This is a genomic window from Mariniphaga sediminis, from assembly GCF_003573545.1.
Classification (GTDB): Bacteria; Bacteroidota; Bacteroidia; order Bacteroidales; family Prolixibacteraceae; genus Mariniphaga; species Mariniphaga sediminis.
Map to the genome: position 1 here is coordinate 576,715 of NZ_QWET01000001.1, position 57,671 is coordinate 634,385.

The window sequence follows — 57,671 nt, forward strand, 5'->3', positions numbered from 1 at the left end:
TAGTTTTTTATGGTGTATGGCAATTTTTGAGTCTTTTGTTAAATCCCAGATTGATGTATCCAGTTCACGGAGAGCAAGTATTGATGTTATCCAGCCTTGGGTCCATCCGGTCTCAATAGCCCAGGCTCCCCAACCATGGTCGGCGTTTGAGCCCCAGTGTTCGAAACGTTCATAGTCAAAAGACCGCATCCAGCCACCATCCAGTTCCGGGTGTCCTTTAGACTCTACCTGAATACGGCAAAGAAACTCAGCCAGTTTATCAGTAGCCTGTATAATTTTGGGGTCTTTTGTAGCATAAGCTGCTTCGTGCATTCCCAGAAAAGCAAAATTGGTAGTGTAAAGCAGGTCGCTCACCGGATCTCCGTTTTGAGCAATCAGCGATGCTTCGGTGGTACCATAGGCTTTGTTTGATTGTGGTGGTGGATATCTTCCCATTTTTATTTCCCCTAACTCTTCCCGGATAGCACCACTTTTATCCTGCAACTTCAAAAAATCGTTGATTAAGGTAAACAGCATCTCCCGGTTTTCCGCAGTATCTTCTACCCGGACAAGCCAGGAAAGCGGTAGTATCATTCGCGCTTTTTCCTGTGCCAGGCCGTTAGTCCATCTCCATTTGTCAGGATAAAGTTCCATCATTTTTAAAATTCCCTTTTTTGCCCGCTCGAGAAAGAGAGTATCTCCGGTTTTGTCGTAAGCCCAAAGAAAGCAGGCCCACAAATAACACTCAAAATGAGGGGATGGGTTAATGATTTTTCGATTGAAATAATACTCCCAGTTATTCTTGTCAAGATCGGGTAGATCAATTCTGCCTCCCCTGAATCCGTTTTGACCGGTAGTGCGTAGCAAAGCAATCAATGACTTCATCATTATTTCGTCCCAGCGGTCGGAATCCGTGAATGCCGCTGTAGTCCAGGCAGCCAGCAAAAAGCGTGCATTGTCGTCGCCATAATTCGCTTTGTACCAGGCATAATTACTGATACCCCAGGGGATGAGTCCGTAGGCGTCGTGTTCAGGATTCCCGTATTCATCTTTTGTGGCAATGGATTGAAACAGGTAATAATCCAGGAGGTTACCGGCTGTTGATGTGTATTCATTATTTCCAAAAACACGTCCGGCTGTTGCAAAGGCCATCGCTGTTTCACTAACGCAGTCGCCCCTTTCCATAATGCCAATGGGTTGTTTGCCGTTTTCATCAATTTCAGAAAAAATACACTCAAAAACTCCGTTTGAGCCATCACCAATCGGCATCTCCGAATTCCATTGGATTTTTTCAATTCCCGACTCGATTAATTGGGTGAGGCTGTCTTCATAGTTATGGGGAATAAGCATCCGGGCATTTTTGTACCATTCCACCCCACGGAGGATACTGTTTCGCTGGAAATCTTCGGGAAGCAGGTCGGCTTTTGCATAGCTTGGTTTAACAACAGGTTCCCAATGAAGCGGTTCCAGCTTTACTCCGGGAAGAACAAATTCCAGTATTCCACTCCATGTTGCTGCCCACTCTTTTGCGGGTGCATACCTGCCGGATACAAAGCGGCTCAGGTTAGTTGTAGCCACCAGTACCCTTTCGTTTTCCATTTCAAAAAGCAGGGGGAAGTACTTCTCCGGAAGTCCAAAAATCGCCGAGTCGAAACCAGCTACCTTTGCAGCCACAATATGCGCTTTGTTTATCTCTGACGGAGTACTTATGTAATGTAGCCCATTTATGCCTAATATGCTCAGGCTATCAGGAAAGCCTCCGAAAAAATCGGAGTTGACCACCGCGCGTTCTGCTTTTGCTTTTTTTATTTTGCTCAGACTGACTCCGGGAATCTCAGACGGGAATTCAATATAAGCTCTAAGTTCCTTTTCTTTTATAATTTGGAATAGTTGTTCGTCTACATCTACCTGACTTTTAGGATAATTATCAGCCAGTATTAAAACACCTTCTCCGCGGCGAGCACTTTTTGCTGCATTTAAAACATTGGAATACAATTCAACTTTAATTTTTTGCTCTTCCAATATTTTAACCAAATCGTTGTCTTGCACACCGTATATATGCAAAACTTTTTGCTTGTTACATGATGAAAAGAGCAGCACAGCAAACAATCCTGACAACAGGAAAAATATATAAGCATTTCTGCTGATATTATTGATTTTTGTATTGGAGGATTTCACATTTTTTGTTTTGTCTTTTTTTCTTATCATAGTTTTGTTGATTTTTAATTATCAATCTACTTCATTATTTTCAGGAACGGGTAATCAATTGTTTTAATATTGCCGGATAGGTATCTCCTTCTGCGGTGCCTTCGCCTTTCATATATACGCCAAAAGTAAGAGAATCTCCGAAACAGACAATTTTGAGATGTCGCATTGTCCCGTATCTTTCAGATAATGCGCCATAAATTATCTGTGCCAGCAGTCTGTTCCCTTTTGCTGTAAGGTGAACACCATCTTTTTCCCCACTATTTGTTATGTTACGGACTATCTCATCCTTTTCATGGTTGGGTAGTCCCTTGTTTTTGAAATGACTGAAAACATCGACAAATAGCAAACCTTCTTTTTCACACAGAACTTGTAACGAATCGCTTGCTCTTTTAAGCGCTTCATTCGGAGGAGTCAAATAGTGCGACGGATCGTGTCTCTGGAACAGATAACTGGTATCCACAGGTGGAGGACTTACCCATGTTGCTTCAATTCCATGCAAAGCAAGTGTATCAGTCAATTTTTTTATGTTGCTGAGAAAAAGATGTTCAGAAACTTTTTTTCTTGAATTCAGCAGATCATTGGTACCAATCATGATGATTGCAATATCGGGTTGATGCGCAATCAAATCCCGTTCGATTCGATTTAACAAATCTGTAGAACTGTTTCCCCCTATACCTTTGTTCAGCACTATAACTGACTCATTGCCAAAAGCAAATATATTGCTCAACCAGAGTATTATCAGTAGTGGCCAAAAGATTCGATAACTATAGTTTAACATTTTAAAAATATTGAATTAAACTGGAAATAGAGAAATGTTTGATTTAGTTATTTTGGCCAGTGTGTTTCAAGCCCCTGTTTTCGTATCCAGTTTTGGAATTCTTCCAGAAGGCCTTTGTTTTCTCTGATTGCACGCGGCTGAACTTTTTTATTGCGGGCAAATGCAACGAGGGAACCAACTGCCTCGCCAATGCTCCATTCTACCGGATGCAGGCGGTAACAACCGTTTGTAATATGGGTAGTTCCAATGTTTTTGTTCGCGGGTAGCAGGTTGTTCATCCGTTGGGGTAACAAAGCCCCCAGTGGAATCTGAAACGGCAGCGAGCCAAAATCGATATAATTATCACCATCGCTGCTGGGGTGCAGGTCAATATGGTAATATCCGATTCCAACGCTGTCGTAAAAATTGGCTGCCTTTTTACCGGCCTGTTTCCCGGCAACAAGTTTGCGGTTGGCGGCACCAACATGCTCTTCTAGTACTGTAAATTCCGCTTTTATCCTTCGGGCTTCACGGATATACGGATACTTTGCCATTCCGTCTTCAGTGCCCATTATATCGCCACGCAACCGGAGTCCGGGCCATCCCAAACCGCCGTCAGGACGCGGGGCTTCAGTTTGCAGCCAGTAAAATAACGACAAGTTTAGTTGCCGGGCAGCTGCTATATTCTTTTTAAATTCCTTTTCGCTAACATCGATGATGTTTCCCGGGAAATAGTCATTTTGAGGCCAGTTTACAATGGTAATGTCTCCGTCGTAAGTGCCTGTTGTAAAGTTGTTTTTGTTTGTAATTCTCCGATATAGCCAAAGGTTCAGCATGTTGCCTGTTTTTTTTCCTTCAGGGTCGAATCCCAGTTGTTTGGGCTCCAGCGTACGTGGGTTTGAGTAATTTAGTTCCAGTAGTTTACCTGCCCACGGCGGATCCATTTGGGGCACATAGTTGCTCCAGAAACTATATTTTTCCGGGCGGTCAATTAGATTGTTTACTCCCGGCTGGTAATCCATGGCAAAACACAGGGTAAATGCCTGGTTGTTTTTAGGATTTCCTACCTCCGGGGCATGAAGTTCTCCGGTTTCTTTTTTTGATTCAGTACCGGTAACATATTCGGTGCCGGTCAGTGGCAGTAAATCGCCACACTCTGAGGCATCCACAAACCAGGGGGCATCCAGTACCCATTTGTCGCCTGTTTTTGTATGAACAGCCTCGACAGCTTTAACTTGATCTCCGTCAACGTCGGCTTTCCCAATTTTATGTTCTGTTAGAATGTTTAATTTTCCCCTGCTTATATATGGCAGCAGCATTTCCGTTAAAACGGCCACCGTAACACGAGGCTCATGACAGATGCGTGAAACAGTACCATCACCGGGGTTCAGGTTTTTTCGCTTTTGTGCCTCAGCTGTCAAGGGATAATTCCGCTTGTAGTATTCGCGAATCCTGTTACGGTATTCACGGTACGATGCCGGCGCTCCATGTTTTTCAATCCAATAATGTTCGTCGGGCGGCACTCCTTGTTGCGAAACCTGACCGCCAATCCAGTCGGTCTCTTCAGTTAAAATCACCTTCAATCCATTTCTACAGGAAGCAAGGGCTGCAGCACAGCCCCCCAAACCACCGCCGGCAATAATTACATCTGCCGATAACTGGCCTGCGTGTTTTTTGAATTTACCCGAACTGTTTGCTGTTACAACACCAGATGCTGAAGGGGTTGTCAACAAAATTCCTCCGCTCCCGGCAGAAACCAGTGTTAAAAAGTTTCTTCGTTTCATGATGTATTGTGATATGTTTTAAGTTGTTGTATATCAGTGTTTCCTTAATGTATTTGGCTTTACCAAAAGGTAATCTGAGGGCTTTTTATAATAAGCCTTGAAGGTATTAATACCTTCAAGGCTTGTCATAAGAAAGTTTTTATCAATTGAATCAGTACCTTATTGTTGCCAATACTTCAATTTCAAAAAGACGGATCATATTCCCTGAGTAATCGGGAACAAAGTACCTTACTTTACTTGTTGTAACTTCAGAAAAAACAGCAGCAAACTGTGGATCTGAGTTTCCTGTAATTTCGAGGATATTTACCCATTCTCCATTGATTTCGGCCTGGAAGGAAAAGTTGACAGTTGGAGAATTGAATCCTCCTGAACCTGTCCATGTTTTTATTGCATTGATAGTGTATTCTTCCTCCAGATCAATTTCAATCCAGTGTTCTCCGCTTCTTGCACTCAGCCATCTTGAAGCTTCCGATATGATGCCATCTACAGCATTGGGACCAATGTATTTACTATTGTAATTTCCGCTTGTTTGTACCGGTTTATTTAAGGCTACATTGACAACTTCTACAATTTCAATTGGGGAGAAATCGGTGAAAAAGGTGTCGATAGCTGTGGGTTCAGGTAAAAACATTGTACGATAGAAAACTCCTTTTTCAACATCGACATTTGTAAAGGTTACCGGTGATGTAATTTCAGCATTGGGAATAACCTCTTTTTGGGTATTTCCATCCCTATCTGCGTAAGATATTTCGATGCCCATATCCTGCTCGTTTAAAGGCCCCGCAAAATATAAGGATAGCGAGCCTGTTTCATTCGTATATTCCATGGAACTTAACACCCTGTTGGTAAGTGTTGAACGATACCGATCACCATAAATAGTCATAGTTGTTTCGTAGGGAATGGAAGAATGCCCGGCATTATCATAAGTAACAGCCTTTAACATATAACTCCCTTCCTGTATTGGGTTCGATCCAGATGCTTCTCCTATAAAAACCTCAAAGGAATCAACCGGAGACGTCTTTTTAATATCTGTGAGTAGAGAATCACTGTAAGGTGTCCAGTAAAAACCTACTGATTTAACTCTGGGATCGGATGCCCAGAACCTGAGATTAACGCAGTTTTCTCCCGGAAATACCTTTAGGGAATCAACTTTCCCTATGTAAATTCGTTCTCCTTCTTCCATGAATAGCTCGTGCTTTTCATTCATGTCTGAACAGCCGGCGAAGACAAAAGCTAAAGCTGTTAAAGGAATAATTATGGATAATATTTTTTTCATTTTCTATTAGTTTTCAATTTGTCCCCAAAATTTTAATTCTCCAATATGCACCCCAGTGGATCCACTCCAGGTTTTTATTAATCTAAAGCGCAAAAACCTCACTTCAGGAGCATCAATTGGAAATTCAAATTCTTCTCCGGCAAGTGCATAAGTTTCATCTTCTGCAGTAAGATCATCTCCTTCCTGACCTCCTGAGGGACGTTTGGATTCAAAACTATCAAGTTTGATCCATGCCGGATTTTCTTCCCAACCCAATGTTTCTGAGTCGTTTGCGACTGCTACATCGTTGGTGCCATACCACTCGAATAGTTTGGGGTTGTGAAGTGCAAATAAGTAATCTACCCTTTGCCATAATCTAAACCGCGATAATTTGGCCTTTGTGCCTAAATCAATTGTAAAGAATGGCATAATTTCGTTTCCATCGAAAATGTAAAATTGATTCCCTTTGATATTTATGATATCATCCCACATGTAATCCATCCCACCTCCGTAGGGATGCTGGCGAAACCACGAGGAAAAAGGCAATCCTTTATAATCACTTTTGGGTATTTCCTGTTCGAAGAAAGGTTTTACACTAACAACCAAGGTGTCTGTATAGTTATCAAAAATGTCTCTGATAAAAACGCCAAAGGTAGCATTTACCGAATCCAACCCACGTACTGCATTTGCTGCGATAGCTTCTGAAGAATAAAAATTTTCAAGATAATTAAATTCTCCTGTACTATCATTTTTCTCTAATACACTAACCACGATATCTTCTTTCAGGGGATTCTCCCAATGAAGTTTAAATCCGCCGAAGGCTGTTTCGATAATTAAATTTTCGAGCATCTCATAAATGGGAGCATCCAGTGGTTCTATTTCCACAAAAACAGGTTCTGATTCATTTCTGCTTCTATCTACCGAAATGAGCTGAATCGTATGTTTTTGCGATTTGCCAAACCCTTTTATTAACATCGTATTACTAAAAACCGATGTTTTCGATTCTCCTTCTACTCCACCAGACAGAGGGTATATTGCTTTTACATAGAGCAGGTCTTCCTCTTCGGGCAAGTTATAAGTTAGTTTTACCGATCCAGGGAGGTTTTCCACCTGAACGTTTGCAACAGGTTGGGGAGAAATACTGTCTATAGGGAATTGCCCTATTGATTCTTCTTCGCAATTACTAAACAAGATTACAAAAAGAAATAAGCTGATATAGATATAGTATTTTTTCATTCTTTTCATTTTTATGCGGTGATTTCTACCAGAAGAGGTTTTGAACCAAATTAGGATTTACTCTCAGGGTTTGTTGCTTAAGAGGCCAGAAGTATTCTTTTGTAGTAAACTCAAGTAATTCGAGTGTTACCACGTTGTAGTACTCGCTAGCTGTTTGCCCTTTTACATTCCAGCCTTTTACCGGTCGGTTAAATAGCTGGTCAGCTATCTTCCAACGCCGTATATCCCAAAAACGTTTCCCCTCAAATGCCAGTTCTATCATTCGTTCCTGGCGGATTATTTCCCGAAGGCCTTCCTTTGTTGAAGGTTTTTCCGGGTACATTGAATACGCTCCCCAACTTTCAACTACACCATTCAGCCCGGCACGTTCACGCACTTTGTCGAGGTATTCATAAACTTCAGCATCCGGCCCTGAGAACTCATTACGCGCTTCGGCATAAAGCAGGTAAAGATCGGCTAGTCGAATCACAGGAAAAGACATCCTGTTGTAAACAAGGGTAGTAGTACCTGCTGTTTCAAAGTTCGAATATTTTTTGATGAAATATCCGGTAATTGAATAGCGCATTGAACTGGACTTACCTGATGCCTGACCACTTTTTGACTGAAGAACCCAGGAAGTTTCACTTGAGGAACCAGTACCTATGTCTTTATATCGTCCGTTTCCGAACCAAACCCCGCCATCGAACCCAAGGTTCGCATAAAACCGGGGCTCCCTGTGCTGATTTAAATTGGCCGTTTCGAAAGTATTGGTCAGATAATATTCCTGATTTTCTGCCAGTGATATGGAATACCTGTTTTCAAAATCAAAAGATGGATCTTCATCAATAGGTACACCGTTTTCAGAATAAAAAAGTTCGGCAATATGAATTGGCGGTGACAGGATGGGCTGGGTTAAAACATTCTGCACATGCGAAAGGGTGAAATAAGGCATCGACAGATATTGGATATTGAGGGCTGTATTTCTCGACATGCCCCATATTATTTCTTCATTCCATCTTTCCCCAAAAGCATTTCTGGCAGACATAACTTGCTTTGTTTTCTCAGAAACAGGATACCGAAGATCGTTAAATTCATATAACTGGTGGTTGGTCATCAAAGCGGTATCAATGGCACTTTTACAGGCGTCCATTGCGATTTTCCATTTATTCTCGTCATATTCCTGACTAAAAAGTTGAATCCCTCTTGAATCAGCCATGCCTGAGTAAGCTGTATTCCCGTTAAATAAAGGGCTTGCTGCGGTTACCAGCGCTTCCGCTTTTACTGCCATGGCTATGGGTTTTGTAATCCGGCCCAATTCTGAAGATACATCTCCAATCTCCATCGGAAGATCGGTTATTGCTTCGTTTAATAGCCCGACAACGTAACTGAAACACTCGTCAACAGGTTCCCTGAAAACGCGGACTTCGTCTATGCTGGCCGATATCGGTAAATTTTCGTCGATAATTGGAATAGGGCCATACATACGCAACAAATAGTAATGGAAGTAAGCTTTTAAAAATTTTACTTCTGCGATCCATCTTTTACGTTCAGCATCATTTAAATCATGCACAAGGTGGATGTTTTCCAGGAATATATTACAGTCTCTGATTCCAATATACAAATTTATCCCTCTGTATCCTCCGTCCCAATAGTTGCAAAGTGGGTTGGATACATTTTGCAAACCTCGTTTTATATCGTAAGCATAGAAATACCCTGTGTATCGATTATAGTAAGGGTCTCTTCCGTGAACCCATATTTCGTCGCTTCCCATAATGGCCGGATCGGTTGCTGCGTTCCCAATTTCGGGGAGGTAGGAGTAACATGTAAATAAAAATTTCTCTGCAGATACTCTGTCACGAAAAGAATAGTCAATGGTCGCCACATTGTCTGGCACCACATCAAGATAGTCACTACAGGCAAAAGAAATGGAGAAAAGTAGTATTGTGCAAAATATATTTAGTTTTTTCATTTTAGAATATTTAGATTTTTAGAATGTAACCTGAAGTCCCAGGTTAAAAACTTTTTGTACCGGATAACCTAACCCGTTTCCTGCCATTTCGGGATCCCACAATTTAAATTTGCTAAAAGTTAACAGGTTTGTCCCACTTACATAAAACCTTAAGTTCTCAATTTTGTAACGTTGGACAATATTTTTGGGAATAGAATACCCCATTTCCACTGACTTTAAACGAAGGAATGAACCATCGCGCATAAACCAGGTGCTCGTTTGCGTATTGTTTTCGATGATTAAATTAGATAAGCGTGGCCACAGTGCATATATATTGCGATTGTCTTCGGACCAATGATTGTCAGCATAAACCTGGAGCAAAGCATTTTTAGAAACTCTGGATGAACTCCCATCCACATCTACAAACGGAGATGTGGCTACAGGGTTGATCCAGAATGACTCGCGTGCAAGCCCTTGAAAGAAGAAAGAGAAGTCTAATCCTTTGACTCCGGTAGATGCACCAAAGCCATAAACAATTTCGGGCTGCGTAGGATAACCTATCGGTACTCTGTCAAGAGGGGTAATAGCTCCATCGTTATTAATATCGCGGTATTTTATATCTCCCCCCATGTATTCACTGAATGTTTGTTCAGGGCTGTTATTGACTTCATATTCATCTACGAATAATCTTTCGGCAATATATCCCCATTGCTGACTAATAGGCTGTCCCACACGCTCAAGCCATGGAGTCTCAGTGTTATCTACATCTTCATATACTTCATATTTGGCAGTGGCATAGGTGAAATTAGCCCGGGCGGTAATCCACATGCCGTTACTGAAAGATTGATTGTAATCTAGTGATATATCAATTCCTTTTCCGCTGGCCTCTCCAATGTTAGATTCAGGTGTGGCCTGTAATCCCATTGTTGTAGGGATATTTGCCCTTGACATTAAAATATTTTTCCGGTATTCATGATAAACATCAATCATCATTTCTAACCTATCAAAAATGCCGATTTCTGCTCCAAGATTAAGCTTTTGAGAAACTTCCCATGTTATCAGTTCATTTGCATATCTGGAGATGGACACTCCATTTAAGGAGTATCCGAAGTCCTGTCCAAAAACGAACCCTTTCGATGAGTTATTCATGTTTACTTCAGAAAGATAGAAAAAGCGGTCGTTTGCATCTCCAATGGCATCGTTACCGACAAGTCCGTAGGTTCCTTTCAGTTTTATTTTGGATATGACTTCAGAAAGACGGCCCGCCCAAAACGGTTCATTGGATAAAATCCACGCTAAGCCAACGGAAGGGAAAAAGCCGAACCGTTCGTTTTGTGCAAATCTTTCGGAACCGTTGTACCCAAAATTGAATTCAGAAAAATACCTGCTGTCGAAAGAGTAGGTAAAACGACCTGATAATCCCAGATTACGTGAAGGAAGCGACAATGAAAGAGAACCGGCATTTGCGGTTAAATAGTTACGCATAGTTGAAACCAGTAAACCGCTAATTCCATGTCTGTCATTAAATGTTCTATCATAATTTACTGCTAACTCAGAGTACATTGTAGCAGTTATCAATTTAACTCCTTCCTTGTAATTAAGATACTCTGTTCCGGTGGTAGGATTCAGGTTAAAAAGTTGGTAAGTGCCGTCCTGTTTATTGTAGCCGGTAGCGCTATAATAGAAAGGATTGTAATACCTTGATACATTGAAATAAGAGTACCTGTTTGTATTGAAAAGTCCTCTGATATTTAACCCCTCTGTGATGAAATCCAAATTTTGTTTTAACTCAAACTGTGCCAGCATGAGCGATTTTGTATAATCTTTATACCCTCTTACCATGTCGGCATAGGGATTTATATATTGTCCCTCATCATAGTTTCCAAAAAGAATATGCTGCACATGAGCCGTTTCTTCTGTAGGAGGGTAGTAGGGAGGAAACAACACCGGATCTGTCCTCATTACCTTTTTATACAAAGCTGCACCCCCGTCAATTGGTCCGGTATAATTATCGAAAGTCCCATGGAGTCTGACTACGGCCTCTGTTGATGGAGTTACATTGATATTGATATTAGACCTTAGTAAATATTTTTTTAGATCGATATTGTTATTGAAGTTATTTTGTTTATCAACATTGAGAATACCATAATCCTGATTATATGTCCCGGCAATGTAATATCTGGCTACTTTCCCCCCTCCGCTTACATTAAAATTTGCCCGATGGTTGACCGTATAATTTTTGAAAAGAGTATTGTACCAGTCGGTCGCAGGATATATTAAAGGATTGCTTCCTCTTTCTGTATTTTCAATTTTTTCCATTGAGTAAGGAGTCGTACTGAGAGGATTACGTGTTAGCACAGCTTCATTATTCAGCTTCATATAGGTGATGGGATCGGCCAGGTCCACTTCAGTGGTAGGCATTGAGAATGAGGTTTCATACCGGAAGGTAATTTTGGCTTTTCCTTCGCGTCCTTCTTTTGTTGTAACCAATATGACTCCGTTGGCTCCCCTGGCACCATAAAGTGCTGTTGCTGCTGCGTCTTTCATAATAGAGAAACTGGCAATATCGTCGGGTTGAAGCCTGGCCAAATCAGATGAAGACATCTCAACCCCGTCTATCAGGATGAGTGGCCCGCGGGCATAGGAGAACGATGTTACACCTCGTACGAAGAAACTTGCATCATCTTGTCCGGGCTCACCGCTTCTTTGGTATGAAATTAATCCCGAGACACGACCGGCAAGTGCAGTTGTCAAGTTACTTGAAGGAATTTTTAGTTCTTCTGTTTTTACTGTACTTATAGAAGCAAGGACACTTTCCTTTTTTTGCTTTGCAAAAGCGACAATGGTAACATCTTCCAATTCTTCCGATTTTTCCTCCATGGTAACATTAAGTGCTTTTTGAGCGCCCACATCAATAATCTGACTTTCCATTCCTATAAAAGAAAAAACGAGTCTGTCTTCCGGCTGTACATCAATTGAGTAGGTCCCGTCATCATCGGTTATTACCCCACGGCTTGTTCCCAGAACGGTAACTGTTACTCCTGGCAGTGGTTTCCCTTCTTCATCGGTTACTATTCCTTTTATAATGTTCTGCTGTTTTGGTTGAGGGATTGGTTTGGGTGATTCAAGCTTTGAAATAATTACCGTTTGATCAACCATGCTGTATTGCATATTCGAGGGCAGTATCACCTGCAAAACTTCTTCAAGTGTTCCGTTTTTTATAGAAATATCGATTTTGGCGTTGATGTCAAAATCGTCGTTGCTGTAAAAAAATTCCAGGTCGCTTTGTTTCTTGATATCTTTCAGAACCTCCTTGATGGTCGTGTTTTCATAGTTTAGGTTAAAGTTTTGCGAGTAGGATCCTTTGGCCCAAACTCCCAAAACATTTAGCAAGACCAAAAACAAAGTTAGTCGCATAAATAAAAAAAATTTAAAGAAATTCATTCTGCCGCTTTGGTGCGGCAAATACTTTTTTTTCATACTTTTGATTCTTGTTAATTAAAGATTTGTGCTTTTCCGTTAGGACTGAAAAGCATGATTTAAATTCACCAGCCGGGAATTGTTGGTAGCAGTTCCCGGCTTTTTTTAGTCATTAATAATAATTACCCCGTGTTCATTTTTATAAAATTTCACTTTGTTAGTTAATGTTATGATATTCAGATTGTAATCCAGTGTTTCCGTTTTGTTGATAACCCCTGTAAACTTATAGGTTTTTAACGGGTTGCTTTCAAAAGTAAACGTAGCCCCATACCATTGTTCCATCAGAAATATCAAGTCGTTTAGTTTGCAGTTGTCGAGATAGACTTTGCCGTTGACCCATTCACAGTAGTATTCTGTATTAATCTGATTTTTAGTGATATTACCGGTTAAATGGTTGTCTGTAAGTCGTTCTCCCGGCGACATATTATAGGACTTATTTTTATCGTGGTATTTAATTTTTCCTTCCAGCAGAATAACTTCGTTGTTACTCCCCTGCGAATAGCTGGTTACTAAAAATTTGGTTCCGTGAACTTTTATAGAGGCATTGTCCAGGGTTACCTGAAATGGAAGTTCTGCTTTTTTTATATCGAACATGGCCTCTCCGTTAAAGATTATTTCCCTGTTCTTCTGTCCAAACTCACTGCTATATTTTAGCGAAGAACTAGCGCCAATCCATATTTTGGATTCATCCGGCAATACAACTTCTCTCATTTCACCGGTAGAAGAAGCAACCTCTGTAAATGTTATCTTGTTTTTGGTTTGAGAAGATTGGAATATCATTATTCCTGCTACACCTGTTAATGCAACCAAAAGAATAAAAATAGCAGCATAGCGAAAGTTTCGGAGCCTCCGGGTTATCGTGAATGATTTTTTTTCCACTAACCTCCACTCAATCTTTTTCCATGCTTCTTCCCCAAGGGTTAATTGCGCTATTTTATTGACTTTTTCACGAAGGTTGTAGATTTTTTCCACCGCCTGAAAATCATCGTCCAGGACATTCCCGGCTTGTTCACTTTTTTCCTGATCGTGAAAAAGTGAAGCGAAATGTTCAAATTTATTATTCTCTTTATTTTCCATGTTCTTTATTTTAATGACACCATTTTTTGGGAGAGGGTGAAAAGAAAATGATTTTTTTTAGGAATACTGGGAAGTTTATTTGTTTATCCGTTTGCTTCGGGAGGTTGAATGTTTATCGATTCCATTGTTTTTCCTTTTGAACCAGATAGTTAATTATTTTTATTTCAGAGTAGCAGAAATGAATTCTAAAGCTTATTCAAATGGCGTTTGATATTCAGACAAAATAAAACCACTACCCACTTCTTTAGTTTTTCCCTTAGCTGGCGGTAGGCAATTCCCATTTGTGTTTTTACCGTATTTTTAGAAATGTCCAGGTGACTTGCAATTTGCTGATAAGTCAGCTTTTCGCGGTAGGCCAGGGTGAAAATATTGCGGCACGCTGCAGGTAGTTCGTCAATGGCCAATGCAATATTTACGGCCAGTTCTTCATCGTCAAATCGTTCGTGGTTTTCTTCTTCAGCTAAATCAATTAATAATTCCGAAAGGGGAACGGTTTGGCTTTTGTCGCGTTGAACCTGGTTTAATGCATGGTTTTTTATTGCGGTAAAAAAATAATTTTGCAGGTTCGTTTTAATTTTCAGGTCTTCTCTTTTTTCCCAGAAGGTGACAAAAACATCTTGTACCAAATCTTCTGCCTGGTCTGTATCTGTGAGGTATCTCAACGCGACAAGGCATGCAGTATGATATTTTTTTTGAAAAAAATCACCGAATTGTTTTTTTGTCAAAATCGGTGAATTTCTGTTGTCCATTTCTTTCTTGTCTGCCATCAAATCACAGAATTAATGTCAATTGTCATCCCTCAATGGAGCCTTAAAAGTAGAAAAAAAGTTGAATGATAAGAAGAATCTTGTTGCAACGTATTTCTCTTTGTTGGGAAGAGTGTACTGTCTTTGGGGGGCAAGTTAATGTATTACAAGATTGTCCTTCTTTTTTTATTTCAGGATTAAAAAGAGATTTACCGAAATCACTATTCAGCATGCACGAGCTTACAAAAAAGCCACCCTTCAATTGAAAGGTGGCTTTCTTTATATTTTTTCAATACTTTACATTTGCGGCTTTGTAATGTAGCTCAACTTCCAAAGTCGTCGAATGCAACATTTTCGTCCGGAACACCGAGGTTATAAAGCATCTTCTGCACGGCGTCGTTCATCATGGGCGGACCGCACAGGTAGTAGTCTATTTCTTCAGGTTCTTCGTGGTTGTTCAGGTAATGGTCATAAATGACCTGGTGAATAAAGCCGGTTGGGCCTTCCCACTTATCTTCCGGAAGGGGTTCCGACAGGGCCAGGTGAAATTCGAAATTATCGAAATTCTTTTCAATTTCGCGGAATTGATCGTAGTAGAAAACTTCTTTCCACGAACGTGCCCCGTACCAGAATGTTATCTTTTTGTTCGGTTCCTTTAAAGTATGGAACAGGTGGAACAGGTGAGAGCGCATAGGCGCCATACCAGCACCACCACCGATAAACATCATTTCGTTGTCGTTTTCTTTCAGAAAAAATTCCCCGTAAGGACCTGATATCGTTACCTTGTCGCCTGGCTTGCGCGAGAATACGTAGGACGAACAAATACCCGGATTTAGTTTTTTGAACCCATTGTTGGCCCGATCCCACGGTGGTGTGGCAATACGAATATTGAGCATGATGATATTACCTTCTGCCGGGTGGTTGGCCATGGAGTAAGCGCGGAATGTAGGTTCCGGGTTTTTCATTTTTAAATCGAACATGCCAAATTTTTCCCATTCGTCGCGGAACCGATCGTCCACTGAAATGTCTTTAAAGTCTACTTCAATTTTGGGAACATCAATCTGGATATATCCGCCCGATTTAAAGTTGAGGTTTTCCCCTTCAGGAAGCCTAACTACAAACTCTTTAATAAAAGTGGCCACATTTTTATTGGAAACGACTTCGCATTCCCATTTTTTTACGCCGAGTACTTCCTGCGGCACTTTAATTTTCAGGTTCTCTTTTACTTTTACCTGGCAGGCAAGGCGCCAGTTTTCATTTTGTTCCTTTCGGGTAAAAAAGTCGGTTTCGGTAGGAAGAATGGAACCACCCCCTTCTTCAATCTGGCAGCGGCACATAGCACAGGTACCTCCGCCGCCACATGCCGATGGAAGCAAAATTTTATTGTTGCTGAGCGTGGAGAGCAATGTATTTCCAGGTTCTGTAACAATTTCCCGTTCTCCTTCATTGATACTGATTTGAACTTCTCCCGATGGGGTAAGCTTTTTCTTGGCAAAAAGCAAAATAGCTACCAGCAGGACAACAACCCCCAGAAACACGGCCACACTGGCTATAACAACAGTCGTTTGTGTTGAAAGCAAAAGCATTGAAAATGTATTTTTGTTTTATAATTTAATTCCCATGAATCCCATAAATGCTAACCCCATCAGGCCGGTAACAATGAACGTGATACCCAGTCCACGTAATGGTGCCGGCACATTGGAGTACTGAATTTTTTCACGGATGGCTGCAATGCCCACAATAGCCAGAAACCAGCCTACACCCGAACCAATTCCATAAGCAGAGGCTTCTCCAATATTTACAAAAGCCTTTTGCTGCATAAAAAGTGAACCACCGAGAATAGCGCAGTTTACAGCAATCAGGGGAAGGAAAATACCCAATTGGGTATAAAGTACCGGCGCAAATTTCTCAACTATCATTTCAACAAGCTGCACCATGGATGCGATAACCGCAATAAACATGATGAACGAGAGAAAGCTTAAATCAACCTCTGCAAACGAAGGGCTGAGCCAGGTAAGGGCGCCTTCCTGAAGCACATAGTTTTCCAGTAAATAATCTACCGGAACAGTGATGCCCAACACGAAAATAACAGCGATGCCCAATCCGGTAGCTGTTTTAACGGTTTTGGAAACGGCCAGATAAGAACACATGCCCAGGAAGTAGGCAAAGACCATGTTTTCGATAAAAATCGACTTGACAAATATATTAATCAGATTTTCCATAATTTGCTTTTTCTAATCGATTAATCTTCAATTAACTTACGGTTGCGGCTACGTTGTACCCAAATAATTATTCCAACCGTGATAAGGGCCATAGGGGGTAAAATCATCATTCCGTTGTTTTCATAAAAACCTCCGTTGGCAATGTACCAACTGTCGGGGATAATTTGAAAACCGTAGATAGAACCCGAGCCAAACAGTTCGCGTACAAACCCAACAATAATAAGGATAACCCCGTATCCTGCTGCGTTTCCTAAACCATCGAGGAACGATGGCCACGGGCGGTTACCCAGGGCAAATGCCTCGAGGCGTCCCATAATAATACAGTTGGTAATAATCAGTCCGACAAACACCGAAAGTTGTTTACTTACATCGTAAACATAAGCTTTCAGTACCTGGTCAACCAAAATTACCAGTGAGGCAATAACTACCAGTTGAACGATAATCCGGATTCGGTTTGGAATGGTATTTCTCAGAAGTGAGATGATTACATTGGCAAAGGCAAGCACGGCCATTACCGAAACAGCCATAACCACCGAAGGTTTAAGCTGGGCTGTTACCGCCAGTGCAGAGCAAATTCCCAGCACTTGTACCGTTATCGGGTTGCTGTTGTTTAACGGGTCGGACAACAGCTTCATGTTTTTCCTTGAAAAAAGAGTTTCGCTCATCGCTTATGATTTTTTCTTCATTAAGAATTCTTCGTAACTGTTAAAATCTTCCAGTAGCATTTGCTCCAATCCTTTACTGGTAATGGTTCCTCCGGAAATTCCATCTACACTGTGTTCCTCCGGTGCATCCTGTCCGGGTTTGGTTATGGTTATGGAAACCAACTTTCCTGAACTGTCGAAAATATGTTTTCCTTTAAAAGCTTCCTGAAACCAGCTGGTAGAAATTTCAGCGCCCAGTCCCGGGGTTTCTCCCTGATGATCGAAATTCGCACCATAGATGGTGTTCATATCTTCATTCAACGAAACAAATCCCCAAATGGGCCCCCACAAACCAGCGCCCCGCATGGGGAAAATATATTTTAATCCGCTTTCGGTCTGGCATTCAAAGACCGGAAACAGGCGTTCTTCAACCGGCTTGGCCTTTTCCTTTTTCATATCGATTTCAAACGCATCTTCTCCTTCAACTGTTTCGCCTTTCGAATTTATGACATATTGATTTTTAATCTTTTCAGCATAAATTTCATCGGCGTCATCGACATTACTCGCGATATTTACAGAAGCAAGGATATTTTGCTTTTTTTCTATCTCCACATTTTTGGTCTGCCTGGGCCTTAAAGACATGGCTGCGGATGCCAGGATGGCGGCAACAAGTATGACCATTACTGCCGCATAAATGAATGTATATGTATTACTGTTCCTGTCCATAATTGCAATTTTTTCGGTTATGCAGAAATTTGGGCCCGTTTCATCCGGCGTTTAATGTGTCCCTGCACCACGTAGTGATCGATAAGCGGTGCAAAGGTGTTCATAAGAAGTATGGCCAGCATCATTCCTTCCGGAAACGCCGGGTTTACCACACGAATAAGGATGGCAAGGATACCGATAAGGAATCCGTAAATCCATTTTCCTCTTTCAGTTTGAGCTGCCGAAACAGGGTCGGTAGCCATGAATATAGCGCCAAAGGCAAAACCGCCAAGAAGCAGGTGCTGCCAGAACGGAAGCTCCATAAACGGATTTACCGCAAAAATATTCAGGAGAATACCCATCACCAAACCACCGGCAATAGTGGAAATCATTATTTTCCAATTCCCGATTCCAGTAACTATCAAAATGAAGGCCCCGAGCATAATAGCCAGCACCGATGTTTCACCAATAGAACCTGGTATGAGACCAAAGAAGGCATCTGCTACGTTGAAATTAATGTTTCCGGCGGCAGCGTCGGCCATCGGAGTAGCGCCGGTAAATCCGTCAATAGGGACATCGTTTTTTCCCAGGGCAACCCACACTGAATTTCCAGACATTTGGGCCGGATAGGCAAAAAAGAGGAACGCACGGGCAATCAGTGCCGGGTTCCAGATATTCATACCGGTTCCGCCAAATACTTCTTTGCCAAAAATAACGGCAAAAGCAGTGGCAACGCCAACCATCCACAACGGGGTTTCAATAGGCATAACCAACGGAATAAGTATTCCGGAAACCAGAAAACCTTCATTTATTTCGTGTCCGCGCATTTGTGCAAAAGCAAACTCAATGCCCAGCCCAACTACATAAGAAACAATCACAACCGGTAACACTTTCAGAAAACCGTAAAAAAACAGGTCGAAAAATCCGGTGGACGCCAATTCGCCAATGGCTTTAAAGTGTTGATAACCCACATTGTACATTCCAAAGAGTAATGCCGGAACCACCGACAAAACCACCAGCGACATGGTGCGTTTCATATCGATGTAATCGTGAATATGGGCGCCTGTTTTTGCCGTGGTCTTCGGCACAAACAGAAAAGTAAAGAAACCGTCGTGTACGGATTGCAGCCAGTGGTACTTTGCTCCTTTCTGCACAAGAGGCTCTGTTTTTTCAAAAAAGTCTTTTAAGAATTTCATCTTTTATATTTCCTGCTAAAGTTATCCAAGCTCTTTTATCATGCTGTTAATTCCCGTGCGTAAAATATCCTGAACCTTGATTTTTGAGGTACAGACATACTCACACAAAGCCAAATCTTCTTCAATTACTTCGTAAATTCCCAATTGTTCCATTTTGTCGATATCGTTTGCCAGAACAGCTTTCAGCAAAAATACGGGGAGGATGTCCATGGGAACTACTTTCTCGTATTGTCCCGACAAAACGAAAGCACGTTCACCTCCGTGTATATTGGCATTCAATACATATTCTTTTTTGGGAAACAGTTTTGACAAGAACGTTTTCGAAGCGCTGAACTTATCCATCCCCGGTAAGGTCCAACCAAATAATTCATATTCGTTTCCTTCGGGAATCACGCTCACCTGCGAATCGAAAAATCCCAGGTAATTTTGCGGTTTCACCCGTGTTCCTGTAAGAACGTTTCCGCTAATGATACGCTGTTTGTATTCTACTTTTTTCAGTCTTCCGTCAGTCACCGAGGAAACAGGAGCGCCTAACACTGTCTGAATGTACTTGGGATTTTCCACCTCCGAACCGGTTAGGGCAAGTACTCTGCTAAAATCAACTTTCCCGGTTTCAAAAAGCCTTCCGATAAATAATACGTCCTGCGGGTTTATTGTCCAGATAACATCGCCTTTAAGAATGGGCGAAATATGATGAATCTGTACTCCGGTGTTACCCGCCGGATGAGGTCCGGTAAACTTTTTGATTTCGACATTTTTTATATTCGTAAACACCGATTTTTCGCCAACCCCGAGGAAAACTTTCCCATCGGTTAGTTTTGTCAGTGCATCTACGCCGGTTTGGAAAGTTCCCAAATGGCCTTCCATAATAAAATTATAGTCGGGCGCCAGGGGAGCTGTGTCGAATGTAGAAACAAAGATGGCTTTCGGCTTCTCTTCCGGCGATGCTAAAACCCCGTAAGGACGGCGTTTGATAAACGGCCATATTCCGCTTTTCAATAGCTGCTCCTTCACTTCCTCAGACGAAAGGGAGCCGGGATTGGCTTTTTTGAATTCAACTGAACCGGCGTTGGGATCAGTCTCAATGACAACCTCCAAAATTTTGCGGCGTTCGCCCCGGTTTACCGAAACAACCTTTCCCCCTACAGGTGCAGTGAAAAATACTTCCGGATGATATTTATCGTAGAACAATGCATCGCCTGCCTTTACCTCATGTCCCGGTTTTACACTCATCTTGGGCGTGAATCCCGTGAAATCAGTCGGCTTTAATGCAACAGAGGCCGGAACCTGCAGCGTCTCCAGTACTTTCTCAGCACTTCCTTTTAGCTTTATATCCAGCCCTTTTTTTAACTTAATAACTTCTGACATTTTTTATTAAGAATAGTATTGTTTTTCAGGTTGGCAAAAGTAAATAATTAATTCACTTTTGCCAACGTAAATAACTGAAAAATCCAAGGTTTGAAATATACTGATATGTCAATATGTTTGGTGATATATGTCAAATATTGAACCCTGGTTTGTAATACAGGTTGGTAAAGGAATACAGGAAGGAACAGATTAAAATCGGTTTTTTTACGTTTTCTGCTAAGTAAGAGGATAAAATGGCTCATTTAATATGGAATACGAAAAATTTCAAATTGATATAGAATGAGATATCTTTGCAAAGGGTAATTTTTTTGAGGCTACTTTAAATTATTGTAAATGGACAGAGTTATTTTTTTTGCAGGACTGTTTTTGGCGGGTGTGGTTTTTACTGTACGGGCTCAGGAGGGTAATTTTTATTATGAAAATGCAGTTTACAAAGAAGATATTAAAACCATGCTGATGTACCGTGAAGGGTTTGAATTGTCGAATCCGGTATGGGAAATAGGAGAAGAGAACCCGCTGGTTTTTAAATTCGACGATCTTTCAGGCGAAGTGAAGGACTACTCATACACTGTTATTCATTGCGATGCCGACTGGAATGAAAGTTTTATTCCGCAGAGTGATTATATTAATGGCTTTCCCGAAAACCCGGTCGAAGATTTTGCCCGCTCCTTCAATACGGCCTTCAATTATATAAATTACCGGATATACCTGCCGAACGAAAATCTCGGGTTTAAACTTTCGGGAAACTACGCCCTGGTAGTTTATGAAAACGGGAACAAGGAGAATATTGTGTTAAGCCGGCGTTTTCATGTAGTTGAGCCGCTTGTAAATGTGGAAGGAACGGTGCGCAGAGCTACTGCTGATGCCTTTAAAGGTGAAAACCATGAGGTGGATTTTACGGTTTTTCATGAAAACCTGAACATTGAAAATCCGCGGCAGGAGGTAAAAGTAGTGATAATGCAAAATAACAGGTGGGATAATGCCATTCGCGATTTAAAACCATTGTTTATCCGCGAGCGGGCTTTGATTTACGACTATAACCGGGAAAACGTTTTTGTAGCCGGCAATGAATTCCGGTACTTTGATAACCGGACAAACCGGATGAATGGCGAAAATGTGGCAGCCACCGATTTTCACCGGCCATATTTTCATAAAACGCTGGTAACCGACGATGTGAGGGCGAATCTCCGTTTTTTCTCGTACGAGGAAATGAACGGGAAGTATGTGGTGGAGAGCCAGGACCCTCAGGTGGAAGATTACGATACCGAATGCGACTACACGTTTGTACATTTCACCCTGCCGCTCGAATCTATTTTGTTGGGAGGCACCGTAAATGTGTTTGGCGCACTGAACTATTGGAATGCCAATAAAAGCAATGAGATGACCTGGAATTTTGATACCAGCGCTTATGAACTGACCATGCTGCTAAAACAAGGATATTATAATTACATGTATGTTTACGTTCCCATGGGAGCGAAAGTGGCCGACCATAAAAATATTGAGGGGAGTTTTTGGGAAACCGAAAATGATTACCAGATTTTTGTTTATTATCGTGAGCTTTCAGGGCGGTACGACCGGTTGGTGGGCTACCGGCAATTGAACTCTGTTATCAACCGGCAGTAGGGGGCTTCTAAGCCGCGCCTTTCTAAGAATTAAGACTTACTTTTAAAAGCATAAATAAGAGAGACATTTTTTGGCCGGTATCGTCAATACATTTTTTTAATGTTGAAATGGCTTTTGAGATAAGGTTGCGACAAGCTTCCACGCTGATGTCCATAATTCCGGCAACAGCATTGTAGTCCAGTTCTTTGGAAAAACGGAGATAAATCGCCTCTTTTTGGCGTGGGGTAAGTTTGTTTAATGCCTGCAGCAGCATTTTTGATTTTTGCTCCGAAACTTCCTTTAAGATCAGTTCATGCTCGATTGACCAGGTTACATCAAATCGGTACTCGGTTATTTTTTCATCTTTTTTGTACCGCTTTTCTGCCTTGATTTTTCGCAATAGTTTTCGTTTGAAGGATTTTAGCAGGTAAAATAAAATATTGTCGGTGTGTCCCAGCCGTTTTCTTTTTTTGATTAAGTCGGCAAAAAGATCCTGAAGTGCATCCTCCACCAGTAACCTGTCGGCGGTGAATTTCAATCCATACAGATAAAGTTTCTCCGAATATTCGGAATAAATATATGAAATAGCCCTGTCGTCCCCTTTTTTTAACGAGCTCCAGATTTGAGTATCAGATAATCCCGATAAGTTCATTTTTAATTACAGGTTAATCAGATGCAATTTTAACAAATGAAAACCGAAAAAGCAATTATAGATATTCCGTAAAATTCGGTGTATTTAACCTTAAACGGTTTTATTATCTTAGCCGCTCAATCGGAAAAAATAGAAAAATGAGAAAGATAAAGCTATTTATTTTTGCCTTCTTACTTTTTATTGGTTCCCTTTCGGCAAAAGAGGGAATGTGGATTCCTCTTTTGCTGGAGAAATACACCCTGTCCGAAATGCAGGAAATGGGCTTTCAACTATCGGCTGAAGATATTTATACAACAGACGGAACAGCCAGTATGAAAGATGCTGTGGTGATTTTTGGGGGAGGTTGTACCGGGGAACTGATTTCCGGCGAAGGGCTGCTCATAACCAATCATCACTGCGGTTACAGTGAAATTCAGTCGCATAGTACGATGGAAAACGATTATCTCACCAACGGTTTCTGGGCTGGTAGTAGGGAAGAAGAGCTGCCAAATCCCGGACTCTCAGTGAGATTTCTTGAATATATGGAAGATGTGACCAGTCAGGTATTGGAAGGAACAAATAATTTGAGTGCGGAAGAGAAAGAAAGAAAAATACAAAGTAATATTCTGTGCGTTGCAAAAGAAGCTTCGGACGGGGAAAAATATATGGTAGAAGTGAAACCTCTTTTTTACGGCAACCAGTATTATGTGTACGTTTATAAAGTTTATCGCGATGTCAGGTTGGTGGGAGCGCCACCGTCGGCCATTGGAAAATTTGGCGGCGATACCGATAACTGGATGTGGCCCAGGCATACCGGGGATTTTTCACTGTTCCGTATTTATGCCGATGAAAATAACGAACCGGCAGACTATTCTCCGGACAATGTTCCCTTCAAACCGAAAAAGTTTTTTTCTATCTCCCTGAATGGAGTTCAACCCGAAGATTTTACCATGGTGTTGGGCAACCCCGGGAGAACAATGGAATATATCCCATCCCACGAAGTGGATATTATCCTGAATCAGCGTGATCCCGATCGTATTGCCATTCGGGATAAAAAACTGGAAATCATCAGTGCCGCAATGGAATCCGACCCGGAAATCCGGATACAGTATTCGGCGAAACATGCTTCCATTAGCAATGCATGGAAAAAGTGGCAGGGTGAAATCCTTGGTTTGCAGCGGCTCGATGCCGTAAACAAAAAACTGGATTTTGAAAAAGATTTCCGGAATTGGGCTGAAACAGAAGGAGTATGGGAAAGTGAATACAAAAAGGTGTTTGCCAACTTTGATACACTCTATTTTATCTATCAGGACTTTATAAAAGCATCGGATTATTATTCGGAAATTGTACTGAGAGGAATAGAGCTATTCCAGGTGGCGGCAAGTGTCGATAATATGGTGCGTAACTTGGAGAATAACCAGGATATAAAATGGGAAAGTCAGTTAAAGAGTGCAGAGGAGTACCTTTCTTCCTTCTTTAAGGATTACAACCGGGCTACCGACGAAAAACTTTTTACCGAACTGCTTCCTATGCTGGCCAGTGATTTGAAACCTGAGTTTTTGCCCGTTTATCTGATTGAACTCCTTAGTAAGCATCAGGGAGAAGATTTGGTAAAGAAGGTGTACGGAAAATCGGTGTTGCATAATTGGCCGGAGATGAAAGAATTACTTGCAGAAGGCAATAAGCAGCAATTGTTGAAATTAAGGCAGGATCCGATAGTTGAGTTGTATAACCGGCTGAATTTTCATTTCGAAACCACTATTAATCCGGTGGTAAATGTAGTTTCAAAACGAATTGACCAAAATATGGAATCTTATATGGCCGGTATTATGAAAATGAAAGCGGGGGAACCTCTTTATCCCGATGCCAATCTTACCCTTCGGGTGGCCTATGGAAAAGTGGAGGGATACAACCCGCAAGACGGGGTAAAATATAAACATTACACCACTCTTAAGGGGGTAATGGAAAAAGACAATCCGGAAATATACGACTACGATGTGCCTGTTCGCCTGCGTGAACTTTATGACACAAAAGACTTTGGCCGGTATGCTGCCAATGGCGATCTTCCGGTATGTTTTACGGCCTCAAACCATACTACCGGGGGTAATTCGGGCAGCCCGGTTATTAATGCAGAAGGTCATCTTGTAGGGGTTAACTTCGATAGGTGCTGGGAAGGAACAATGAGCGACATTATGTACGATCCTGAAATGTGCCGTAACATTGCTGTGGATATTCGCTATGTGTTATTCCTTATCGATAAATTTGCCGGCGCCGGGTATTTGCTGGAAGAGATGGAACTCGTTGGGGGAGGAGAGAAGGTAAGGGGAACAACATCGATAGATGCAAAAAATCAGGGAGGCTAGAAGAAGGTTATTCTATTTTTCTGACCATATATTGCCCCGGTATTTGAGAACTAATATTCGCGCAGTCCTTTCTCTATGTATTCCATTTGCCAGATTCGAAAAAGGAATTCATCTTCAGGGATTTTTGCAGGTTCGTTTTTTAGTAGTATTTCCAGCCGGGCTTTTGTATCTGCATCCACCGTTTGGGGTTTCATGGCTGTTTCTGATTTTACATAGCAGGTTTTTTGCGGAAGTTGCAGTTCGGTGCAATGGGTTCCCGTTGGTCCGTTTTCCGAAATAACCAATGCTTTGTATCCGATGGTATTTTCTGTAAGTTCACGAATAAATCCCTTTTCGGTGATAACGGCGCCGGGAGTTGCCAGTGCCTTGCCGAGTTGTTTTCGGAAACCTGCCTGCTGAAAGCGGTTTTTAAAGAAGAAGGAGCAGTAGTTTATTCCTATTTCCAGTTTTTTTTCATGCGCAAAATGGAGTATTTCAAGTGCGGCCAGTTCCGATTCCATCACCACGGGTTGTTCTGCCGGGATGAAGGTATAGTTGCGTTGCAGCATTTTCGTTGCGTTGTGTTTGGTGAGCCGTAACTGATGCAGGTTCAGGTTGGTCACGCCCGCTTCAATCATTTGGGGAAGCAATTGTTTCAGTTTCTCCTTTTCCTCCGGTACGGCCGGAATTTCAATGGTGATGTGGGGAACAATGCCTTTTGCTGTCCTCACCTTTTCGAGCCGGTAACCGGTTGCCCCAATATCAAATCGCACTTCGTTGAGACCAGCGGCGGCCAGTTTCCTGAATTTTTTTGAATCGGCCAGAATACCGTTGGTGTACATCCAGGTGTAAATATCGGGCGCACACATTTTTCGTATGGTTTTCAGGTAGTGCAGGGTGCGATCAAAAAACAGCAAGGGTTCTCCTCCACTGAAACTCACTCCTTTGAATCCGAAAAAATTGATGTATCCGGCATAGCTCTCCGCATTTTCAAATGTCAGGCTTTGAGTGGCCGGAACTTCGTCGTTTTTTTGAGAGGATGGGCAGTAAAAACAGTTGGCATTACATTTATTTGTAATAAACAGGCAACTCCAGGTACCCAGTCCGCACAGTTTGCACCCTTTTGAAAGCTGGTGATGATAAAATTTGGTTTCTTTAAAGAGCATATTCCCGGCCAGGTTTTTTGTGAGCCGATCTCTGGTTTCCTGCACTTTTGGTGCCTGGTAAGGGTTTAGCCACCGGATGTTTGAATAATCTGAAAAGTTCTCTTTGTGTCTGTTTAAAAGGTTGTTCAGGTAATTGTCGAAAGCTTCCATTTATACATAATATGCAGTTTATTGAACAGAGGCTTTCCCAAAAGTACATGGCAAATGTCACCTGTTGGGAACAGGGCGAAGCTAAATTTTTTTTCAGAAAAAAACGGAAGATGAGCCAAAAAAATGTTGGGTCTTTTTTTATTCGTCCACTCCCTTTACTTTCATCTTCAGAGTATAAACCGATGTGCGTGCTGTGATAAAAAGAATGTTACGCTTTTTCCCTCCAAAACAAACATTCGACGGGCTTTCCGGAATATCAATTTCTTGTATCAGTTTCCCTTTCGGGGAATAGACCCACACCTTGCCCCTGGTGAGGTATACATTGCCTTTGTTGTCCATGGTCATCCCGTCGGAGCCGTGTGGCGCAAAATACTTTTTGTTGGAAAGGTTTCCGTCGGGCCCGATGTTATACTTCCATATTTTTTTGTCGTTGATATCGGCTACGTACAACGTTTTTCCGTCAGGCGTTCCGATTAATCCGTTTGGCTGTTTGTAGTCATCAATCACACGGGTAATTTTACCCTGAGGGTTCAGGTAATATACCCCGCGGGTATCCTGTAATTCAGCATGGTTCTCTTCCCAGTATTTCCGGTGGTAGTACGGATCGGTAAAATAGATGCCTCCGTTGGGGGCAATCCACAAATCGTTTGGTCCGTTCAGGTGAGAGCCGTTATAATTTTCAAACACGACCTGCATCTTTTTATTCTCGCTGAATGCTACCAGTTGGTTGTGTAAATCGGCACAGGCCATGAGTTTTCCAGCTTTGTTAAAATACAGTCCGTTGGATCTGCCACTTTCTTCCATCCACAGGGAAATGCCTTCTTTTTCATCCCAAATGTAGATCCGGTCATTGGGTTGATCTGTAAAGTAAATCCTTCCGTCGGAAGCTACTGCAGGACCTTCGGTAAATGAGAAATCTCCCCCGGCTTTTTCAACGGTTGCATTTTTTGCAATGATTCCGTTTTTCTGTGCAAAAACAGAAAGGGAAAGGAACACTAAAACAAATACACTTACGCTTTTCATTATTTTTATTTCAATTATTTAGCTTGCTGGTCTTTACGGTGCTCCCCTGAACATTTCTTTCGCTGTTTTATCCATTGGATCGGAGTACTCTGTTGAGACTTGCTGCTTGCATGTGCAGGATTTGCTTTTATTGCATATTGCTGCAAAATTACAAGACCAGCGTTTATTATGGGGTTAAAATAATAAATTTTTAGGGAAGGATTATGAAGGAAATGCCATCCTTTATATAAGAAAAATTCCCGGCAAGCCGCAGCCCCCGGGAATTCTCTTTTTACTAAATAATACGAAAACAGCTTTTACACCAGTGAAATCAGTACGCCGGCTGCTACCGCCGAGCCAATAACTCCTGAAATGTTACTTGCCATACAGTATTGCAATATGTGATTTGCAGGATTATATTTTAACGCCATTTCGTTGGCTACCCGGGAGGCCATTGGAACAGCACTCAGACCCGTTGCCCCAATCAGTGGATTGATTTTTTTTGAGGCAAAAAGATTGTATCCTTTTACGGCTAAAATTCCCCCGGCAACCGATAAGGCGAAAGCAATAAATCCTCCGGCAATAATGCCAAGTGTTTTTGACGTAAGAAAAACTTCTGAAGTCATCGTAGCTCCAACAGTCAGTCCGAGAAAAATTGTTGCTGTGTTCATAATCGGGCCGGTGGCTGCATCGGCAAGCCGGCTTGTAGAGGTACCAATCTCTTTTATCAGGTTCCCAAAAAGCAGCATCCCCAGAAGTGGTACCGACGAGGGTACAAAAATGGCAACCACCGTTCCGAGGGCAATCGGAAAAATTATTTTCACTGTTTTCAGGTTCTTGATCTTATGCTTTGGTGGAAATTTTTTATCCATCTCCCGCATGTTGATGGTGAATTCCTTTTTTGAAATCAGCATTTTAGCTATTAACGGAATAATGACAGGTACCAGTGCCATGTATGAATAGGCCGCAATGGCAATGGGCCCCAAAAGGTGCGGCGCCAGTTTAATGGTAGTGTAAATGGCTGTAGGACCATCAGCGCCACCGATTATTCCCAGCGAGGCCGCTTCGTTTAAGTCGAATCCCAGCAGAATAGCAGCAATCAGTACCGTGAAAATTCCAATCTGGGCCGCAGCACCAAAAAAGGCCAGCCGCAAATTGCGGAGCATGGGGCCAAAGTCTGTTAAAGCACCCACTCCCATAAAAATAATGGGAGGCAAAAATCCTGTTTTAATCAGCGAATAATAGAGGAAGTTCAGGATTCCATATTCGTGAGCAATTTCAAACAGGTTTTTGTAACGACCATCTCCCAAATCAATGTTCGATGCGTCTACAATACCCATTTCGGCTCCGGGAAAGTTGGCGACCAAAACGCCAAATCCTATGGGAACCAGCAATAACGGCTCGTATTTTTTCTTGATACCCAGATAAAGCAGTACAAAAGCAATGAGCCACATAATGACAGTTTGGTAACTAATGGTACCAAAGGCTGTCATTTCGAATAAACTTGAAAAAATGTCCTGCATAGGGTTACTGCATTTTTATGATTACGTCCTCTTCGTCGACGGCGTCGCCGTTGGCAAGACAAATTTCCATGATTTTTCCGGCATCTTCAGCGACAATGGCGTTGTATGTTTTCATCGACTCAATGTAGCCAATAACATCACCTTTATTAATCTGGTCACCCATTTTTAGGGCTGTTTCAGATGCATCTTTGGTGAGGAAAAATTTTCCTTCCAGCGGTGCGGTAACCTCTTTCAGTTGTCCGTTCGTTTGAGCCGGTGTGTTTACCGGTGCTGCATTGGAAGTATTTCCGTTTGTTCCGTGGCCATTTGTTCCATGTCCGTTTGTTCCATTCCCGTTTACTTCCGGGTAAGAAATATTGACAACGTATTTCTCTCCGTTCACCTCCACATGCAGTTCTTTCGGAGTACATCCGTTGGCAGGTGCCGGAGCAGGTACCGGAGTCCCGGCTTTTGCTTTTTCCGTTTTCTTTTCTGCCAGATCGGCTTCAAAGGCAGCTTTGGCTTGCCCCGATTTGTAAGCCCTGTATTGTTCCGGGTGCATGGCCAGTTCAAACAGTTCCTCATCGTCCTGGCCAAAGTCCCAGCCGTTTTCCTTCATTTCTGTGCGGAATTCGTCCAACTTGTCCGGATACAAATCCTGTGGGTTTCCGGTGTAGAATTCTTTCCCTTGATTTTCTGCCAGTTTAATAATGTCAGGATGGAGTTCTCCGGGCAGTTTACCCGATTTACCCAGGATCATGTCCCATATATTGTCGGCAATCATCGACCACCGTTCTTTTCCTTTTTCAAGCTGAATGACATTCATAAGAGCCAGGTTTTTTACATACTGGCTAAACGGGGTTACCAGCGGTGGATATCCCAGCATAGGCCAAATATGGGATACCTCATCGAATAATTTAATCAACAAGTCATCCTGTGTCAACTCAGGTTTTCCTCGTTTCGAAAGCCATTTGTTCAAACTGGTCAGGTTGTTTTCCAGGTCAGCCATTAAGCTTCCCATCATCCCTCCTGGCAGACCGGGGCCAGTCAGCAACGAGTTCATCAGCCTGTTTTTGGGATTGATGTAATATCCTAAAAATTCGTCGATGAAACTTTGGGTGAGTGCGCGCACTTCCATGTAGGCATTCATGTTGATTTCGGGCACTTTAAACCCGGCATCTTTCAACATTTCCTGCACGGCAAGCACGTCTGCGTGACCTGTTCCCCACGAAAGTGGTTCCATGGCCACATCAATATATTCTGCACCTGCACGAGCTACTTCCAGAATAGATGCCATGGAAAAACCAGGCCCTGAATGGCCGTGGTACTGAACGGGAGTAGCGGGATGCCTGTCTTTAATATTTTTTACAATCTTTCCGATAAAGGCCGGACGTCCGATTCCTGCCATGTCTTTTACACAAATTTCGTCGGCTCCCATCTCAATGAGGGTATCGGCCAGTTGGGTGTAATATTCCACGGTGTGTACTTCGGATACAGTCAGACTAAGGGCTGCCTGCGAAATCATTCCGCCCTCTTTGGCATATTTTACAGAGCCTTCGAGGTTACGGGGATCGTTCAATCCGCAAAATGACCGGGCAATATCGGTTCCCTGCTTTTTCTTCACTTTGTACATCAATCTGCGCACATCGGCAGGAACCGGGCTCATGCGGATACCATTCAGTGCCCTTTCAAGCATGTGGGTCTGAATTCCGGCATCATTAAATGGCTGTGTCCACTGACGGTTTGCGGCATTGGGATTTTCTCCAAACAGCAGGTTAATTTGCTCAAAGCCTCCACCATTGGTCTCTACTCGGGCAAAACACCCCATATCGATAATGGCCGGAGCCACTTTCAATAACTGACTAACCGTTGGTACGTATTTCCCCGACGATTGCCACATGTCGCGGTACAATAAACTGAATTTGATTTCTTTTGCCATGATAATTATCTTTTGGTTATTTTTTTTCTACTTTGGTTACTTTGCCTTTGCCACCCGTCACTGCCTCAACAGCAGCCACAATAGCCGAAAGAGTGCCGGTGTGAATTCCTGCTGAGCCGCTTCCGGCTTTTCCGGTGTTTTCAGACTGAGGCCAGAATTTATTGGTTATCCGGATTAAAAGATTTCCGAGAACGACAACCAACCCTAATATCAAAAGGACGGTAATCATTCCAACTACCAGGATGGCGAATGCATTATTTAAACTTTGTTCCATTGTTTTATCTTATATTTATTTTATTATCAACTAAACAGATCCTCCCCGGCCTTGGACACGACAAAACCGCATTTCAATTTAAAATGATTGAAAAATGAAAAGTGGGTGTGAAAAAATCAAATTCCGTTTACGCTAACGGAACACTCAAAAATTAATCCCGTCGAATTAAAAAATTATGAAGGCGGAGAGGCATCTGATTCAAAAAACAGTATCCCGGTTGTGATATTTTGTAAAAAAATTTGGTTCATGATGGCAAAAATGAAGCATTTTTTGGGATTTTCATTCTAATTTAGAATTGAGATCAGAAAATTTAAAACTGTCTTAATAATCGATATTCGTTTTTATGATATCATGGCGTTGTTCATTTCAGTTAATTTTTGTGTGGTGTTTTTGATTGTAAAAAAATATATGTGATGTAATGAATTGTAACTCACTCCGTCTTACCTTTGATGACATGCCGGAATAGGCAGGCGAAAAACAGAAAAGTAAATGGTTGCCAGTGATTTTAAAACAAAAGTATTGCCTGTGAGTAAAAAGTTACTCCGTTTTGCAGTGCATTTTCTGAAGGACGAAGACGAAGCGAGGGATGTTGTGCAGGACATATTCCTGAAACTCTGGCAAAAAAAGGATGAACTGGACCGGATTGAAAATGTTGAGGCTTTTGCGATGCGTATGACGCGGAACCGGTGTCTCGACATTATCAGGGCAAAAAGGGTAGTGCCCATAGATGCCGAAAAGGAGAACAGGCTGAAAGAGGAAACCATTGATGTTCATGAACAAATTGAAATGAGTGAGGCTGCCGGCCAGATAAAAGCACTCATCGGGAGGCTGCCGGAAATACAACGTAATGTGATGCAGTTGCGCGATATTGAACAACTGGAGTACGAAGAGATTTCAGAAATGACGGGTTTGCAGGTAAATGCTATCAGGGTAAATCTGTCGCGGGCAAGAAAAAAGGTGAGGGATGAATTTTTAAAGTTGAATTCAGATGGAAAAGAAAGAAGTAAAACATTTGCTGCAACGCTATTTTGACGGAGAAAGTACAAGTGTGGAAGAAAGAGCACTGCAGGCTTACTTTCAATCCGGAGATGTAGCAGAAGAGTGGAGGGAGTATATTGATTTTTTTAGTGGAATTTCTGAGTCGGCCACAACAGACCGGGATGAAAAGTTTGAAGAAGAAATTATGGATTTCATCCTGGAAAATGAATCAAAAGAAAAAATTCGGTACCGCGGGTTGTGGCAGAAGGTGACGGGTATTGCCGCTTCTGTAATACTTGTAATCGGGGGGATGTTGATGTATCAGCAAAGAAACGAGTCGTTTGAAGACACCTTCGATGACCCCGAAGCGGCGTATGCGTATGCAGAACAGACTTTGGGTTACGTTTCGGCAAAATATAACAAAGGACTGGCAGCCTTGTCGAATTTCAATAAATTACAAACAGCAACACAACCCTTACAGAAAGGGATAGAGCCTGTGAATGAATATTTGGAACTGATAGAAACAATGGGTAGCGGAGAAAAAAACGGACAGTAGCACCAGGCCGCTGCAGAGCGTATAATTTATAAGGAAGATGTGGAAGTAAAATTTTAAAAACATTAATACTAAAAACCATGAAAAAGTTGATTTTTATACTATCGCTGATGCTGCCGCTGGCAGTGTTTGCTCAAAAAAGCCCGGTTGACAGGTTATTTGAAAAATATGCCAACAAGGAAGGGTTTACCACCGTGAATATCTCCGGAAAGTTGCTGGGGTTTGCCAGCGCGATAGATACCGGCGATGAGGCGGCCAGCGAAATGCTTTCGAAACTGAGTGGAATTCGTATTCTGACAGTGGAAGATGATGAGCTAAACGACAAACTTGATTTTTTTGCCGAACTGGAAAAGGACGGATTTTTCAAAAAGAATGATTATGAAGTTTTAATGGAAGTGACCGAATCTGATGAGGTGGTGCGTTTTCTGGCTAAAGACGGGGGCAACGGCAAATTTTCAGATTTGATTCTTGTGGTTGGGGGTGACGACAATGCGCTCATTAGTATCAGTGGTATTATCGATCCGGAGAATATTGGTAAAATTACCAAATCACTGGATATTGATTTGGGGGGACAAGTGAAAAAAGTGGAAAAGTAAAACAGGTTATTTAAAATAGGAATTGTACCATTTTACAAATTCCCCGATACCTTTTTCCAGCGGGGTATCGGGGGAATATCCCAAATTTTTCTGAAGGTCGCTAACATCTGCAAATGTTTTATACACATCCCCGGGCTGCATTTCCCTATATTCTTTCACTGCTTTCTTCCCCAGCGCCTTTTCAATTGTTTCGATGAAATCCAACAGTTTAACCGGGGTTGAATTTCCGATATTATAAATTTGATAAGGCGGACTTTCTGCAGGAATTCCTGCCAATACCTTGACCACACCTTCCACAATATCATCGATGTAGGTAAAATCCCGGTACAAATCGCCGTGGTTGAACACCTTTATGGGCGTTCCTTCCAAAATGGCCCGGGTAAAAAGGAAATAGGCCATGTCGGGCCTTCCCCAGGGACCGTAAACCGTAAAAAAGCGAAGCCCGGTGGCCGGAATGTTATAAAGATGGCTGTATGTATACGCCATCAGCTCATTGCTTTTTTTTGTGGCAGCGTATAAACTTATGGGGTGGTCCACCGGATCGGATGTGGAAAGCGGCATTTTGGAACTATTGCCGTACACACTGGAAGAACTGGCGTAAACCAGGTGTTTTACCGGATGGTGCCGGCAGGCTTCCAAAATGTTCATAAAGCCTGCAATATTGCTGTTTATATAGGCATGCGGGTTTTCAATACTGTAGCGCACGCCGGCCTGTGCCGCCAGGTTACAAACAAAATCAAAATTCTCGGTTTCAAACAAATGATTCAGAGCTTCACGGTCCTCAAGGTTCATTCGTACAAAAGAATAACCTGCATCCTTTGTACTGGTAATTTTTTGATTCCAGTTTGCGGAATCCTTTGAAATACCCGCCTCCCGGAGCCTTGAGAATTTTAATTCAGGAGAATAATAGTCATTGATGTTGTCAATTCCCACAACTGAAGCCCCTTGCTTCAGCAGTTTATTCACGAGGTGAAACCCAATAAATCCGGCAGAACCTGTCACCAGTATTTTCATTTCCAAACTATTTTAAAGGAAAAATTTTGTTTTTCTCCAGGTAATCCGAAATCCGATCAAGGTTGAGTTCATTTTCTTCGGGGTTAAATACGAGATTTGCATGGGCTGGTTTCTCAAATTCCAAATCAGCCCCCGGTAGGTTTTCCGTTTCGCCCTTGTCGGCTTTTTTGTACAATTCAGGTTTGTTGTTTCGGCAGTACTCCAGCGAAGCATCCATAAAAAACAGGTGAAACTTGTCTTGTCCGATAATTTCTGATACCTGTCCGCGAATGGAGTTATTTCGCGAAATAAAGGAACAGATTGTAATAATTCCCTGGTCATTAAGGATTTTACAGATATGGGCTACCCGACGCAGGTTTTCTGCCCGGTCGGCAGGTGAAAAATCCAGTTCGCGGCTAAGGCCGGGGCGCACCGAACTGCCATCCAGCAATACTACGGTGGCGCCATCATCAAATAACTTTTTTTCAAGGCTGAATGCCAGCTCATTTTTACCCGAGCCGTGTAATCCTGTGAACCAAAGGGTCATCCCTTTCTGGTTGAACCTTTTTTCTCTGCTTTCGGCGGAGATTAACGATTTTCCTTTCCGGATTGTTTCTTTTTCAACATCGGTAATCCTCGAAGGCAGGTTTTTACTGTCGAGCTTATCAAGAATCATTCCTACGGCCACGGTATTGTTTGTAACCGGATGTATCAATACAAAAGAACCGGTGTTCTTATTTTTTTTATACGGATCGAAAAAGAGGGGCTTGGCAGTAGTTAGCACAGCCCGGCCGATTTCATTGAGTGTGAGATTTTTTACTTCGGATTTTTCCAGTGTATTTACATCCACTTTATGGCGAATCATATCGATTCGGGCACGTGTAGTGTTGGTGGTTTGTTTCAGAAAAAACTGGGTGGAAATATCCATGGGCTCTTCATCCATCCAAACCAGCATCGCTTCGAAATGACGTTCCATGCGCGGCAGATTATCCGGGTTGACCAGCATTTCACCACGGGAGATGTCTATTTCGTCTTCCAGCACTAGCGTAACCGATTGGGGAGGAAATGCCTGTTCCTGGTCGCCATCGTATCCCGGAATGGCCTTTACTTTTGATGTTTTGCGCGATGGCAATGCCATAATTGAATCACCCGGTTTGACAATGCCAGAGGCTACTTGTCCGGCAAAACCGCGGAAGTCGCGATCGGGACGGAGTACATACTGCACCGGGAACCGGAAATCGTCGTAGTTGCGGTCGCTGCTAACATGCACTGCTTCCAGGAATTCAAGCATGCTTTTCCCATGGTACCAGGGCATTTTGGGTGAAAGCTCCACCACATTGTCACCTTTGAGCGCCGAAAGGGGAATGAAATTTACATCCGGGATATCAAGTTGGGTTACAAATTTTTTGTAGTCGGAACATATATCGTCGAAAATTTTTTGACTGAAATCTACCAGGTCCATTTTATTTACAGCCAACACAACATGTTTGATGCCAAGCAATGACACTAAAAAGGTGTGCCGGCGGGTTTGGGTAATTACTCCTTTGGTGGCATCGATGAGGATGATGGCCAGGTTTGCAGTGGAACCGCCTGTAATCATGTTACGGGTGTATTGTTCGTGTCCCGGTGTGTCCGCAATAATAAACTTTCGTTTCGCTGTGGAGAAATAGCGGTAAGCCACATCTATGGTAATTCCTTGTTCCCGTTCTGCTTTCAGTCCGTCGAGTAGCAGCGCATAGTCAATGTCTTCACCGGCATGTCCTACCCGTTTGCTGTCACGTTCCAGCGCTGCCAGCTGGTCTTCGTAAATCATTTTACTGTCGAACATCAATCGTCCGATGAGGGTCGATTTTCCATCATCAACCGAACCGGCGGTCAACAGCCGGAGCAGGTCTTTTTTCTGATCCTGATCAAGGAAAGCGCGGATGTCAAGATTGTTTGTTAGTGTTGTCATTGTTATTTTGTTGCTGGTTATTTGTTACTTGTTGCTTGTTGTTGGTTGCTGGTTAGGTTTTCCAACTCTTTTCCACATACTGTATAAACTTGTATATTTTCATTCCGAGAATTTCATATCCTTCGGCTAGTTCGTTCCATCCTTTTTTATCAGGATAAAGGGCAACGATAGTTTTTATTTGATTTGCGCATTCATCATTTGATGCCTGAGCGTAAATTAGAAATTTTGTAAAATCGGCCTTGTAGCGTCTTCTTCCATATCCTTCTACAATCTGATCTTTTATACTTTTAGATGATCGTCTTACTTGAGCACCCTGTTCATACAATTCAAAATGTGGCAATTCAAGACTAAGCTTATGAACTTTTAATGAGAGTTCAAATGCTATTTTGTAAATATCTAAGTCTTTGTAACTCCCCATTTTCACTATTTGTGGTTTTCAAATATTAACCTTTTCATAGATTTATTGTATAGCCTTTTACCAGTAAACGAGTAACCGGCAACCAGTAACAAGTAACACGCAGACAACCTCTAGAAATATCCTTCTCTTTTCTTTTGTTCCATGCTGGCTTCCTGGTCGAAGTCTATGACACGGGTGGTGCGTTCTGAAACAGTGACCGTCATCATTTCCTCTACTATTTTTTCAATGGTGTCGGCTTCTGATTCTACGGCTCCTGTGAGCGGATAACAGCCAAGGGTGCGGAAGCGAACTTTCCGCATTTGAGCTTTTTCTACCAATTCTTTAGGCATCCGGTCGTCATCTGCCATAATCAGGTTACCATCCATTTCAACAATGGGCCGTTCTTTGGAGAAATAAAGCGGCACGATGGGGATTTCTTCCAGCCTGATATATTGCCAGATGTCCAGTTCAGTCCAGTTACTGAGGGGGAATACCCGAATCGATTCTCCTTTATGAACGCGGGCATTGTAAATATTCCACAATTCGGGGCGCTGGTTTTTCGGATCCCATTGGTGAAATTTATCGCGGAATGAAAAAATACGTTCTTTGGCGCGTGATTTTTCTTCATCCCGTCGGGCACCGCCAAATGCAGCGTCAAATTTATACTTGCTGAGTCCTTCAAGCAGCGCCTGTGTTTTCATTACATCGGTATGCACTTTGCTTCCGTGGGAAAACGGGCCAATACCGCTTTCGAACCCTTTTTTATTATAATGGACGATCAGATCCCACCCTTTTTCTTTTGCATAATTATCCCTGAATTCTATCATTTCACGGAACTTCCATTTGGAGTCGATGTGCATGAGTGGGAACGGCACCTTGCCAGGGTAGAATGCTTTTTCGGCCAGCCGCACCATTACAGATGAGTCTTTTCCGATAGAATAAAGCATTACGGGGTTCTCAAACTCGGCCGCCACTTCACGGATAATATGAATGGCTTCGGCCTCAAGCTCACGCAGGTTTGTTAAACTGTATTCCTTCATGAATCTGAATAAAATATTCTACTTTCTTGAGTAACTTCTGTGAATGTAATTTTTTCTGTTACTTTATTTACAAACAATTTTTCCGGTATTTTGTCAGGCAAAATTGAAGGGCAAAGATAATACTATTCACCAAAGAAGTAGTTTTGCCATTTTGCAAATACCGGAAACATCCGTAAACGGGCAAAACGTTTCATCTATTTTTTTGTTCATGTATAATCTGTTTTTGGTTGATTCAAATTGGTCAAAAAAGGAAGTACAGAATTTTAAAAATGTAAAAGACCGGGAGATGCAGACCTCGCTTTATGTATGAAAAATTTAGAATCAGTATAAGGAATTAAAGTATGAAGTTTCTGCATGAAATGACTCCCGATCTTACTATTTTTATTTATATAAAATGATTGTTTTGTTCGTAATCTTCAATTTGGCTGAACGAGTACTGATAGCTCATCGGAATAATCTCGTTATACTCTTCCAACGTTGCATTTGACAGGCATGCATCAATTATCCGTTTACCTGTTCTGTATAAGTCTTCCTTTAAATATTTTTGCAGCTCTTTTTTGAAAAAATCCTGTAATATTTCCGCGCCGGCATCATAACCGTCTGTACCCACTTCTATCTGATTATAAACCTTCAGAAAGCGTGTAGGAATTTTCGAGCTTTCAATCGTAAGGTAGTTTAATTCGTAACCCAGCAAGCTGCATCTCGCAGGCTGGAACTGATCACTTCTTAACCTTGCCACCCCACGCCGGGTTAAATATTCACGCATCAGGAGCTGAGGTCTAAACCCAACTTGCCAGACTCCAATATTTTGATTCGGAACCAGGGTAAAGGTGGTTCTTGGTGTTTTAACAATCTGGTCGAGCAGCAAATTGGCATGTGTAACACGTTTCCCGGTAGCAAAAGGCCAGTAAGAACCAACCCCCTCGCTTTCCATGGCGCCTGTGCCAACAATGCTTGGGTTGTTGTGCCCCCTGGGAGATACAAGTCTCCAAAGCCAGGCAAGCGCCGGGGGTAAAATGTGGAACAATCCGACAATCCCGTAAGATGGATTTTCCCTGCTGCACATTGGCGTTCTGATACCAAAGCTTCTGATGTCTACCCCAACCGGATGGTTTACAATGTTTTTTACGTTGCTGCGGGGCAGGATTACCCTGGGGTTGGGGCATGGCTTGCCGGGCTCGTCCATGATATGGTCCCAAATGAGGGCCGTTGATTGTGGAACCGTATCGATATTCAGGAAAAGTAACTGTTTATCCGGGGAAATGGTTGCCTTTTCAAGGTGCGGATCGTCGCCGTATTCTTTCACGCTGTCAACCCGAACAAACCAGGCATTTTCGGCATCCAGAATGTACAGTTTACCATTTTTCTTTTGCTGGGAAGGGTGGCACAGGGCCATATCGTCAGCTACTGCCCTGAAAGAACAAAACCTGGGAATACTGATGAACCTTTCTTCCCCGTTAACCCTGTTTCTTCCAATCAGTACACGGCCGTCCACTTCCCGGATAATGTGCTGGTGCAATTCACTTTTTCCACCTCCGCTGGCTCCTTCGTGCATAAAGGTAGTGATGTTATCGTAGGGGCTGATCGACTGGACGGCAGAACAGTGTGCCGTAATCCATCCTTCCTTTTCACCCTGGGTGAGTAGTACTCCGTAAAGTCCTTTTTTTGCACTTGGCCCGGGATAAAGATTGTAGGCATAAAGTTCATGCACATTGGCTGTGCGGTTATGTACAACTACCTGTTTGCCATCGAAATGGGTGTGGCGGAATACCGGTGCAACAAAAATAACTGATTTGACTTCTGTCTTTTCTTCCAAATCCTGCGGCGCCAGAATTTGTTGTAACATCGACAGGCCCATTGCAAAAAAAGCTGCGTTGGCCGGGGCAATGGCTATGCCGACAGAACCGATGTTCTCCCTTCCGGCAAAATAGAAAAAACAAGCCAGATCCTGTTTTTTAAGCCAATCAAAGGTCTCCTCCTGAATAGAAGAAAAAGTAAATCCATACTTTTCGCTGAAATGTTTTTTATCGGTGGGAAGGTCGTCCGCAATGGACATTGTTCCGGGGTCCCGCCGTCTCATGTAGGGTTCGGTGTAATTTGCCGAAATACCGTTTTTCACCCGGTGAACCACCGCTTCAGTATATTCCCCTTTGCCGGGGATATCATACTTTACAAAGAATTCATTGTTTTGTTTGCCGTTGGTAGATGCATCGGCAAGTTCATCGGTTGTATTGAAAACCGTAAGGCTTTTGCACTCCTTCAATACATCCGTTACATTACCGGGCAATTGAATATTTTTTTCTGATAAAATTTTAAATAAACTGTCCATAACCATCTTTTATTCTGTTTTAGTGTAACATGCCCGATGAAATATTGTTTCGTGCGGTATTACAACGGAACAAAAGTATTGTTTTGTGGTTAACTATTGAAGGAGTACTTAATTTTGATTAAGAATGGTTAAAAAAATTAATAAATACTTAATCAACCTACAGGTCTTTTTCTTACCCTTCCGGAGGAGTGATTATCCAGATTACCTGGGAGTTGCCTTGTGAAATGTTACGCGCAAGATGGTGACTTGCTGAGTTAAAATAAAAACTGTCATGTTTTTCCAGAATATAGCTTTTGTCATCCAGTGTAAATTCTATTTTTCCATTTAAAACAAAACAGAATTCCTGCCCCGGATGAATTTTCATAATTCCTTCCGAGCTGGCACCTTTTTCGAATTCTACCAGGAAAGTCTCCATTTGTTTCCCGTTTCCGTGATTCGACAAAAGATACAACGTAGCGCCGGAATCGTTTCTTTCCACAAAGCTTTTCTTGTTGAACTTAACCAGGGGGTTTTTGGTCAAAATTTCATTTTCGCCAATTAACTCGCCAACTGTTGTGTATAGGCTGTCAGCTATTGATTTGAGGGTTAGGACAGAAGGAAATGCTTTGGCTTTCTCAATTTGCGACAGTGCACTTGAACTTATACCCACCTTTCGGGCAAGTTCGTTCAGTTGCATGTGTAAACTTTCTCTTTTGCGCTTTATCCGTTCCCCCAAGCGTTTCATAAAATTGTCTTTAAAAGAGGTAAAAATAATGATTATTCACTATGACCCGAAAAAAAATAAAGTAATATTTAATGTTTTAAATACTACTTATTTTTAATCTTCCGGATTACAAATAGCTATTTGTTTCGTTCCGGTACAATCTGACAGAACTGTTTTATTTTTTGAGGTATAATTTTTCAAAAGAAACTTCTGCATACAACCAACATATTTTGCATTTGTCCATAATCAGAACGGGCAAAGAGGAGAGAGGTTAAAGGAGCAGCTTGTCTACTTTGGGACAGGAATGCGGAAGAAATACTACAATATTGTTTCCGGGATGGAGCGTCTTTAGCATTTATGATAAGTTTTTTTTATTGATTTTCAACTTTTTTGTTATGTTTTAATATGTAATTAATATGTTATTATATAACTATATAATTAATACTTGATATGTTTATTATTTATTCATTCATGTTTTTGTTAGGTTAAAAAGACTCGATTCTCTTTTTTTGCATCGTATCTTTGAAATTACAAAAACACAAAGAGTATGGCTCGATCCACAGAAAAAGAATTTTACAGGCCTTTGAGCGACGAGGAAATAGGGCAGTTGGTTTACCAGGGATGTTCCTCGCCCGACTGGAACCTGGTGAAAGTTTCTCCAGACTTCACTCCTGATAACATCGAAAACTCCAAATTTACCGGTCATATCCGTTTGAACAGTTTCAACCGAACGGTAAATTTGGTAGGCGGAATTACTTTTCATACTGGCATTTATAATGCCTGGCTTCACAACTGTGAAGTAGGAAAGGACGCACTTATTCATAATGTGAGGAGTTACATTGCCAATTATAAAATTGAGGAACAAGTAATTATCCATAATGTAACCACGATTGCTGTGGATGGGGAGACTTCCTTTGGGAACGGTGTGAATGTAGAGGCAATTAACGAAGACGGAGGACGCGCGGTTCCCATTTATGATTTTCTTTCCACGCACGTGGCATATATTATGGCACTTTACCGTCACCGGCCCGGTGTGGTTCTGGCCTTAAAAAACATGGTAGAATCTTATACTGAAAGCGTAAAAAGCAGCACGGGTGTTGTCGGTGCCTATTCAAAAATATTAAACTGTAATACCGTCCTGAATGTGAAGGTGGGGCCGGCTACTACGATAGATGGTGGTAAAAAGTTGAAGAACGGGAGCATTAACAGTACTCTTGAAGCCCCGGTGATGATTGGAGAAGGAGTTATCATGGACGATTTCATTGTTTGCTCGGGTACCCGGATTACCGATGCCACTCTTCTTTCAAAATGTTTTGTGGGGCAGGGGTGTATTCTCGACAAACACTATTCGGCGTTCAACTCATTGTTTTTTGCCAACTGCCAGGGATTTCACGGTGAGGCCTGTTCCATCTTTGCCGGGCCATACACGGTTACCCACCATAAATCAACACTGCTTATTGCCGGTATGTTTTCTTTTATGAATGCCGGCAGCGGCTCCAACCAAAGCAACCATATGTATAAGCTGGGGCCTATCCACCAGGGGATTTTGGAACGGGGAGCAAAAACTACCAGCGATTCCTACCTCTTGTGGCCGTCGCATATTGGCGCCTTTTCATTGGTTATGGGCCGTCATTACAAACATTGTGATACCGCTGATTTTCCTTTTTCTTATTTGATTGAAAGCAAAGACGAAAGTATCCTGGTTCCGGCTATTAACCTGAAAAGCATTGGTACGGTGCGGGATACCCAGAAATGGCCACGACGTGATAACCGGAAAGATTCTAATTTACTCGACCTGATCAATTTTAATTTGCTTAGTCCTTACACTATTCAAAAGATGGTGAACGGTCTTAAAAAGCTTCAGGCCATCCGTAAATCATCAGGAGAATTTGCCAGGGAATACAGTTATGACAAAATGAAAATTGAGAAACGGGCGCTCGAACGTGGTATTGTTTTGTATGAAATGGCAGTCTGGAAGTTTTTAGGCAATTCGCTCATTACCCGCCTGCAGGGAACTGAATACGCTTCGAACAAGGAAATCCGAAAAACATTACAACCGGATACTACACTGGGAAAAGGATACTGGGTCGATCTTTCCGGCCTGCTTTGCCCGTTTGAAGCGCTCGATAAATTGCTTCGCTCCGTGGAAGATGGAGAAACAACTACCCTTGAAGAGGTGAATGCGGCATTGATTGCCCTTCATAAAAATTATTACAATTACGAATGGACCTGGGCGGTAGATGTTTTACAGAAATTTTGTAATAAAAAGCTTGATGAGTTCACGGCGGAGGATGTAATTGATGTGGTGGAAAAATGGAAAAAGAGTGTCCTTGAAATTGACCGCCTCCTGTACGAAGATGCCAAAAAAGAGTTTTCACTGACTAAAATGACCGGATTTGGTGTGGACGGACAAAACGGCGCGCGCGAACTCGACTTTGCAGAGGTGCGCGGAGATTTCGAAAAAAACGAAACGGTAAAGGCCATTCATGTGCATATGCAAAACAAGGAAAACCTCGGGAATGAACTCATCGGAAGAATGAAAAAAACAATGCGCAGGGAAGTAACGGCAAATTGAACCAGAGCCCCAAACTTTTAACATTTTATTTCTCAAAGATATGTGTGGAATAGTAGGATACATTGGCAATAAAGAAGCTTATCCCGTTTTAATGAACGGACTGAAGATGCTGGAATATAGGGGATACGACTCGGCAGGTGTTGCATTGCTGAACGGGAGACTGGAGGTTATCAAAAAGATGGGTAAGGTTTCGGAACTTGAAAATTTTGCCATTTCAAAAAATGTAGCCGGAAACATTGGAATAGGACATACCCGTTGGGCAACGCACGGGGAGCCCAGCGATCAAAATGCCCATCCGCACCTGTCGATGGAAGGGATTTTTTCTGTGGTGCACAACGGCATCATAGAGAATTACGCTCAACTGAAAGAGGAACTGGAGAATCATAACTTCAGTTTCAGAAGTGAAACAGATACAGAGGTACTGGCTAATTTAATCGAATATTTTTATGGACAGGGGAAGGAAGTTACAGCAGAAATGGCTGTGCAGCTCGCTTTGACAAAGGTTGTAGGCGCTTACGGAATTGCCGTTTTGTGCAGCAACGAAAAGGATAAACTGATTGTGGCCCGAAAAGGTAGCCCGCTGGTGGTGGGACTTGGAAATGGGGAGTATTTTGTGGCAAGCGATGCTTCTCCCCTTGCAGCATTTACCGGTCATGTGGTTTATCTCAATGATTATGACATGGCCATCATTTATAAAAATAATTTCACGCTGAAAAATATAGCAAATAACCCGGTTTCTTTAACTGTTTCAAACCTCGATATGAAGATCGGGGAAATCAGTAAGGGTGACTTTGAGCATTTTATGCTGAAAGAAATATTTGAGCAACCCCAAACCATTGAAGAAACATTTAAAGGCCGGCTGAAACCGGAGTATCCTGATATTGTGCTGGGTGGATTACTGAATGTCTTTCCAAAAATTACAGCAGCCGGGCGGATTATAATTGTTGGGTGCGGAACCTCCTGGCATGCCGCCCTTATTGGTGAGTATTTAATGGAAGAGTATGCCCGGGTGCCAGTGGAGGTGGAATACGCTTCCGAATTCAGGTACCGTAACCCGGTGCTGGGAAAAAACGATGTGGTTATTTTGATCAGCCAGAGCGGAGAAACAGCCGATACATTAGCCGCGTTGCGGATGGCGAAGGAAAGGGGAGCTACGGTATTGGGCATATGTAACGTGGTGGGCTCCACCCTCGCGAGAGAAACAGAAGCCGGTGTTTTTACCCATGCCGGCGTGGAAATTGGCGTGGCTTCTACCAAAGCATTTACTGCGCAGGTAACTGTTCTTACCCTGTTTGCCCTTAAACTGGCAAAAACAAAAGGGACTGTTTCCACCGAAGAATATCAGGCATTGGTGAAAGAACTGGCGGAAATCCCGGCAAAAGGGCGGGCTATTCTGCAAAATAGTAATCATATTAAACAGGTTGCCGAAAAATATAAAGATGTTGTTAATGCACTCTACCTTGGCCGGGGAACACTTTTTCCGGTGGCAATGGAAGGAGCGCTAAAACTAAAAGAAATATCGTATATCCATGCCGAAGGATATGCTGCCGGGGAGATGAAACACGGCCCGATTGCCCTGGTGGATGATAACCTGCCTGTAATAGTAGTGGCCCCGCACGATGCCTACTATGAAAAAATTGTGAGTAATATCCAGGAAGTGAAAGCCCGCAAAGGAAATGTAATTGCCATTGTGACCGAAGGAGACACCGGCCTAATGGGAATGGCAAACGATATCATTGAAATACCAAAGTCACATCCTGCTCTGGCTCCCTTACTGGCTGTAATTCCTTTGCAATTGCTTGCCTACCACATGGCCGTTTTGCGAGGCTGCGATGTAGATCAGCCACGCAATCTCGCCAAGTCTGTTACGGTGGAGTAGTGGGGTAGAGGCATTCTGCATAAGAATGCCCCTGTTTTTTTTAGACTATTTCAGGCCTTTCTTTTCCAAATAGGGTTCAATAGAAGGCTCTTTGCCACGGAATGTTTTGTAAACTTCCATACCATCAGCCAAACCACATTTTTCAAGTAACTTCCTGAATTTTGCAGCTACTTCCTGGTTGAAGATATCTCCGGTTTCCTTAAAGGCATAAAAAGCATCCGTGTCAAGAACTCCTGCCCAGTAATAAACGTAATATCCGGCAGAGTAACCGCCACTGAAGATGTGGGCAAAATAGGTACTGCGGTAACGAGGAAGAATTTCCGGAATCAGTCCGATGTCGTCCATCGAAGCTTTTTCAAATGCGCGTACATCGTTAATGTCCGGATTTTCAGTTGTATGGAAATCCATATCCAGGAGTGCGGCAGCCACAAACTCACCGGTTTCAAATCCTTGGTTGAATGTGCCACTCATTTCCAGCTTTTTAATTAGTTCATCCGGAATCGGAGCGCCGGTTTGGTAATGTTTGGCGTATACCTTCATTACTTCGGGTTCAGCCGCCCAGTTTTCCATAATTTGTGAAGGTAATTCCACAAAATCGCGTGCTACGTCTCCTGAAGTACGATCATAAGGGCCATCGGCAAACAAGCCATGCAGTGCATGTCCAAATTCATGAAAAAGGGTGGAAACTTCGTCAAAGCTCAGCAGGGCAGGAGTGTCACCGGCAGGTCGGGTGAAGTTCATCACTATTGTTCCTACGGTTGGAACACGTTCGCCGTTGCGGTAAGTTGCATCCCTGAACTGAGTGGACCAGGCGCCTACTCTTTTCCCGTCGCGCGGGTGAAAATCCATATACAAAACCCCCAGTTTTGATCCATCTGCTTCCAGTACTTCATATACTTCGGCTTCAGGGTGGTATGTGGGCCAATCGCGTTGTTTAAATTGTAACCCGTACAAGTTCTCAGCCACGTAAAAAATTCCTTTTTTAGCATTTTCAAGGGAGAAGTATGGTTTAATTTCTGCTTCGTCGAGGTCAAATTTTTGCTTCCGCAGCTTTTCGGTATAATACCACCAATCCCAAGAGGCCAGCTCAAAATCACCGCCTTCACTATCTATAATCGCCTGCATTGCTTTCACATCCTGTTTGGCTATTTTCATGGCCGGATGCCAGAGTTTCATCAGAAAATCGTAAACGGCTTCCGGTGTTTTGGCCATATTTACATCGATAATATATTCCGCATGATTGTCAAAGCCCAGTAGTTCAGCACGCTGATCACGCAGTTTTACCATTTTTTTGATGATTTCCTTGTTGTCAAATTCATTATCGTTGTTACATCGCATGAAGTAACCACGGTAAAGTTTTTCCCGCAGTTCCCGTTTTTCCGAATACTGAAGGAAGGGAATCATACTGGGCTTAGCCAGGGTAAATACCCATTTGCCTTCTTCTCCGAACCCTTTTGCGTCGTCGGCAGCGCGGGCAATAACATCTTCCGGCAGCCCGGCCAAATCTTCCTGATTGTCAATCACCAGTTTAAAGTTCCGGTTGGTTTCGGCCAGCAGGTTTTCGCCAAACTGAAGACTCAGCTTCGACAACTCTTCATTCCATCCTCTGAGTTTTTCCTGATCCGCTGCCGAAAGGTTGGCACCGTTACGTACAAAATCTTCGTAGTATTTTTCGGTTGCCCTAAGTTGTTCTTCATCCAGCCCCAGGCTGTTACGTTTATCATAAACACTTTTGATCTTTTCAAACAAACCGGCGTTCATCATAATATTGTCGCTGTGCCGGGTTAAAAGGGGCGATATTTCACGCGCCAGCTCCTGCATCTTGTCATTGGTGTTGGCCGAATTCAGCGGGTAAAAGGTGCTGGTTACCATATCCAGTAATTGCCCTGCTTTGTCAAGTGCCAGAATGGTGTTGTCGAATGTTGGCTCCGACTTGTCTTCAACAATCGCATTCACTTCTGTTTCGTGTTTCCGGATGCCTTCCTCTACGGCGGGCAGAAAGTGTTCTTCTTTTATCTCATCAAATGGTGGAACGCCGTAAGGGGTGGTCCACTCTTTAAAAAAGGGATTTTCCATATTTGTTTCCGATTCTTTTTTCTGGTTCTGGCACGATAAAACAGCCATTCCCAAAACTATAATTCCAATTAAAATTTTTTTCATGGTTATATTTTTTCTTTTATGCACAAGAACACAAAATTATTATTTTTCGGTTCCTGAATCCATGATTCTTATTAGCTCTTTCATTTTTTCTGTAAATAGTAACGCCTTCACCCGCTGATAGTTTTTATTTTATGCTTTTATTGCGAGCGAATTATCGCGTTTTGCCGGAGCTGATGGGCTATTGGAAGAGGGTGAATAAACTCTCCCGTTTTACAGGGAACAGCAAATTTATTCTAACGAAGGGCAGATGACATTCTGTGCATTTTTAAGGTCACTATGAAAATCCGGTGTAGTAAAAAAGTAATCACGCTTAACTTTCAATATTTGTTTAACTTTTTTCCTACCCAAACATAATAGTCAGAATTTACTCACTACTCCAACCTGAACCTAAAACATAAGTACCCGAAAGAAATTTCCGGGTCAAGGTTGACTTTTATCTTCACCCAAAATCTTTTCAAAACTAACTTTAAGGGAGTGATTGAATATCACGAAACAGTGTGGGCTCGATGTAAGAAACTTTACCTGCAAAACCTTATTCATATAACAATCGACTGGTTATCCACTTGTTTGGGGCTTTGCCCCAATCCCCACTTCATTTTTCTCCTTTGGATGAGAAAAACGAAGCAAAAAGAATCATGTCAAAATTAACTTTTGCGTTTTTTCAATCTGGCGAACTAGCCCGACTGACGGAATTTTGACAGAGCCCGCATCAGGTATAGCTCACTTATAAACCGAAGTCAGGAATTGACAAAACAGTTACTCCATATATGAACATTTATGGCTAAATAAAGCTCATCGCAACGATGGCCTTGGTCGGTGAGCCCATTTTTATTGGAAAAATAATTGATTGGTTTTGCCTGTGTTGGGTATGTTACTGACAAAAATTTACCCATAGTAAGATATCTGTCTCATTGAAGCGCTTTCAGGTGAGATTATTTTATACATTGAAGGTATTGGTTGCCAGTTGTTTAATTTCTGATTACAGCGAGGCCGCTTTATCAAACCCGACCGTTTCCCGGTAGAATTGCGGCGAAACCTCCGCATTTTTTTTGAAGAACCGGCTAAAATAGAATTCATCATCATACCCCAGCTCAAAAGCGATTTCCTTTACTGTTTTGTTGGTAAGGTACAGTTCCCTTTTGGCTTCAACAATGATTCGTTCCGAAATCAATTCGGTGAGGGTTTTGTTGAAATGCGTTTTGGTAATTTTAGCCAATGATTTCGGACTAATAGCCAGGATATTGGCATAATCCCTGGGGCTGTGCTTTGTTTTATAGTGTGTTTCAATCGCATTTTTTAGATTTTGCAGTACAAATGGTTCCTCATTTTGTGTATTTGTACGCTGCAGCTCTGGAAATTGGGCCGTTTTTAGTCTTGAGGCGGTAATTAGAAATACTTTTAATAACGAAATAATCGATTCATTCTGTGCCAGTTCTTTTTGCTTTAATTCATCCTGTATTTGATCAATGAGTATTAAAAACCTGCTTTTAGAAGCTTCATCTATCTGCACCAGGGGCGGATCGTAAATATTATTGAAGAGTACGCCATGGCATGATACTTCTTTATGGTGCTTATGGATGCAGAAAAAATCGGAATGAAAATGAATAACTGTGGCATGCAGTTCCTGTTCCTGTAATAGCCAAAAGGGTTGGTATGGCGAAAAAGCCATAAGCGAGTTTGTTTTAAAATGATACTCTGAAAAATCGGCCCGTAGTGTTCCTTTCCCCTGATTTACCCATACCAAGGAATAGTAATTCAATCGTTGAATGTGGTCAAAAGGATTACTGCCTTTGATGGTGAAAATTTTAAAAGCCAGGTTTCCGGTCTGTGAATTCAGAAGTGTATGGTTACTTTCATATAACATTCGTTCAACTTAAAAGTATCTTTTATATTCGTTAACGATGGTGACAAAACGTTTTTGCATTAGGCCTTGTTCATTCCGTTTCAGGTTTTTGTTTCCAAATGTTCATCGTTTTTTTTGTTTTATGTCGGCATTCGTTTTTAAGCCGTACTGCATTTTTTTAATTCTGCATACCCTGTATCTTTTTGGATCGAATGAAAAGAAAGGCAAGCATCACCTTGCCTTTCTTCAGGGTAAACTTTATGCTGCCTCGGATGAGATCAGCCTGGATTCAGGAAAATCTACCTCTACCTTAATGGCATTGTTGAAATAATTGGTAAAAATGTTTAATGCAGTATGTGCAATTATTTCAGTTACGGCAGCGTCGGTATATCCCGCATTTTTTACCTCTGCGATATCAGCGCTACTTACACGGCCTTTTTTATTCACTAACTTTTGGGTAAAAGAAAGTGCTGCTTCTGTTTTCGGGTCAGCAGACCTACCTTCTTTGGCGGCTTCCAACGTCTGGCTGTCAATGCCCACTAAATTTCCACCAATGAATGTATGGGCTGCATTACAATATTCACAGCCATTTGCATTGGCCACAGTGAGGGCAATTAGTTCGGCGAGTTTCGCTCCCAGTGAGCTTGTTCCGAGATCGCCACTGAAGTTGAGGTAAGCGCTTAAAACGGCCGGTGAATTTCCCATAGTCCGCATCATATTGGGAACCATTCCTAATTTAGCCTGAATTCCGTCAAAAAGTTCTTTCGATTTTCCTGATGATATTTCAGGTTTTAGAGCTTCAATTCTTTGCATTTTTCTAATTTTTAATTCTGGTCAAAATTGACATTGCAAAGATTAGCGTAACGGACTAACTTAAGAATGGATGATTTTCGCAGATGAATGGACGATTTTAATTCATTTTGATCCATTCGATTTCATCCTTTTCGAAGCTGTCTAATTTATAGTCTGCTATTTCATAATTCATTTCTTTATTCCCATTTGTATAAGCAATCACAGTCATTCCTGCATTTTTGGCTGCTAGCATCCCAGCATATGAATCTTCAATTACAATACAATTTTCGGGTTTCGTATTTAATTTATGTGCTGCATTTAAATAAATTGAAGGGTCTGGTTTCCCTTTTATTTCAAACTCTGCAGATGAGATTGAGTCAAATAAATGTAAAATATTTAGTTTTTTTAAAACCACGGGAATAATTCTATTTGGGGAGTTTGTTGCTAATCCGACTTTATATTTTTCTGTTTTGAGCCGTTCTATAAATGTTTTTACTCCATTTATTTGGCAACTTTCCGTTTCAATGAGCTCAATAACCCGTGAAATAACCCTTTGCTCTGCGGTTTCTAAATCCATATTTTTCCAGGGATATTTGTTGTACCAAAATTGAGTAACTTCAGATGTTGTCATAGACCTGGTTATAGCAGAATATTCGTCAGTTACTTTAACTCCCAAAGAAGTAAATACTTCATGTTCTGCCTGTTTCCAGTATTTCTCCGAGTCAATAATAACCCCGTCCATATCAAATATAATTGCCTTTTTATTTGTCATATTTACTTGTTTATTGCAATCCTTTAACTTGCTGTCGGCGGCTGGTATACCCCCAAAACTTTGTATTCGCCAGTTAACCCCAAATGTTTTATACTCAATGTCAGGCGCTTCGATTTATTGTTTTTGTCATCCTGAAATTCATTAATTCTTTATTTCTTGATTTTTTTAATTGTTGTTTCTCAATAATATAACCGTGCTTTTCAAAAAAGTTTTTGGCTGTAATGCTTACATCTGAATAAATCGCATCATTACCTTGTTCTTTTGCTTTTTTTTCAATGATCCTTATCAAGTTGCCAGCAACTCCATGTCTTTGATAGTCTTTGTGAACAAAGATAAAATCCAAATATCCATCAGTAGCTAATGAACTAAACCCAACTAATTTGTCACCAATTATTGCTTTAATAAAATACTGTTTTTCAATTTTTTCTTCCCACTTATCGTGGTCTGTCCACCATGATGACCAATCTTCTATTTCATCTGCTGGATAATCATTTGAGTTCACATTCTGAATAGTGTCACGGAACAGCTGAGTTATCATGACAATATCTTGTTTCGTAGCTCTGTAAATTTTTATTCCGGTATTGAATAAATCCAAACAAAAGAGTCCGTTAGAGTTCTGTTTGAAGCCATTGTTTACAAGTACTTTTATTGATGATAAATTCTCTGAAACCGGGTCTGCTACAATATAAGCATATTCGTTTTTTGTTTTAATAAAGTCAACAAGTAAACGGACAATTTTTGAACCATATCCTTTCCCAATATAATCTATATCACCTATGAGATAATCAATTCCGACAGTTCCGATTGGTTCATTTGACCAATCTCCCTGCGGGGCTTTATCTGTTTCATAATATTGCAGAAATCCGATTGGATTGTTACATTCAACGATGAAATATTTCACCCAATCAGCATTAATGTTTTCCGTTATTTCATTAATCCAGTCCTGTGGATCGCCCCAAAATTTTTGAATGTAGTCCTGTTCCAACCACATTCTCATCATATCTATATCTTTTAGGGTAAATTTTCTCATTTTCATTGATGTTGCTGTTTTTATGGTTGTATCCAGTGGTTGGTTTATGGTGCGGTGCGGATTTCGTTGAGCGTTAGTGTCCGGCAGGACCTGACTGCGATGCAAGAATTTGGAGTTGCTAATCGCACCAATCCCTCTATGAAATATGTTCGTTGTTGTGAGCTGCTTTTTATTTGGAATCCATTTTAAAGGTAATATGTTTTTATTTTCATATACTTTAAACAAAATTGAAAACTAGCATCTTGAATTAATTAGTTTTCACAAAATTACTCTTCGTTGTTCTTTTTCAGTCTCTTTGCATCTTTTAATGCTTTATGAATTATCCATTCCAGTTGACCATTAATGCTCCTGAAATCGTCGGCAGCCCATTTTTCAACAGCTTCCATCATTTCCGGATTAATACGTAGTACGAATGTTTTTTTCTTTGGCATTTCCTCTTCCTTCTTTCTAACGTTCATTTTAATATCTGAATTATTCCAAATATCAGAATGGCTATCACTATTTCAATTGCAAGAATTATCAGAATTTTTTTTGTCTTCTTACCAAGCCATCCTTCCTGTTGCTGACTATTCCTTTTGCCAATTAAATACTTTTTATTCTCCCCCATTATTTTATGCATAGCGAATTCCATGGCTTGCTTCTTTTGTGTTCCTATCAATAATTTTTTTCCGTTTTTTAAATAAAGCTGCAAGCCTGTATTTCCTGAAATAGTATATGCCTGTCCGGATCTCCGTCTACTTCGAAATCCATATCCCCCGTATTCTCGCTTTGCTCTGTACTTGCGAATTTCAAACCGCTCAATTTCCTGAATTGTTATTTTGTACGATTTTCTCTTCAGCGGTGGAAATGTAATAAAGATTCCCTTATAAGTTATCTTTGTTTTTAACCTGCTTAATATCACTATTATTAGTGCTGAAATAATAAACAATACGGTTACACTTCCATAAAGAATAAGATGTGAAAAATCCTTTGAACTAAAATCCCACGACTGTCCCGAAAGTTCGTTGGCAAGTGGAATTACTATAGCTAGCAAGGCAGAACCCAATATCAGCCATAACCTCCACTGATTAAAGCGTTGTTCTTCCTTAAAAAGGATTTTTTCCATTTTAATATAATGTTCCGGTATTTACAATCGGTGTAGCATCTTTATCACCACACAAAACAACCATAAGGTTGCTCACCATAGATGCTTTTTTCTCTTCATCCAAATGAACAATTTCTTTCTGACTTAACTCGTCGAGTGCCATTTCAACCATGCTTACAGCGCCTTCTACAATTTTATAACGTGCAGCTACAATTGCCGTTGCCTGTTGGCGTTTTAACATGGCCTGCGCAATTTCCTGAGCGTATGCAATGTGATTGATACGGGCTTCAATAACATGTATACCCGCAATATCGAGACGTTCTTTTATTTCTTTTTCAAGTTCCGTATTCACTTCCTCAGTTCCATCGCGCAAAGTAACTTTGGCCGTTTCGTCTTCAATATTGTCGTAAGGATACAATCCTGCCAGTTTTCGCAATGCAGCTTCACTTTGTACAACAACAAAATGCTCGTATTCATCAACTCCAAAAGCAGCTTTGTAGGTTTCTTCCACCTTCCAAACCAGCACCAATCCAATCATAATAGGATTCCCCAGCTTATCATTTACTTTAATCGTTTCGCTGTCGAAATTTCGAGCCCGCAACGAAATTTTTTTCCGTACAAAGAACGGATTCACCCAGTAAAAGCCATTGGTTTTTATGGTTCCCTTATAGGCACCAAACAACACCAAAACACAACTCTGATTTGGGTCGACTACGGTAAAACCAATAGCCACTAAAACAAAAACAGGTATTAGAATTACGGAAGCTACAATCATTCCGCGTAAAAACCCAAATACGATGAGCAACAAAACAACCAATTCCAGAAATAAAAACATGTAGCCAGAAAATCCTTTGTATTGTTTTTCCATGACATTAAAATTTAATCAAATTGATATTAAAATAATATCACAATTATATGATTTTATTTTTTAAATGTCAATACTAAAAATGAAAAATTTCATATAAACAGATCAGAAATATAAAGGTTGGTTCATGTTGTGGCGTAGATTTTGGAGAGCGTTCCTGTCCGAAGGACCCGGAACTGCGAAACGAGAATCCGCAGTTGGCATACCACCGAACCCTGCCCTACAATATGTACTGTGTTAGCGGTAGTTTTTTATTCAACAGGATATTTTGTTATATCAGGTTCACTTGATTCAAAAAGTCCCGTTTCGTAAAAATAGTTTGCCATTTTTAGAGCGTCTCCGTTTGAATTTTTTGTTGCTCTTATTGTAAACCATTTTTTCATAAATTCATTTTGTTCAATCAGTTCTGTATTTGTTTCTGTAATAACATTATTTAAGTCTGTTAAATCTGTTTCATCAGATACTTTGACGTAAAAAAGACTACTGTAACTATTTACACATAAATCTCCTATTGGCTCCCAAATCAAGTTTTCGCAGTTGTCGGTTTGAATAGTGTAATGTGCATATGAGATTATACTATTTTGCTGTAAATCAGAAATTATTGAAGTTAATTCCTCGCAGTTTTTTGAAGATTTAAGTTTTAAAGGAATTTCTTTGTATTTGTAATTTGCTTGAGTGTAAATTGTGTAGTCGTAATTTTGGTCAAAGTAGCTTTCCGTAGAAATGTAATCTTGAATTTCATTGTCTGTATAAGTTGTATCACAGGCAATTAATAAATAATCATTTGATAATTCCCCTAAATAATCCTCAGCTCCGTTGTAGTATTTAAAATCAATATAATCGCAACTACTTTGTAGTTTGTCATTTTCACCATCGTCAATGCAACTTGCTAAAAGAAAAGGAAATAAAATCAAGAAAGGAAGATGTTTTTTCATTGGTTCTTTTTGTGTTAGATGATAAATATTCCCATTAGGTTGCGTTAAATTACCGCTAACGGTTGGTACATGTTGTCGGGGCGGATTTCGGAGAGCGTTCCTGTCCGAAGGACACGGAACTGCGAAACGGGGACCCGCAGTTGGCGTACCACAAAACCCCGACCTGCAATATGTACTGTGTTGTAACGCGTTTTTTATTTGTCATAAATGTTTGCATCAATGTCTGTGTAAGGTAAATGTTTCTTTAACCATGCAAGATGCTCCTCACTAATATTATTACCCCCAATAAATAGTCTCTCCAAATTAGGATACAGATTACTAATGGTGTATGGTAGTTCCGTTATTTTATTATTCGTTAAATCTAAAGTTGTTAGGTCTTTTAATTCTCCTATTTCAAGAGGTAAATTCTCAATTTGATTGTTAGCTAAATTCAATTGATCTAGAGTTTTGAGATTACTTATGTTGCGAGAAATTCCTATTATTTTATTATTAGACAAGTCAATCTTGAAATATTTGTTGTCTTTGGAACACAACCATATTGGAAATTCCTTAATCTCATTATTTTGTAATTCTAATACCTCCAAATATTTAAATTGTTGAATTCGGTAATCTATTACATGGATGTCATTGTTTCTAATTTTTATCCATTGCAAATTCTGGAAACTTGTCAGTTGTCCTGGGAATGTGTCCATATTTATTTTACAACTGATATCAAGTCTTTGTAGCTTTTTAAGTGGCAATAATTCATTTAAGTCAAGTCTTTGGTCTGAATTATTTATAGTAAGCATATAAACATCTGTCGGTTTTTCAAGTGCGTCGTGAATGTCCAAATATTGATTTTGGTCAATTAATTTGGAATCGGGCAGAGGTCTATTGCATCCTGAAATTGCGAAAAGAATTATTAAGTATGCGATTCTGGTTTTTTCTTTAATATGCCAATTTTTGAACATAAATCTCAGTTTTCTTTTTTTCAAAATGCGTTACAACGTTTGTGTATATGCATAGGTAAGTATATAACCTCTTTTACCTTACTATTTCGTGTCTTTTCTGTGCCAGGGGATGGGCTAGAAAATTTTTTCTGCGAATCGGTCTGTCCGGAATGTAACATAGGTTTTTGGTCGTTTGTTGATATACAAAAAATTAACAGGAGCTAAATTAGGAATTGCCACCGTAAAAAACAAGAGAAAGCAGAACAGAATATGCCGCTTTTACGGATGCTGTGTAAAACAGTCCGGCAAGGGGGAGGGGAGGCCTTCAGATGTATGGATTGAGTGGGTCTTTTACTTTCCGAATTCGTGTGTGGGGCTGTCTGCAAAGTTGATTCCTCATTTGGTAAACGAAACATTTTTCGGAACTTTCATATTTGCTGTTCAGCCCATACTACGTATGGCTGATGCTGATGTGACTTTGCGTAGAATGAGATAGTTAGTAATAGAATCATTCAATCCCCATTCTCATTCTTTATTTTAATCTTTTTATTATCGTTGTTTTAAAATCGTATTCGTTAATCTCATATTTATTCAGGTCAAACTGGTTATGGTCGAGGTATTTCTCAATAAAGGGTAAATCAGGTGCATAATGGAAGCATCCCCCCTTTTTTAACGATTGCAGTATGTTCATATACGTTTTGCCATATTCAATATAATTACCATCTTCTCTCAGATTATGGTGATTGAAATGATTTGAAAATCCCAGGTTACTTACGATGGTTCCCCATTTTTCTTTTTCGTAGCTGTATTCCAGCCAGTCTGCCGTTAGTAAATTTGAATTGGAAAATGTAAACCGGTCAATGCCGTATGCTTCGATTCCCTGATTTTTAAGGAGATTCACTAAATGTCCATTTTTTCCACACCCAATATCTAACACAGGTTGTAGTAATTGTGTTAGGTCTATATGTAAAATATTGATTTGTAATGTTGGGGTATATTCAGAACAGGCAACCGGATTGACTTTTTCGGTGTCGTTTTCATACATTTTTTCGGCGAACGGATTATTGTCTCGGAGCCAGTTTTTTAGTTTTTTATAGTGTTTTTTCGAAATGTCTTCGATCGAATCTGTTTTTGTATGAAAGCTCTCAAACAGGTCGGAGTAAATTTTTTTTAAGTTACTTTTCGCTTTTAAGTCAAACGAGTAGTATTGATTTACCCTGCAAAATTCTTCGATGGCTTTATCTGTCGTATAATCAATTAAGGCCTGTATTGAAACAGGATTTAAGCTGTCCATTTTTGAAATGGCATTCACTGTTTCTTGGGCAAACTGAAACAGTTCGGAATTATCAAGAAAAATGTTTTTACCCTGGTTAAATGCTATCTGATTATCGATATTTTTTATGAACCTGTCCATTTGCCTTGGTTTCATTCATGCAGTGCTTTTTATCTTTTTAAATCAAATTTGTATCCTAAAGACAGTCCAATTATCCTGTTTCCCGATTTAATCTCACTGACTTGCGTAATATTTGCTAATCCATAACTGTAATTTAGTCTCATAACAATTCGTTGAATTTCCATTCCTATTCCAGCTTGTAATCCATAATCCAGTCTTTTCCAGCTGCTATCCTTTCCCATCCGATTACTGTAGGATTTTTTTTCTGATACTTCCTTTTCCCAGTTGTATTCACTTATCGTAGAATTTTCATTTAGTCCCACTCCAACGTATGGTCCAAGTATAAACAGGATCGGTAAATTTTTGAATTTGGAAGACATTCTTATCGACAAAGGAATTTCAAAATAATTTAGTGTTCTATTCTCATAAATAGGAAGATACTCTCCTTCGTAATTAGGTACAGGATAATATGTGTCTAATTTGTATCCTTTCGATGAGAACAGTAGTCCCGTCTCAAATGAAAACAATTCAGACAATGGTAATTCAGCCGTTGCTCCCAAAAGTAATCTTGGAACCATTTGATATTCTTTACTATAAGTTTCAATATCACTTTTTGAAAGCATTGTCGATAAATTAATTCCTGCTTTTACTTCAAAAGTCTGGGAAAATGATTTCATGC

General features: G+C 41.2%; 46 protein-coding genes (2 of these 46 only partly in view). 7 read left to right on the plus strand and 39 right to left on the minus strand.

From position 1 onward, the window contains the following. The 15 genes from D1164_RS02100 to D1164_RS02170 all read right to left on the minus strand — a co-directional run. On the minus strand, window positions 1–2,187 hold the 5' portion of the coding sequence (locus tag D1164_RS02100; protein ID WP_119348261.1) for a hypothetical protein. It extends 27 nt beyond the left edge of the window; only the first 2,187 of its 2,214 coding nucleotides appear in the window; the start codon lies at window positions 2,185–2,187; the stop codon falls past the left edge of the window. Between the two features lie 40 nt (window positions 2,188–2,227). Then, on the minus strand, window positions 2,228–2,914 hold the full coding sequence (locus tag D1164_RS02105) for an SGNH/GDSL hydrolase family protein (RefSeq protein ID WP_172594312.1): 687 nt from the start codon (window positions 2,912–2,914) through the stop codon (window positions 2,228–2,230). Between the two features lie 98 nt (window positions 2,915–3,012). Then, a complete protein-coding gene (locus tag D1164_RS02110; protein ID WP_119348263.1) occupies window positions 3,013–4,728 on the minus strand; it encodes an FAD-dependent oxidoreductase in 1,716 nt (571 codons plus the stop codon). A 151-nt stretch (window positions 4,729–4,879) separates the two neighbouring features. Beyond that, window positions 4,880–6,004 carry a DUF4998 domain-containing protein gene (locus D1164_RS02115; RefSeq protein ID WP_119348264.1) on the minus strand — a complete coding sequence of 375 codons (1,125 nt, stop codon included), beginning with the start codon at window positions 6,002–6,004 and terminating at the stop codon, window positions 4,880–4,882. Window positions 6,005–6,010: 6 nt separating this feature from the next. Further along, a complete protein-coding gene (locus D1164_RS02120) occupies window positions 6,011–7,219 on the minus strand; it encodes a DUF5000 domain-containing lipoprotein (RefSeq protein WP_172594313.1) in 1,209 nt (402 codons plus the stop codon). 25 nt (window positions 7,220–7,244) lie between these two features. After that, complete coding sequence (locus D1164_RS02125) at window positions 7,245–9,167, minus strand: RagB/SusD family nutrient uptake outer membrane protein (RefSeq protein ID WP_119348266.1); 1,923 nt, start codon at window positions 9,165–9,167, stop codon at window positions 7,245–7,247. Between the two features lie 18 nt (window positions 9,168–9,185). Next, window positions 9,186–12,563, minus strand: coding sequence for a TonB-dependent receptor (locus tag D1164_RS02130; protein ID WP_119348345.1), 3,378 nt, complete (start codon window positions 12,561–12,563; stop codon window positions 9,186–9,188). 168 nt (window positions 12,564–12,731) lie between these two features. Continuing rightward, window positions 12,732–13,703, minus strand: a complete 972-nt coding sequence (locus tag D1164_RS02135) for a FecR family protein (protein WP_119348267.1) — start codon at window positions 13,701–13,703, stop codon at window positions 12,732–12,734. A 185-nt stretch (window positions 13,704–13,888) separates the two neighbouring features. Next, entirely contained in the window at window positions 13,889–14,470 is a 582-nt protein-coding gene (locus D1164_RS02140) for an RNA polymerase sigma-70 factor (RefSeq protein WP_119348268.1), read from the minus strand. A 302-nt stretch (window positions 14,471–14,772) separates the two neighbouring features. Continuing rightward, window positions 14,773–16,035 carry an NADH:ubiquinone reductase (Na(+)-transporting) subunit F gene (nqrF, locus tag D1164_RS02145; protein ID WP_119348269.1) on the minus strand — a complete coding sequence of 421 codons (1,263 nt, stop codon included), beginning with the start codon at window positions 16,033–16,035 and terminating at the stop codon, window positions 14,773–14,775. A gap of 18 nt (window positions 16,036–16,053) precedes the next feature. Next, window positions 16,054–16,671 carry an NADH:ubiquinone reductase (Na(+)-transporting) subunit E gene (gene nqrE, locus D1164_RS02150; RefSeq protein ID WP_119348270.1) on the minus strand — a complete coding sequence of 206 codons (618 nt, stop codon included), beginning with the start codon at window positions 16,669–16,671 and terminating at the stop codon, window positions 16,054–16,056. 20 nt (window positions 16,672–16,691) lie between these two features. Beyond that, window positions 16,692–17,336 carry an NADH:ubiquinone reductase (Na(+)-transporting) subunit D gene (locus tag D1164_RS02155; RefSeq protein ID WP_119348271.1) on the minus strand — a complete coding sequence of 215 codons (645 nt, stop codon included), beginning with the start codon at window positions 17,334–17,336 and terminating at the stop codon, window positions 16,692–16,694. 3 nt (window positions 17,337–17,339) lie between these two features. After that, entirely contained in the window at window positions 17,340–18,041 is a 702-nt protein-coding gene (gene nqrC, locus D1164_RS02160) for an NADH:ubiquinone reductase (Na(+)-transporting) subunit C (RefSeq protein ID WP_119348272.1), read from the minus strand. A gap of 17 nt (window positions 18,042–18,058) precedes the next feature. After that, the gene (locus D1164_RS02165) at window positions 18,059–19,216 is read right to left on the minus strand and encodes an NADH:ubiquinone reductase (Na(+)-transporting) subunit B (protein WP_119348273.1); all 1,158 of its coding nucleotides are present in this window, start codon (window positions 19,214–19,216) and stop codon (window positions 18,059–18,061) included. A 21-nt stretch (window positions 19,217–19,237) separates the two neighbouring features. Beyond that, window positions 19,238–20,584, minus strand: a complete 1,347-nt coding sequence (locus D1164_RS02170) for a Na(+)-translocating NADH-quinone reductase subunit A (protein ID WP_119348274.1) — start codon at window positions 20,582–20,584, stop codon at window positions 19,238–19,240. Window positions 20,585–20,917: 333 nt separating this feature from the next. Between D1164_RS02170 and D1164_RS02180 the strand changes: the two genes are divergently transcribed. Then, window positions 20,918–22,207: a type IX secretion system plug protein gene (locus D1164_RS02180; protein WP_119348276.1), complete on the plus strand. Its 1,290-nt coding sequence runs from the start codon at window positions 20,918–20,920 to the stop codon at window positions 22,205–22,207. Between the two features lie 22 nt (window positions 22,208–22,229). Here D1164_RS02180 and D1164_RS02185 read toward each other — a convergent pair whose 3' ends face one another. Further along, complete coding sequence (locus D1164_RS02185; protein ID WP_119348277.1) at window positions 22,230–22,838, minus strand: RNA polymerase sigma factor; 609 nt, start codon at window positions 22,836–22,838, stop codon at window positions 22,230–22,232. Between the two features lie 137 nt (window positions 22,839–22,975). Between D1164_RS02185 and D1164_RS02190 the strand changes: the two genes are divergently transcribed. Further along, window positions 22,976–25,180, plus strand: coding sequence for a S46 family peptidase (locus D1164_RS02190; RefSeq protein ID WP_119348278.1), 2,205 nt, complete (start codon window positions 22,976–22,978; stop codon window positions 25,178–25,180). A gap of 50 nt (window positions 25,181–25,230) precedes the next feature. On the opposite strand, the gene D1164_RS02195 is transcribed toward D1164_RS02190, so the two are convergent. The 5 genes from D1164_RS02195 to D1164_RS02215 form a co-directional block, all read right to left on the minus strand. Further along, window positions 25,231–26,475 (minus strand): radical SAM protein, encoded by a 1,245-nt coding sequence (locus tag D1164_RS02195; RefSeq protein WP_119348279.1) that lies wholly within the window; start codon window positions 26,473–26,475, stop codon window positions 25,231–25,233. A 138-nt stretch (window positions 26,476–26,613) separates the two neighbouring features. Next, window positions 26,614–27,498, minus strand: a complete 885-nt coding sequence (locus tag D1164_RS02200) for an SMP-30/gluconolactonase/LRE family protein (protein WP_119348280.1) — start codon at window positions 27,496–27,498, stop codon at window positions 26,614–26,616. 296 nt (window positions 27,499–27,794) lie between these two features. After that, a complete protein-coding gene (locus D1164_RS02205; protein WP_119348281.1) occupies window positions 27,795–29,000 on the minus strand; it encodes a sodium ion-translocating decarboxylase subunit beta in 1,206 nt (401 codons plus the stop codon). 4 nt (window positions 29,001–29,004) lie between these two features. Continuing rightward, window positions 29,005–30,918, minus strand: coding sequence for a biotin/lipoyl-containing protein (locus D1164_RS02210; protein ID WP_119348282.1), 1,914 nt, complete (start codon window positions 30,916–30,918; stop codon window positions 29,005–29,007). Window positions 30,919–30,934: 16 nt separating this feature from the next. Continuing rightward, complete coding sequence (locus D1164_RS02215; protein WP_119348283.1) at window positions 30,935–31,192, minus strand: oxaloacetate decarboxylase; 258 nt, start codon at window positions 31,190–31,192, stop codon at window positions 30,935–30,937. Between the two features lie 489 nt (window positions 31,193–31,681). On the opposite strand from D1164_RS02215, the gene D1164_RS02220 reads away from it, so the two are divergent. From D1164_RS02220 to D1164_RS02230, 3 genes are all read left to right on the plus strand, one after another. Then, window positions 31,682–32,224 carry an RNA polymerase sigma factor gene (locus D1164_RS02220; protein WP_119348284.1) on the plus strand — a complete coding sequence of 181 codons (543 nt, stop codon included), beginning with the start codon at window positions 31,682–31,684 and terminating at the stop codon, window positions 32,222–32,224. Next, window positions 32,181–32,726, plus strand: coding sequence for a hypothetical protein (locus D1164_RS02225; protein WP_119348285.1), 546 nt, complete (start codon window positions 32,181–32,183; stop codon window positions 32,724–32,726). Before D1164_RS02220 ends, D1164_RS02225 begins: the two co-directional genes overlap by 44 nt. 77 nt (window positions 32,727–32,803) lie before the next feature. Beyond that, window positions 32,804–33,319, plus strand: a complete 516-nt coding sequence (locus D1164_RS02230; protein WP_119348286.1) for a DUF4252 domain-containing protein — start codon at window positions 32,804–32,806, stop codon at window positions 33,317–33,319. Between the two features lie 6 nt (window positions 33,320–33,325). Here the strand turns inward: D1164_RS02230 and D1164_RS02235 are convergent, their stop codons facing one another. The 6 genes from D1164_RS02235 to D1164_RS02265 form a co-directional block, all read right to left on the minus strand. Beyond that, window positions 33,326–34,333, minus strand: a complete 1,008-nt coding sequence (locus D1164_RS02235; RefSeq protein WP_119348287.1) for an NAD-dependent epimerase — start codon at window positions 34,331–34,333, stop codon at window positions 33,326–33,328. 7 nt (window positions 34,334–34,340) lie between these two features. Next, the gene (cysN, locus tag D1164_RS02240; RefSeq protein ID WP_119348288.1) at window positions 34,341–36,266 is read right to left on the minus strand and encodes a sulfate adenylyltransferase subunit CysN; all 1,926 of its coding nucleotides are present in this window, start codon (window positions 36,264–36,266) and stop codon (window positions 34,341–34,343) included. A gap of 52 nt (window positions 36,267–36,318) precedes the next feature. After that, window positions 36,319–36,684 carry a four helix bundle protein gene (locus tag D1164_RS02245; protein WP_119348289.1) on the minus strand — a complete coding sequence of 122 codons (366 nt, stop codon included), beginning with the start codon at window positions 36,682–36,684 and terminating at the stop codon, window positions 36,319–36,321. Window positions 36,685–36,794: 110 nt separating this feature from the next. Next, window positions 36,795–37,703 carry a sulfate adenylyltransferase subunit CysD gene (cysD, locus tag D1164_RS02250; protein WP_119348290.1) on the minus strand — a complete coding sequence of 303 codons (909 nt, stop codon included), beginning with the start codon at window positions 37,701–37,703 and terminating at the stop codon, window positions 36,795–36,797. A 385-nt stretch (window positions 37,704–38,088) separates the two neighbouring features. Beyond that, entirely contained in the window at window positions 38,089–40,032 is a 1,944-nt protein-coding gene (locus tag D1164_RS02260) for a DUF4914 family protein (RefSeq protein WP_119348346.1), read from the minus strand. A gap of 172 nt (window positions 40,033–40,204) precedes the next feature. After that, entirely contained in the window at window positions 40,205–40,756 is a 552-nt protein-coding gene (locus D1164_RS02265; protein WP_119348292.1) for a helix-turn-helix domain-containing protein, read from the minus strand. 526 nt (window positions 40,757–41,282) lie between these two features. Here D1164_RS02265 and D1164_RS02270 point away from each other — a divergent pair. Next, window positions 41,283–43,310: a DUF4954 family protein gene (locus D1164_RS02270; RefSeq protein ID WP_119348293.1), complete on the plus strand. Its 2,028-nt coding sequence runs from the start codon at window positions 41,283–41,285 to the stop codon at window positions 43,308–43,310. A gap of 40 nt (window positions 43,311–43,350) precedes the next feature. After that, window positions 43,351–45,189 carry a glutamine--fructose-6-phosphate transaminase (isomerizing) gene (gene glmS / locus D1164_RS02275; RefSeq protein WP_119348294.1) on the plus strand — a complete coding sequence of 613 codons (1,839 nt, stop codon included), beginning with the start codon at window positions 43,351–43,353 and terminating at the stop codon, window positions 45,187–45,189. Window positions 45,190–45,234: 45 nt separating this feature from the next. On the opposite strand, the gene D1164_RS02280 is transcribed toward glmS, so the two are convergent. From D1164_RS02280 to D1164_RS02340, 12 genes are all read right to left on the minus strand, one after another. Beyond that, on the minus strand, window positions 45,235–47,349 hold the full coding sequence (locus tag D1164_RS02280) for a M3 family metallopeptidase (protein ID WP_119348295.1): 2,115 nt from the start codon (window positions 47,347–47,349) through the stop codon (window positions 45,235–45,237). A gap of 979 nt (window positions 47,350–48,328) precedes the next feature. Next, on the minus strand, window positions 48,329–49,213 hold the full coding sequence (locus tag D1164_RS02285; protein WP_119348296.1) for a helix-turn-helix domain-containing protein: 885 nt from the start codon (window positions 49,211–49,213) through the stop codon (window positions 48,329–48,331). Between the two features lie 237 nt (window positions 49,214–49,450). After that, a complete protein-coding gene (locus tag D1164_RS02290) occupies window positions 49,451–50,005 on the minus strand; it encodes a carboxymuconolactone decarboxylase family protein (RefSeq protein WP_119348297.1) in 555 nt (184 codons plus the stop codon). 97 nt (window positions 50,006–50,102) lie between these two features. Beyond that, on the minus strand, window positions 50,103–50,756 hold the full coding sequence (gene hxpB / locus D1164_RS02295; RefSeq protein WP_119348298.1) for a hexitol phosphatase HxpB: 654 nt from the start codon (window positions 50,754–50,756) through the stop codon (window positions 50,103–50,105). Between the two features lie 100 nt (window positions 50,757–50,856). Beyond that, entirely contained in the window at window positions 50,857–52,011 is a 1,155-nt protein-coding gene (locus D1164_RS02300; RefSeq protein WP_119348299.1) for a GNAT family N-acetyltransferase, read from the minus strand. Window positions 52,012–52,052: 41 nt separating this feature from the next. After that, window positions 52,053–52,244, minus strand: coding sequence for an Arc family DNA-binding protein (locus D1164_RS02305; RefSeq protein WP_241558241.1), 192 nt, complete (start codon window positions 52,242–52,244; stop codon window positions 52,053–52,055). After that, window positions 52,241–52,891: a hypothetical protein gene (locus tag D1164_RS02310; RefSeq protein ID WP_119348300.1), complete on the minus strand. Its 651-nt coding sequence runs from the start codon at window positions 52,889–52,891 to the stop codon at window positions 52,241–52,243. The genes D1164_RS02305 and D1164_RS02310 overlap by 4 nt, the downstream gene beginning before the upstream one ends. 1 nt (window position 52,892) lies before the next feature. After that, the gene (locus tag D1164_RS02315) at window positions 52,893–53,738 is read right to left on the minus strand and encodes an SPFH domain-containing protein (RefSeq protein ID WP_119348301.1); all 846 of its coding nucleotides are present in this window, start codon (window positions 53,736–53,738) and stop codon (window positions 52,893–52,895) included. Between the two features lie 248 nt (window positions 53,739–53,986). Then, a complete protein-coding gene (locus D1164_RS02320) occupies window positions 53,987–54,670 on the minus strand; it encodes a hypothetical protein (RefSeq protein WP_119348302.1) in 684 nt (227 codons plus the stop codon). 194 nt (window positions 54,671–54,864) lie between these two features. Continuing rightward, window positions 54,865–55,620, minus strand: coding sequence for a leucine-rich repeat domain-containing protein (locus tag D1164_RS02325; RefSeq protein ID WP_119348303.1), 756 nt, complete (start codon window positions 55,618–55,620; stop codon window positions 54,865–54,867). Between the two features lie 511 nt (window positions 55,621–56,131). Further along, complete coding sequence (locus D1164_RS02335; protein ID WP_119348305.1) at window positions 56,132–57,028, minus strand: methyltransferase domain-containing protein; 897 nt, start codon at window positions 57,026–57,028, stop codon at window positions 56,132–56,134. 14 nt (window positions 57,029–57,042) lie between these two features. Further along, window positions 57,043–57,671: the 3' portion of a porin family protein gene (locus D1164_RS02340; protein ID WP_119348306.1), read on the minus strand. Its footprint extends 49 nt past the window's final position; 629 of the gene's 678 nt are visible here — the last part of the coding sequence; its start codon lies beyond the right edge, outside the window; its stop codon occupies window positions 57,043–57,045.

Excerpts from the sequence above, each read along its gene's own strand:
- D1164_RS02110 (WP_119348263.1), bottom strand. The coding sequence starts at position 4,728 with ATGAAACGAAGAAACTTTTTAACACTGGTTTCTGCCGGGAGCGGAGGA.
- D1164_RS02115 (WP_119348264.1), bottom strand. The coding sequence starts at position 6,004 with ATGAAAAAAATATTATCCATAATTATTCCTTTAACAGCTTTAGCTTTT.
- D1164_RS02120 (WP_172594313.1), bottom strand. The coding sequence starts at position 7,219 with ATGAAAAAATACTATATCTATATCAGCTTATTTCTTTTTGTAATCTTG.
- D1164_RS02125 (WP_119348266.1), bottom strand. The coding sequence starts at position 9,167 with ATGAAAAAACTAAATATATTTTGCACAATACTACTTTTCTCCATTTCT.
- D1164_RS02130 (WP_119348345.1), bottom strand. The coding sequence starts at position 12,563 with ATGCGACTAACTTTGTTTTTGGTCTTGCTAAATGTTTTGGGAGTTTGG.
- D1164_RS02135 (WP_119348267.1), bottom strand. The coding sequence starts at position 13,703 with ATGGAAAATAAAGAGAATAATAAATTTGAACATTTCGCTTCACTTTTT.
- D1164_RS02140 (WP_119348268.1), bottom strand. The coding sequence starts at position 14,470 with ATGGCAGACAAGAAAGAAATGGACAACAGAAATTCACCGATTTTGACA.
- nqrF (WP_119348269.1), bottom strand. The coding sequence starts at position 16,035 with ATGCTTTTGCTTTCAACACAAACGACTGTTGTTATAGCCAGTGTGGCC.
- nqrE (WP_119348270.1), bottom strand. The coding sequence starts at position 16,671 with ATGGAAAATCTGATTAATATATTTGTCAAGTCGATTTTTATCGAAAAC.
- D1164_RS02155 (WP_119348271.1), bottom strand. The coding sequence starts at position 17,336 with ATGAGCGAAACTCTTTTTTCAAGGAAAAACATGAAGCTGTTGTCCGAC.
- nqrC (WP_119348272.1), bottom strand. The coding sequence starts at position 18,041 with ATGGACAGGAACAGTAATACATATACATTCATTTATGCGGCAGTAATG.
- D1164_RS02165 (WP_119348273.1), bottom strand. The coding sequence starts at position 19,216 with ATGAAATTCTTAAAAGACTTTTTTGAAAAAACAGAGCCTCTTGTGCAG.
- D1164_RS02170 (WP_119348274.1), bottom strand. The coding sequence starts at position 20,584 with ATGTCAGAAGTTATTAAGTTAAAAAAAGGGCTGGATATAAAGCTAAAA.
- D1164_RS02180 (WP_119348276.1), top strand. The coding sequence starts at position 20,918 with ATGGACAGAGTTATTTTTTTTGCAGGACTGTTTTTGGCGGGTGTGGTT.
- D1164_RS02185 (WP_119348277.1), bottom strand. The coding sequence starts at position 22,838 with ATGAACTTATCGGGATTATCTGATACTCAAATCTGGAGCTCGTTAAAA.
- D1164_RS02190 (WP_119348278.1), top strand. The coding sequence starts at position 22,976 with ATGAGAAAGATAAAGCTATTTATTTTTGCCTTCTTACTTTTTATTGGT.
- D1164_RS02195 (WP_119348279.1), bottom strand. The coding sequence starts at position 26,475 with ATGGAAGCTTTCGACAATTACCTGAACAACCTTTTAAACAGACACAAA.
- D1164_RS02200 (WP_119348280.1), bottom strand. The coding sequence starts at position 27,498 with ATGAAAAGCGTAAGTGTATTTGTTTTAGTGTTCCTTTCCCTTTCTGTT.
- D1164_RS02205 (WP_119348281.1), bottom strand. The coding sequence starts at position 29,000 with ATGCAGGACATTTTTTCAAGTTTATTCGAAATGACAGCCTTTGGTACC.
- D1164_RS02210 (WP_119348282.1), bottom strand. The coding sequence starts at position 30,918 with ATGGCAAAAGAAATCAAATTCAGTTTATTGTACCGCGACATGTGGCAA.
- D1164_RS02215 (WP_119348283.1), bottom strand. The coding sequence starts at position 31,192 with ATGGAACAAAGTTTAAATAATGCATTCGCCATCCTGGTAGTTGGAATG.
- D1164_RS02220 (WP_119348284.1), top strand. The coding sequence starts at position 31,682 with ATGGTTGCCAGTGATTTTAAAACAAAAGTATTGCCTGTGAGTAAAAAG.
- D1164_RS02225 (WP_119348285.1), top strand. The coding sequence starts at position 32,181 with ATGGAAAAGAAAGAAGTAAAACATTTGCTGCAACGCTATTTTGACGGA.
- D1164_RS02230 (WP_119348286.1), top strand. The coding sequence starts at position 32,804 with ATGAAAAAGTTGATTTTTATACTATCGCTGATGCTGCCGCTGGCAGTG.
- D1164_RS02235 (WP_119348287.1), bottom strand. The coding sequence starts at position 34,333 with ATGAAAATACTGGTGACAGGTTCTGCCGGATTTATTGGGTTTCACCTC.
- cysN (WP_119348288.1), bottom strand. The coding sequence starts at position 36,266 with ATGACAACACTAACAAACAATCTTGACATCCGCGCTTTCCTTGATCAG.
- D1164_RS02245 (WP_119348289.1), bottom strand. The coding sequence starts at position 36,684 with ATGGGGAGTTACAAAGACTTAGATATTTACAAAATAGCATTTGAACTC.
- cysD (WP_119348290.1), bottom strand. The coding sequence starts at position 37,703 with ATGAAGGAATACAGTTTAACAAACCTGCGTGAGCTTGAGGCCGAAGCC.
- D1164_RS02260 (WP_119348346.1), bottom strand. The coding sequence starts at position 40,032 with ATGGACAGTTTATTTAAAATTTTATCAGAAAAAAATATTCAATTGCCC.
- D1164_RS02265 (WP_119348292.1), bottom strand. The coding sequence starts at position 40,756 with ATGAAACGCTTGGGGGAACGGATAAAGCGCAAAAGAGAAAGTTTACAC.
- D1164_RS02270 (WP_119348293.1), top strand. The coding sequence starts at position 41,283 with ATGGCTCGATCCACAGAAAAAGAATTTTACAGGCCTTTGAGCGACGAG.
- glmS (WP_119348294.1), top strand. The coding sequence starts at position 43,351 with ATGTGTGGAATAGTAGGATACATTGGCAATAAAGAAGCTTATCCCGTT.
- D1164_RS02280 (WP_119348295.1), bottom strand. The coding sequence starts at position 47,349 with ATGAAAAAAATTTTAATTGGAATTATAGTTTTGGGAATGGCTGTTTTA.
- D1164_RS02285 (WP_119348296.1), bottom strand. The coding sequence starts at position 49,213 with ATGTTATATGAAAGTAACCATACACTTCTGAATTCACAGACCGGAAAC.
- D1164_RS02290 (WP_119348297.1), bottom strand. The coding sequence starts at position 50,005 with ATGCAAAGAATTGAAGCTCTAAAACCTGAAATATCATCAGGAAAATCG.
- hxpB (WP_119348298.1), bottom strand. The coding sequence starts at position 50,756 with ATGACAAATAAAAAGGCAATTATATTTGATATGGACGGGGTTATTATT.
- D1164_RS02305 (WP_241558241.1), bottom strand. The coding sequence starts at position 52,244 with ATGAACGTTAGAAAGAAGGAAGAGGAAATGCCAAAGAAAAAAACATTC.
- D1164_RS02310 (WP_119348300.1), bottom strand. The coding sequence starts at position 52,891 with ATGGAAAAAATCCTTTTTAAGGAAGAACAACGCTTTAATCAGTGGAGG.
- D1164_RS02315 (WP_119348301.1), bottom strand. The coding sequence starts at position 53,738 with ATGGAAAAACAATACAAAGGATTTTCTGGCTACATGTTTTTATTTCTG.
- D1164_RS02320 (WP_119348302.1), bottom strand. The coding sequence starts at position 54,670 with ATGAAAAAACATCTTCCTTTCTTGATTTTATTTCCTTTTCTTTTAGCA.
- D1164_RS02325 (WP_119348303.1), bottom strand. The coding sequence starts at position 55,620 with ATGTTCAAAAATTGGCATATTAAAGAAAAAACCAGAATCGCATACTTA.
- D1164_RS02335 (WP_119348305.1), bottom strand. The coding sequence starts at position 57,028 with ATGAAACCAAGGCAAATGGACAGGTTCATAAAAAATATCGATAATCAG.